This window comes from Actinoplanes sp. NPDC051411, from assembly GCF_040682075.1.
In the GTDB taxonomy this organism is placed as follows: domain Bacteria; phylum Actinomycetota; class Actinomycetes; order Mycobacteriales; family Micromonosporaceae; genus Actinoplanes.
Genome location: NZ_JBFBAD010000066.1, coordinates 1 through 56,229, shown reverse-complemented (window position 1 = coordinate 56,229; position 56,229 = coordinate 1). Strand labels below are relative to the sequence as shown.

At 71.6% G+C, this 56,229-nt stretch carries 54 protein-coding genes (1 of these 54 only partly in view); 28 read left to right on the top strand and 26 right to left on the bottom strand.

What is annotated here, in order from left to right:
• Window positions 1-1,429, bottom strand: the 5' portion of a protein-coding gene (locus AB0M88_RS31645) for a LuxR C-terminal-related transcriptional regulator (protein WP_364108775.1). 1,103 nt of this gene lie to the left of the window's left edge; only the first 1,429 of its 2,532 coding nucleotides appear in the window; the start codon lies at window positions 1,427-1,429; its stop codon lies off the left edge, out of view.
• A gap of 151 nt (window positions 1,430-1,580) precedes the next feature.
• Here AB0M88_RS31645 and AB0M88_RS31640 point away from each other — a divergent pair, with 151 nt between their 5' ends.
• Window positions 1,581-2,402, top strand: a complete 822-nt coding sequence (locus tag AB0M88_RS31640; RefSeq protein ID WP_364108773.1) for a DUF3626 domain-containing protein — start codon at window positions 1,581-1,583, stop codon at window positions 2,400-2,402.
• Window positions 2,403-2,531: 129 nt separating this feature from the next.
• Here the strand turns inward: AB0M88_RS31640 and AB0M88_RS31635 are convergent, their stop codons facing one another.
• Together AB0M88_RS31635 and AB0M88_RS31630 are read right to left on the bottom strand one after the other, a co-directional pair.
• A complete protein-coding gene (locus AB0M88_RS31635; RefSeq protein WP_364108771.1) occupies window positions 2,532-3,029 on the bottom strand; it encodes a hypothetical protein in 498 nt (165 codons plus the stop codon).
• Window positions 3,030-3,307: 278 nt separating this feature from the next.
• On the bottom strand, window positions 3,308-4,015 hold the full coding sequence (locus tag AB0M88_RS31630) for an MBL fold metallo-hydrolase (protein WP_364108769.1): 708 nt from the start codon (window positions 4,013-4,015) through the stop codon (window positions 3,308-3,310).
• A gap of 136 nt (window positions 4,016-4,151) precedes the next feature.
• Between AB0M88_RS31630 and AB0M88_RS31625 the strand changes: the two genes are divergently transcribed.
• From AB0M88_RS31625 to AB0M88_RS31610, 4 genes are read left to right on the top strand one after another with little or no spacing between them, the layout of a single operon-like run.
• Window positions 4,152-4,859: an SDR family NAD(P)-dependent oxidoreductase gene (locus AB0M88_RS31625; RefSeq protein WP_364108767.1), complete on the top strand. Its 708-nt coding sequence runs from the start codon at window positions 4,152-4,154 to the stop codon at window positions 4,857-4,859.
• Between the two features lie 29 nt (window positions 4,860-4,888).
• Window positions 4,889-5,482 (top strand): TetR family transcriptional regulator, encoded by a 594-nt coding sequence (locus tag AB0M88_RS31620; RefSeq protein ID WP_364108765.1) that lies wholly within the window; start codon window positions 4,889-4,891, stop codon window positions 5,480-5,482.
• A 33-nt stretch (window positions 5,483-5,515) separates the two neighbouring features.
• Window positions 5,516-6,055, top strand: coding sequence for a PadR family transcriptional regulator (locus AB0M88_RS31615; RefSeq protein WP_364108763.1), 540 nt, complete (start codon window positions 5,516-5,518; stop codon window positions 6,053-6,055).
• Window positions 6,052-6,984 carry a hypothetical protein gene (locus AB0M88_RS31610; RefSeq protein ID WP_364108761.1) on the top strand — a complete coding sequence of 311 codons (933 nt, stop codon included), beginning with the start codon at window positions 6,052-6,054 and terminating at the stop codon, window positions 6,982-6,984. Before AB0M88_RS31615 ends, AB0M88_RS31610 begins: the two co-directional genes overlap by 4 nt.
• Here the strand turns inward: AB0M88_RS31610 and AB0M88_RS31605 are convergent.
• Window positions 6,977-7,582: a short chain dehydrogenase gene (locus AB0M88_RS31605; protein WP_364108759.1), complete on the bottom strand. Its 606-nt coding sequence runs from the start codon at window positions 7,580-7,582 to the stop codon at window positions 6,977-6,979. The two genes, AB0M88_RS31610 and AB0M88_RS31605, sit on opposite strands and share 8 nt — an antisense overlap.
• Window positions 7,583-7,651: 69 nt before the next feature.
• Here AB0M88_RS31605 and AB0M88_RS31600 point away from each other — a divergent pair, with 69 nt between their 5' ends.
• The 3 genes from AB0M88_RS31600 to AB0M88_RS31590 all read left to right on the top strand — a co-directional run bounded on the left by AB0M88_RS31600 (window position 7,652) and on the right by AB0M88_RS31590 (window position 10,301).
• A complete protein-coding gene (locus tag AB0M88_RS31600; protein WP_364108757.1) occupies window positions 7,652-8,248 on the top strand; it encodes a helix-turn-helix domain-containing protein in 597 nt (198 codons plus the stop codon).
• 101 nt (window positions 8,249-8,349) lie between these two features.
• Window positions 8,350-9,366, top strand: a complete 1,017-nt coding sequence (locus tag AB0M88_RS31595; protein WP_364108755.1) for a hypothetical protein — start codon at window positions 8,350-8,352, stop codon at window positions 9,364-9,366.
• Window positions 9,367-9,656: 290 nt separating this feature from the next.
• Window positions 9,657-10,301, top strand: a complete 645-nt coding sequence (locus AB0M88_RS31590) for a transposase (protein ID WP_364108753.1) — start codon at window positions 9,657-9,659, stop codon at window positions 10,299-10,301.
• 3 nt (window positions 10,302-10,304) lie between these two features.
• Here the strand turns inward: AB0M88_RS31590 and AB0M88_RS31585 are convergent, their stop codons facing one another.
• The 4 genes from AB0M88_RS31585 to AB0M88_RS31570 form a co-directional block, all read right to left on the bottom strand.
• Window positions 10,305-10,589, bottom strand: a complete 285-nt coding sequence (locus AB0M88_RS31585; RefSeq protein WP_364108751.1) for a hypothetical protein — start codon at window positions 10,587-10,589, stop codon at window positions 10,305-10,307.
• 32 nt (window positions 10,590-10,621) lie between these two features.
• A complete protein-coding gene (locus AB0M88_RS31580) occupies window positions 10,622-10,933 on the bottom strand; it encodes a hypothetical protein (RefSeq protein WP_364108749.1) in 312 nt (103 codons plus the stop codon).
• Window positions 10,934-11,230: 297 nt separating this feature from the next.
• Window positions 11,231-11,983 carry a class I SAM-dependent methyltransferase gene (locus AB0M88_RS31575; RefSeq protein ID WP_364108747.1) on the bottom strand — a complete coding sequence of 251 codons (753 nt, stop codon included), beginning with the start codon at window positions 11,981-11,983 and terminating at the stop codon, window positions 11,231-11,233.
• Window positions 11,980-12,423 (bottom strand): GNAT family N-acetyltransferase, encoded by a 444-nt coding sequence (locus tag AB0M88_RS31570; protein ID WP_364108745.1) that lies wholly within the window; start codon window positions 12,421-12,423, stop codon window positions 11,980-11,982. The genes AB0M88_RS31575 and AB0M88_RS31570 overlap by 4 nt, the downstream gene beginning before the upstream one ends.
• A 16-nt stretch (window positions 12,424-12,439) precedes the next feature.
• Here AB0M88_RS31570 and AB0M88_RS31565 point away from each other — a divergent pair, with 16 nt between their 5' ends.
• Entirely contained in the window at window positions 12,440-13,102 is a 663-nt protein-coding gene (locus AB0M88_RS31565; protein ID WP_364108743.1) for a VOC family protein, read from the top strand.
• A 1-nt stretch (window position 13,103) separates the two neighbouring features.
• Here the strand turns inward: AB0M88_RS31565 and asnB are convergent, their stop codons facing one another.
• Entirely contained in the window at window positions 13,104-14,939 is a 1,836-nt protein-coding gene (gene asnB / locus AB0M88_RS31560; protein WP_364108741.1) for an asparagine synthase (glutamine-hydrolyzing), read from the bottom strand.
• Window positions 14,940-15,055: 116 nt separating this feature from the next.
• Between asnB and thpR the strand changes: the two genes are divergently transcribed.
• A complete protein-coding gene (gene thpR, locus AB0M88_RS31555) occupies window positions 15,056-15,613 on the top strand; it encodes an RNA 2',3'-cyclic phosphodiesterase (RefSeq protein ID WP_364108739.1) in 558 nt (185 codons plus the stop codon).
• Here thpR and AB0M88_RS31550 read toward each other — a convergent pair.
• Window positions 15,610-16,137, bottom strand: coding sequence for a GNAT family N-acetyltransferase (locus tag AB0M88_RS31550; RefSeq protein ID WP_364108737.1), 528 nt, complete (start codon window positions 16,135-16,137; stop codon window positions 15,610-15,612). The two genes, thpR and AB0M88_RS31550, sit on opposite strands and share 4 nt — an antisense overlap.
• A 143-nt stretch (window positions 16,138-16,280) precedes the next feature.
• Entirely contained in the window at window positions 16,281-16,898 is a 618-nt protein-coding gene (locus tag AB0M88_RS31545; RefSeq protein WP_364108735.1) for a hypothetical protein, read from the bottom strand.
• A 745-nt stretch (window positions 16,899-17,643) separates the two neighbouring features.
• On the opposite strand from AB0M88_RS31545, the gene AB0M88_RS31540 reads away from it, so the two are divergent.
• Window positions 17,644-18,048 carry a PPOX class F420-dependent oxidoreductase gene (locus AB0M88_RS31540; RefSeq protein ID WP_364108733.1) on the top strand — a complete coding sequence of 135 codons (405 nt, stop codon included), beginning with the start codon at window positions 17,644-17,646 and terminating at the stop codon, window positions 18,046-18,048.
• Between the two features lie 276 nt (window positions 18,049-18,324).
• Here the strand turns inward: AB0M88_RS31540 and AB0M88_RS31535 are convergent, their stop codons facing one another.
• A complete protein-coding gene (locus tag AB0M88_RS31535) occupies window positions 18,325-21,462 on the bottom strand; it encodes an AAA family ATPase (protein WP_364108731.1) in 3,138 nt (1,045 codons plus the stop codon).
• 84 nt (window positions 21,463-21,546) lie between these two features.
• Between AB0M88_RS31535 and AB0M88_RS31530 the strand changes: the two genes are divergently transcribed.
• The 8 genes from AB0M88_RS31530 to AB0M88_RS31495 all read left to right on the top strand — a co-directional run bounded on the left by AB0M88_RS31530 (window position 21,547) and on the right by AB0M88_RS31495 (window position 31,615).
• Complete coding sequence (locus AB0M88_RS31530; protein ID WP_364108729.1) at window positions 21,547-22,233, top strand: response regulator transcription factor; 687 nt, start codon at window positions 21,547-21,549, stop codon at window positions 22,231-22,233.
• 100 nt (window positions 22,234-22,333) lie between these two features.
• The gene (locus AB0M88_RS31525; protein ID WP_364108727.1) at window positions 22,334-22,702 is read left to right on the top strand and encodes a hypothetical protein; all 369 of its coding nucleotides are present in this window, start codon (window positions 22,334-22,336) and stop codon (window positions 22,700-22,702) included.
• Window positions 22,699-24,909 carry a hypothetical protein gene (locus AB0M88_RS31520; protein WP_364108725.1) on the top strand — a complete coding sequence of 737 codons (2,211 nt, stop codon included), beginning with the start codon at window positions 22,699-22,701 and terminating at the stop codon, window positions 24,907-24,909. Before AB0M88_RS31525 ends, AB0M88_RS31520 begins: the two co-directional genes overlap by 4 nt.
• Window positions 24,902-26,260, top strand: coding sequence for a hypothetical protein (locus AB0M88_RS31515; RefSeq protein WP_364108723.1), 1,359 nt, complete (start codon window positions 24,902-24,904; stop codon window positions 26,258-26,260). Before AB0M88_RS31520 ends, AB0M88_RS31515 begins: the two co-directional genes overlap by 8 nt.
• A 25-nt stretch (window positions 26,261-26,285) precedes the next feature.
• Window positions 26,286-26,846, top strand: a complete 561-nt coding sequence (locus AB0M88_RS31510; RefSeq protein WP_364108721.1) for a hypothetical protein — start codon at window positions 26,286-26,288, stop codon at window positions 26,844-26,846.
• An 11-nt stretch (window positions 26,847-26,857) separates the two neighbouring features.
• Window positions 26,858-28,147, top strand: coding sequence for a hypothetical protein (locus AB0M88_RS31505; protein WP_364108719.1), 1,290 nt, complete (start codon window positions 26,858-26,860; stop codon window positions 28,145-28,147).
• Between the two features lie 3 nt (window positions 28,148-28,150).
• On the top strand, window positions 28,151-30,478 hold the full coding sequence (locus AB0M88_RS31500; protein ID WP_364108716.1) for a peptidoglycan-binding protein: 2,328 nt from the start codon (window positions 28,151-28,153) through the stop codon (window positions 30,476-30,478).
• A gap of 144 nt (window positions 30,479-30,622) precedes the next feature.
• Window positions 30,623-31,615 carry a LacI family DNA-binding transcriptional regulator gene (locus tag AB0M88_RS31495; protein ID WP_364108713.1) on the top strand — a complete coding sequence of 331 codons (993 nt, stop codon included), beginning with the start codon at window positions 30,623-30,625 and terminating at the stop codon, window positions 31,613-31,615.
• On the opposite strand, the gene AB0M88_RS31490 is transcribed toward AB0M88_RS31495, so the two are convergent.
• The 9 genes from AB0M88_RS31490 to AB0M88_RS31450 are packed head-to-tail and all read right to left on the bottom strand — an operon-like array spanning window position 31,616 to window position 39,869.
• The gene (locus AB0M88_RS31490) at window positions 31,616-32,158 is read right to left on the bottom strand and encodes an NUDIX hydrolase (protein WP_364108711.1); all 543 of its coding nucleotides are present in this window, start codon (window positions 32,156-32,158) and stop codon (window positions 31,616-31,618) included.
• Between the two features lie 12 nt (window positions 32,159-32,170).
• A complete protein-coding gene (locus AB0M88_RS31485) occupies window positions 32,171-33,157 on the bottom strand; it encodes a glycoside hydrolase family 43 protein (protein ID WP_364108709.1) in 987 nt (328 codons plus the stop codon).
• Window positions 33,154-35,310, bottom strand: coding sequence for a family 43 glycosylhydrolase (locus AB0M88_RS31480; protein WP_364108707.1), 2,157 nt, complete (start codon window positions 35,308-35,310; stop codon window positions 33,154-33,156). The genes AB0M88_RS31485 and AB0M88_RS31480 overlap by 4 nt, the downstream gene beginning before the upstream one ends.
• A gap of 4 nt (window positions 35,311-35,314) precedes the next feature.
• Window positions 35,315-36,133 (bottom strand): carbohydrate ABC transporter permease, encoded by an 819-nt coding sequence (locus AB0M88_RS31475; RefSeq protein WP_364108705.1) that lies wholly within the window; start codon window positions 36,131-36,133, stop codon window positions 35,315-35,317.
• A complete protein-coding gene (locus tag AB0M88_RS31470; RefSeq protein ID WP_364108703.1) occupies window positions 36,133-37,032 on the bottom strand; it encodes a sugar ABC transporter permease in 900 nt (299 codons plus the stop codon). Before AB0M88_RS31470 ends, AB0M88_RS31475 begins: the two co-directional genes overlap by 1 nt.
• 2 nt (window positions 37,033-37,034) lie before the next feature.
• On the bottom strand, window positions 37,035-37,286 hold the full coding sequence (locus tag AB0M88_RS31465) for a hypothetical protein (RefSeq protein ID WP_364108701.1): 252 nt from the start codon (window positions 37,284-37,286) through the stop codon (window positions 37,035-37,037).
• Between the two features lie 30 nt (window positions 37,287-37,316).
• On the bottom strand, window positions 37,317-38,354 hold the full coding sequence (locus tag AB0M88_RS31460) for an ABC transporter substrate-binding protein (RefSeq protein ID WP_364108699.1): 1,038 nt from the start codon (window positions 38,352-38,354) through the stop codon (window positions 37,317-37,319).
• A complete protein-coding gene (locus AB0M88_RS31455) occupies window positions 38,341-39,009 on the bottom strand; it encodes an alpha-L-arabinofuranosidase C-terminal domain-containing protein (RefSeq protein WP_364108785.1) in 669 nt (222 codons plus the stop codon). Before AB0M88_RS31455 ends, AB0M88_RS31460 begins: the two co-directional genes overlap by 14 nt.
• Complete coding sequence (locus tag AB0M88_RS31450) at window positions 38,925-39,869, bottom strand: hypothetical protein (protein WP_364108697.1); 945 nt, start codon at window positions 39,867-39,869, stop codon at window positions 38,925-38,927. The genes AB0M88_RS31455 and AB0M88_RS31450 overlap by 85 nt, the downstream gene beginning before the upstream one ends.
• Before the next feature lie 113 nt (window positions 39,870-39,982).
• Here AB0M88_RS31450 and AB0M88_RS31445 point away from each other — a divergent pair, with 113 nt between their 5' ends.
• Together AB0M88_RS31445 and AB0M88_RS31440 are read left to right on the top strand one after the other, a co-directional pair.
• Complete coding sequence (locus AB0M88_RS31445; RefSeq protein WP_364108695.1) at window positions 39,983-40,984, top strand: LacI family DNA-binding transcriptional regulator; 1,002 nt, start codon at window positions 39,983-39,985, stop codon at window positions 40,982-40,984.
• 247 nt (window positions 40,985-41,231) lie between these two features.
• A complete protein-coding gene (locus AB0M88_RS31440) occupies window positions 41,232-42,320 on the top strand; it encodes a hypothetical protein (RefSeq protein WP_364108693.1) in 1,089 nt (362 codons plus the stop codon).
• A 110-nt stretch (window positions 42,321-42,430) separates the two neighbouring features.
• On the opposite strand, the gene AB0M88_RS31435 is transcribed toward AB0M88_RS31440, so the two are convergent.
• On the bottom strand, window positions 42,431-43,564 hold the full coding sequence (locus tag AB0M88_RS31435; RefSeq protein WP_364108691.1) for a cytochrome P450: 1,134 nt from the start codon (window positions 43,562-43,564) through the stop codon (window positions 42,431-42,433).
• Between the two features lie 92 nt (window positions 43,565-43,656).
• Between AB0M88_RS31435 and AB0M88_RS31430 the strand changes: the two genes are divergently transcribed.
• Entirely contained in the window at window positions 43,657-45,405 is a 1,749-nt protein-coding gene (locus AB0M88_RS31430) for a protein kinase (protein WP_364108689.1), read from the top strand.
• Between the two features lie 39 nt (window positions 45,406-45,444).
• On the opposite strand, the gene AB0M88_RS31425 is transcribed toward AB0M88_RS31430, so the two are convergent.
• Window positions 45,445-46,425 carry an aldo/keto reductase gene (locus AB0M88_RS31425; protein WP_364108687.1) on the bottom strand — a complete coding sequence of 327 codons (981 nt, stop codon included), beginning with the start codon at window positions 46,423-46,425 and terminating at the stop codon, window positions 45,445-45,447.
• A 296-nt stretch (window positions 46,426-46,721) separates the two neighbouring features.
• Between AB0M88_RS31425 and AB0M88_RS31420 the strand changes: the two genes are divergently transcribed.
• Window positions 46,722-46,967 carry a hypothetical protein gene (locus tag AB0M88_RS31420; RefSeq protein ID WP_364108685.1) on the top strand — a complete coding sequence of 82 codons (246 nt, stop codon included), beginning with the start codon at window positions 46,722-46,724 and terminating at the stop codon, window positions 46,965-46,967.
• Window positions 46,968-47,121: 154 nt separating this feature from the next.
• Window positions 47,122-47,997, top strand: a complete 876-nt coding sequence (locus AB0M88_RS31415; protein ID WP_364108683.1) for an RICIN domain-containing protein — start codon at window positions 47,122-47,124, stop codon at window positions 47,995-47,997.
• An 86-nt stretch (window positions 47,998-48,083) separates the two neighbouring features.
• On the opposite strand, the gene AB0M88_RS31410 is transcribed toward AB0M88_RS31415, so the two are convergent.
• The 3 genes from AB0M88_RS31410 to AB0M88_RS31400 are packed head-to-tail and all read right to left on the bottom strand — an operon-like array spanning window position 48,084 to window position 51,564.
• Complete coding sequence (locus AB0M88_RS31410; protein ID WP_364108681.1) at window positions 48,084-49,244, bottom strand: GAF domain-containing SpoIIE family protein phosphatase; 1,161 nt, start codon at window positions 49,242-49,244, stop codon at window positions 48,084-48,086.
• A gap of 48 nt (window positions 49,245-49,292) precedes the next feature.
• Complete coding sequence (gene glpK, locus AB0M88_RS31405) at window positions 49,293-50,786, bottom strand: glycerol kinase GlpK (protein ID WP_364108679.1); 1,494 nt, start codon at window positions 50,784-50,786, stop codon at window positions 49,293-49,295.
• 16 nt (window positions 50,787-50,802) lie between these two features.
• On the bottom strand, window positions 50,803-51,564 hold the full coding sequence (locus AB0M88_RS31400; RefSeq protein WP_364108677.1) for an IclR family transcriptional regulator: 762 nt from the start codon (window positions 51,562-51,564) through the stop codon (window positions 50,803-50,805).
• Window positions 51,565-51,688: 124 nt separating this feature from the next.
• Here AB0M88_RS31400 and AB0M88_RS31395 point away from each other — a divergent pair, with 124 nt between their 5' ends.
• The 4 genes from AB0M88_RS31395 (at window position 51,689) to AB0M88_RS31380 (ending at window position 56,217) form a co-directional block, all read left to right on the top strand.
• Complete coding sequence (locus tag AB0M88_RS31395; protein WP_364108675.1) at window positions 51,689-52,525, top strand: MIP/aquaporin family protein; 837 nt, start codon at window positions 51,689-51,691, stop codon at window positions 52,523-52,525.
• Window positions 52,518-54,035 carry a glycerol kinase GlpK gene (gene glpK, locus AB0M88_RS31390; protein ID WP_364108673.1) on the top strand — a complete coding sequence of 506 codons (1,518 nt, stop codon included), beginning with the start codon at window positions 52,518-52,520 and terminating at the stop codon, window positions 54,033-54,035. The genes AB0M88_RS31395 and glpK (AB0M88_RS31390) overlap by 8 nt, the downstream gene beginning before the upstream one ends.
• A 1-nt stretch (window position 54,036) precedes the next feature.
• Window positions 54,037-55,734: a glycerol-3-phosphate dehydrogenase/oxidase gene (locus tag AB0M88_RS31385; RefSeq protein ID WP_364108671.1), complete on the top strand. Its 1,698-nt coding sequence runs from the start codon at window positions 54,037-54,039 to the stop codon at window positions 55,732-55,734.
• Between the two features lie 99 nt (window positions 55,735-55,833).
• Window positions 55,834-56,217 (top strand): HPF/RaiA family ribosome-associated protein, encoded by a 384-nt coding sequence (locus AB0M88_RS31380; protein WP_364108669.1) that lies wholly within the window; start codon window positions 55,834-55,836, stop codon window positions 56,215-56,217.
• Window positions 56,218-56,229 lie beyond the last annotated feature (12 nt).

Genomic DNA, 56,229 nt, shown 5'->3' with positions numbered 1-56,229 from the left:
AGATCGCCGCCGAACCGGTCAGATAGTCGGTCAGCAGTGCCATCACGGGTGGATCGCCGGGGTGGCGCAGCGCCTCGGCCTGGCGGGCGAGTGTGGGAAAGCCTTGGTAGTCACCGGTCCGGCCCATCGCGTCGGCCGCCGCCACCAGGGCGTCGAGCGCGTGGCGGCGGTCCCGCTCGACCAGCTCGGCGGCGGCCGCGACCAGCCGGCGGGCGGCGGGCCGGCCGTCGATGCGGAGGTCCAGCTCGCCGGCGAGGATCTCGGACTCGGCGGAGGCGGCGGTCTGGCGCAGCAGGAGCCGTGCCCGCCAGGGTTCTCCGGCCCGGAAAGCCTGCCGCGCGGCGGCGATCCGGTAGGGCGCGGGGTCGGTGGCCACCCGCGCCGCCGCCTCCAGGGCGCCGGCGGCCGCGGCCGGGGCGGCGTGATCGGCGTGGCGGGCGAGCCGTCCGGCTAGCGCGTCGTCGGTGCCGGCCGTCAGCGAGGCGGTGTGCAGGTCGCGGCGCAGCGGATCCGCGACGACGGCGGCCAGTAGCCGATGGGCCTCCCGGCGCTCGGCGACCGTCGCCTCCCGGTAGGCCACCCGCCGCAACACCGCCGGGCGAAAGACCAGTCGCTCGCCGGCCACCCGCAGCAGTCCGGCCCGCTCGGCCGGTTCGAAGGCGGCCGGCTCCTCGACCGGCAGCTCGGGGTCGGCCGCCGCGCACACGACCATGCGGCGGGCCGGGGCGGGCAGGCGGTCGAGGGCGGCCCGGAAGGCGCGGCGCAGGCGGCTGTCCGGCGGCAGGCTGTCCGGCGGCGGGGCTTCACCCCGGCGTTGCCTCGCGTCGAGGCCGGCCACCAGCTCGCGCAGGGCGAGCGGATTGCCGTCGGCCACCGCGATCAGCGCCCCGGCCACGTCGCCCGGCAGCCGGGGCCCGGGGAGGTCGTCGAGGAGCGCGCGGGCGTCCTCCCGCCCGAGCGGTCCCAGCGTCACGGCCGGCAGCCCGGCCAGCAACTCGGCCGGGCTCCGCACGGCGAGGACCATCGCGATCCGGGAGCCTTCGAGCCGGCGGGCCGCGAACGCGAGAGCGCGCAGGGACACCGCGTCGGCCAGGTCGGCGTCGTCGATCACGCACAGCGCGGGAGAGAGACGGCACAGCAGTTCGAGGAGCGCCGCCGGCAGAGTCAGCGGCTCACCGGGCCGGCCCTCGGTGACCCTGCGCAGGGCCTCGGCGTGATGGGGCGCCAGCTCGGCGAAGGCGTCGCGGGCCGGGCGCAGCAGGCGGTGCAGGCACGCGCCGGGAAGGTCGGCCTCCCCCGGGCTTCCGCCCGAGCTCAACACCGCGAATCCGCTTGCGGCGGCGGTGGCTTGCGCCGCCATTGACGTACGCCCGGAGCCCCGTTCACCGAGCACCACCACCGCGCCGCCGTCACCCCGCGCCGCCGTCACCCCGCGCCGCCGCCTCGACGAGCAGGCCCAGCGCGCGCAGCTCGTCGTCGCGTCCACGCAACCGCGGTAATACTGCACTGGGCATGCAAATAGTGTTACGCCCGTACCGCCGGAAAGGGAAGACCTTCGATGTCTCCGCGCGTCTGGCATCATGATCGCCGTGGAGACCTCGTGCCGCCGGGCCCTGGAGCATGTCACCGCGCTCTCCACCGGCCCGCCGCTCGACCCGTCCCTGCGGGTCACGCTCAACTTCCACCCCGACCGCCGGGCCATCCTGCGCGCCTTCGCCGCCGACGGAACCTACCTGTCGCAGTTCGTCACCGGCACCAGCAACGGCGGCCTGACCGCCCACCCCGGCGGCGACCGCTGGCGCTGGGAACACACGATGTTCGGCGGCGCCTACGACGAGGCGCCCGCCCACGCCCGGCCGGTCTACGGCGGACTGAACTTCCGCCGCAAGGAGGTCGGCGCGGCACCCCGCTTCGGATCGGCCCACCTGCGCCTGACCGCGGCCGCCCTGGCTCGGACAACATTCTGCTACCCCGACAGCTACCTGGAACCCGCCGCCTTCGCCGTAGCCGGCCACATGTCCCTCATCGACCTCGCCCTCGCCGACGACCGGGACGAGCTGGACGACTACATCGAAGCCCAGGTCCACGGCGGAGTCCGCCTCGACCGCGACGTCGAGGCCCTGGTGCTCGACCCCAGCTACCGCGACACCGACGTCGAGGCGGCCGCCCGGCACCTACCCTGCCCGGTCGAATGGCACGGCGGCTTCCGGCTCGCGGTCACCGAACTCCGCCGGCACCCCGACTACCGGGGCCAGGAATACGTCGACCTCGGCACCGAACTCGCCACCGACGGCTATCTCACGCCCAGACTGATCGGCGAGGCGGCGGCCGGCGGCCGGTACGCGGAGCAGGACCTCAAACGGGTCTGGCACTATGTGGCCCGCTTCGGCGCGACAACCTGAAAGCCGCCGGACGGGACCAGTTCTCGCCCACTTCGAGCTGCGCAAAGTCGCTCTCGGGACCTGCGGTCGCGACCGTGGAACACCTTGCCCAGCACGAAAACGCGTGCTTCTCCCGGGTTTCGGTGCGGGCTATTTCGGGTCCACCCACGGGCGAGGCGGCAGGGCGTTGAGTTCCTGACTCCAGCCGGCGGCGGCCGCGAGCAACCGGTCGGTTGGCATTTGCAGATCCACCACCTGCCGTGCGTGGTGAGCATCGTGGTTGCGAAGCCAGGGCGGCGCAGCTTCCGCCGCGAGGAAGACGCGGACGGTGAGTTCATTCTCGTCGTGCTTGTAGACGGTGAACCCCAGGGCGGGCTCCAGGAAGCGCAGCGTTGGTTCCGGCGCTTCGTCGTCGTGCTGCGGAGGGGGTGTGATGCGGCCCTTGCCGGCGTCACACAGCCATCTGGCGAGTTCCCGTGCTTCTTCCATCTCCAGGCACGGGTCCTCGAAGGCCCATTGTCTGTTGCCCAGATCCACGTTCCCGGTGATGATCAGCCATGCGTCGTCGCCCTCTCCGGCGCCGGGAGGGAATTGCCAGCACAGCGCGGTCAGGGTGATCGCGACGCCGTCCTCTCCCGCGATGTGCACGTCAGAACTCTAGATCGCCTGAGTCGCCGCCGCCTCGGCGGCAAACGGTGCGCCGGTCGGCCGCACGACGGCGGCTTCCAGCGTCTGCTTCGTCTGTGGCCACGAGGCGGGCACCGCAATCCCGCCTGGGATGTGGCCGCAGCCGGCAAGAATCCGCACGACAAAGGCCGTCGAGCCCGGCTACGACGTTGCCGGCCTCGTGGGCGGCCCCATCGCGCAATCAGACCGGATCAGCCGCGGATATGGCCGATCCGGACGAGCAGAGACGTGACCGCCGCCTACCCGCGCGGTCCGAAACGCGCGTCGACCGGCTGTTCTCCCCGCCGCAGGCCGTCGACGTAGGCGTGATCGGCGGCGAAGCGGGCCGCCACCTCGGGGCCCCGGGCGACGGCGCCGTGGCCGGGGATGACGACGTCGACCTGGCCGGCCGCCTCGCCCAGCCGGTCGAGTGCCGCCGCGTAGACATCCAGCCGGTCGGGGCGGTCCGGGCCGAATATCGGGACCAGCACGTCGGAGAGCATGTCGCCGGCGAGCAGGACGCCGCGGTCGGCGAGGAGGAGCGCGGCGTGGCCGACGGCGTGGGCCTCGTGTTCGATGGTCTCGCCGGGCAGTCCGCCGCCGTCCGCGGGCAGCGGGGTGACGAGCCCGAGCAGCTCGAGTGGGATGCCCGAGGCGCTCTCCGCCGCCATCTTCTGGCCCCGCTCGCGGGCTTCGGTGGCCACCTGGACGCAGGCGGACGTGGCGTAGCGCGGCACGTCGCCGAACCGGGGGTGCCACAGCAGGTGGTCCCAGTGGGGATGGGTGGAGAACCCGGCGACCACCGGGATGCCGAGCCGGTCGAGGTCGTCGGCGAGCTCGTTCAGCTCGGCGCCGTTGATGCCGGGATCGACCACGAGCAGCCCGGCTTCGCCGCGGACCACGGTGGTATTGCTCCAGACCCACCCGCTCTGCCGGACCCAGACGCCGTCCGCCACCTCATTCAGCATCGTCCCACCCTGTCAGCTGTCCCCGCCCGACGCTATCCCGCCGTCGCGGAGGGACCGGCGAAGTAACTAACTATTGACTTATACAGACGAGGCGAGCTACTTTTATCACTATCCAGTTAGTTACAGGAGGATCCAGATGGCAACCGTGCTCATCACCGGCGCCAACAAGGGCATCGGTTACGAAGCGGCCCGGCAGCTGATCGCCGCCGGGCACACCGTCTATGTCGGGGCCCGCGACGCCGGCCGGGGGCAGAAGGCGGCCGACGAGCTGGGCGGCCGGTTCCTGCAGGTCGACGTGACCGACGACGCTTCGGTGGCGGCCGCGGCGAAGGCGGTCGAGGCCGACGGCGGGCTCGACGTGCTGGTGAACAACGCCGGCATCGAGCCCCGCAGGGCGGACGGCGGGTTCGTTCCGGCGGCCGAGGCGACCGCCGACTCGGTCCGGGCGATCTTCGAGACGAACGTGTTCGGGCCGGTCCGGATGCTGCACGCGTTCCTGCCGCTGCTCGAACGCTCGGCGGCGCCGGTCGTGGTGAACGTCAGCAGCGGCCTGGCGTCGACCCGCGACCTGGCCGACCCGGCGAACCCGGCGCACTTCTACCCCGACATCGCGTACCCGTCGTCCAAGGCGGCCGTGAACATGCTGACCGTGCAGTACGCGAAGGCCTACCCGGGCATACGCGTCAACGCGGTCGACCCCGGCTTCACCGCGACCGACCTCAACCACCACGCGGGCACCCAGACGGTTGCCGAGGGAGCGGAAATCCTCGTACGGATGGCGCAGACCGGCCCCGATGGGCCGACCGGGGGTTTCTTCGCGGCGCAGGGTCCGGTTGCCTGGTGAGCGCGGCGCGCGCGGATAGGGTGGCCGGCATGCCGGCACCCCGCCCCCGCGATTCCGGGGCCACCAAGGCGTTGCTGCTGCGGGCGGCGACCGGCGAGTTCGCCGAGTACGGCCTGGCCGGCGCCCGCATCGACCGGATCGCCGAGAAGGCGGGGGCCAACAAGCGCCTGATCTACGTCTACTTCGGCGACAAGGACCGCCTCTTCGACGCCGTCATCGACGATCAGTCCCGGACGGTCACGCAGGCGGTCCCGTTGACCGACGGTGACCTGGTCGCGTTCGCGGCGACCCGGTTCGACTACGTGCTGGCCCACCCGGAGGCCCGCCGCATCGCCGTCTGGCGCGCCTTCGAGAGGTCCGAGCCGACCGACGAGGAGGTCGCCTCCTACCGCGCCCGCCTCGACAGCGTGGCCGAGGCGCAGCGCGCGGGCCGTCTGCGCGCCGACATCCCGGCGGCCGACCTGTTCGCGCTGGTCCTGCGGATGACCGAGAGCTGGCTCAGCGCCCCGGCCGCGCTCCGGGCCGCCGCGGGCGACACCGCGATGTCGGCGGGCCGCCTGACCGAGCACCGCGCCGCCCTCCTGGCCGCCGTCCGGAGCGTCGTCGAGCCCGCGCGAAACTAGACTTTAGGCGTATACGTCTATACGGTGAGCGGCGTGCCACTCGACGCCACCCGCAACAATCTCGTGCTCCCGATCCTCGGCCTGCTCGTCGAGCAGCCCGCCCACGCCTACGAGGTCACCGCCCGCCTCGAAACCCGCTACCCGCACCTCAAAATCCGGCGCAGCAGCGTGGTCACGCTCATCAAGTCCCTCGCCGACGGCGGTCTCCTTCTTTCCGGTACGCCGGAGAGCGTCGCCAACCGCCCGGCGAGAACCACCTACCGCCCCACCGACGCCGGAATCGCGCTGTTCCGTACGCGTGTCCGCGAAGGGCTGACCGGGAGCGCGCCCGCCTCGGCCGAATTCCTGACCGCCGTGGCGTACCTCGGCATCCTGCCCGCCGCCGAGGCGGTCGCGGTGCTGCGGGCGCGCGCCGAGCGCCTGCGGCGCGAGACGCCGGTGATCCCGCCCGGCCTGCCCGAAATCCAGATGATCGAGGTGCACTACTGGCTGCGCGTGCTGGCCACCGAGATCGCCTGGCTGACCGAGACCGCCGACCGGCTCGCCGGCGGAGACCTGGAGGTACTCGTATGAAGTTCGGCATCTACGTCGGCAGCCGCGCCGGAGCCACCTGCGCCGGTCCCGCCGACCCCCGGCGCATCGGCCCGCTCGTCGACGAGCTGGCCGGCGGCCGCCCCTTCGTGATCCGCGAATATGTCCACTGGTGCGGCGGCAACACCGCCCTGGAGAAGGAGATCGACGCTTCCGGCGATCTCGACCGTCTGACGATGCCCGACGACTGGTACATCACCGGCGGCCGCGAACTCGACCTCGTGCTCAGCTACCTGCCGCCGGTCGCCGACCTCGACGGCTGGCTCGCGTTCATCGACCGCGCCCTCGACCGGTACGGCCACCTGGTGAGATATCTGCAGGTCACCCTAGAGGCGAACTTTCCCATCCCGCGCATCGACGGCAGCTCGCCCGGCGTGGTCGCCGCCCTCACCCAGGGCCTGCCGCACGCGCGGGCCCGCGTCCGCGACGGCGTCCAGGTCGGCTTCTCGCTGGCCGAACCCGCCGAATGGCTCGGCGGCGACGATCAGTTCTGGAAGGAACTGATTTCAATCCCGTACGCGGCGTTCGCCGCCCACGTGGACTACGTCGGACTCGGTCTCTACCCCGACGGGTTCTCCCCGCACGACGATGTCCACGGCGCCACCCTGCACGCCGTGGACCACCTCCGCGGCCGCCTCGCCGAGGCTCACTTCCCGCCGGAACTCCCGATCTACATCTCCGAGGCGGGCAGCCCGAGCGGGGCCCACCGCACGCCGGCCGGCCAGGTCACGTCGCTGACCGCGTTGATCGACGCGTCGGCCGCCGCGGGCGCGGCGCAGTTCGAGCTCTTCGCCCTCTCCGACGCCGACTCCGCCTCCGAGTCCCCGCTCGGCACCTTCGGCTTGTGCACCGGCGACTACGCCCGCAAGCCGGCCTTCGACACCTACCGCTCCCGCATCCAGCTCAGCTGACCCGGTGCAGGCGCAGGATGCGCCCGTTGTAGGGGTTGCTGATCGCGCGGAGATAGGCCAGGGCGACGTCCCGGGCCGGGACGGGCACAAAACCCGGGAAGTACGGGTGGAACGCCCGCGACTCGGTCAGCACGGCCGGGCTGACGCAGTTGATCCGGATGCCGCGCGGCAGTTCGGTCGCCGCGGCCCGGACGAAGCCCTCGACCATGCCGTTGACCGTGGCACCGATGGTCATCGCCGCGTTCACCTCGTCGCCGAGGACACCAGAGACCAGCGTGAACGAGCCGCCGTCGGCGATGTGGGGCAGGGCGCTGCGCACCAGGTCGATCTGGCCCCTCCCCTTCGAACCGAGCGACTGCTCCCACTGCTCGTCGGTCGACGTGGCGAGCGGCGCCGGGAACACGTCACCGGCCGCGCTGGCCACCGCGTCGAACTCGCCGACGCGGCCGAACAACGCGGCCAGGGAGGCCCGGTCGGTGACGTCGGCCCGGAGGTCCCCGCCCGTACGGGAAACGGTGACCACCTCGTGCCGCGCCTCCCGCAGCACCTCGGCCACCGCGGTCCCGATCGTTCCCGTTCCCACAACGACTACTCGCATGATGGTCCTCTCCAACGTTGGCAGTGACTGCCAATATAGGCTGTCAATGGCAGCACTAGGGTGTGAGGCGTGACGCAATTGCGGGGACGCGCCCGGGAGCTGCAGAGAGACGCCGTCCGGCAGGCGATCGCCGAGGCCGCCACCACGCTGTTCCTCCGGTCCGGCTACGAGCGGACGACCATGGACGACATCGCCCGCGAGGTCGGCATCTCGGTGCGGAGCGCTTTCCGGTACGTCGAGACCAAAGAGGAGACCATCCTCGGGCCGATGGCCGAGATCGGCGACGCCATCGCCGCCCGCGTCCGGGCCGCCGAACCGGGGCAATCGGCGTGGGATGCGCTGGTGCACGCGGTGGCCCGGTTCGCCGACGACCTGGCCGCCGAGGGCGAGACCGGCAAGGCCCGCTCCCGGCTGCTGGCAACGACCCCTCAGCTACGCGGCGGACTCGCCGACAAGCGCCGCCACTGGGCCGACGCCATCACGCCGGCAGTCGAGGAGCGGCTGGACGATCCGGTCGTCGCCCGGGCCATGGTCGCGGCCGTACTCGCCGCGCTCGACGTGGTCGTCGAGGACTGGGCGTTCGGCGAGGAGCCGGTCGCGCTGGGCGACCTGTTCCACCGCGTGGCCGGCGCCGTGGCCGGGGTGTCACGTTCGCAAACCGGCTGAGCATATAACGCTTGGCGTTATATGTCGGCTGAGGTAGCATTGCTCGGCATGCGGGAGCCGACGTTTCCACCTCTCACCGCCCTCGGGTCCGGGGATGCGTTGTGATCACTCCCGCCGAACGGCACTACCGGCGACTGCTCTGGGCCTACCCCCGGCCATACCGCGACCATCGCGGTGCCGAGATCCTCACCACCCTGCTGGAGATGGCCGAGGACGGCCGTCGGCCCGGCTTCCACTTGATCTTCGCCGGCCTGCGGCAGCGCTTCAGACTGCCCGCCCGTCGCCCCCTCGCCTGGATGGCCGCTCTGCTCGCCGCCGCCGTGCTGGGTGGCTTCGGCGCCGCGGCCGGCACGTGGATCGCCTGGCGGACGGCCTCCGCCGTACCGTCCGATCCGCAAATGCGCGCCCTCAACGCCGCCCTGACCGGCGTGCCCACCGACGCCGGCCTCTTCCACGACACCTCGGCACAACAGGGACCGAGTGTCCTGATCCTGGCCGACGGCACCGCGGCCTGGTCGGCCTCCCGGATCCGCGACACGCTGACCGGCGCCGGGTGGCGGATCACGTCGTTCCAGCAGAGCGAAGCCCGCACCACGCCCCGCGAAGACACGGACACCAGCTTCCCGACCACGTTCGGCACCTGGACGGCGACCAGCGGCGGGCTGAAGATGCACGGCAGCGCCCAGGTCATCGCCGGCTCACCCTTCACCGGCGCGGCCTTCTATGCCGACTTCTACCGCCTCACGGTGTGGCCGGCCGAGCCCGCCGTCCTGCGACCGCTGACCATCGCCGGAACCGTCGCCGGCCTGCTCGCCGGCTGGCTCCTGGCGGCCGCACTCGCCCACCGCCGACTCGCGACGGCCGCGGCCACGGCCGGCTTCGCCGCCGCCACTGTGATCGCCTTCCAGTTCTACCGCGAGGCGTACGCGGTGATGGCGTACGCGCACGGCTCACCTGATCCGAACAACGTGGACGTCTCGCGCGGCGGGACGTCCACGTTGATCTGCACGGTCGCCGGCCTGCTCACCGTCCTCGCCGCCGTGATAGCGGCACGAACCCGGCGGCGGTCCGCGCTGGGTAGTTTCGGCGGGTTCTCGCCCCCGGGTCCCGCCGCGTGAGAGAGCACCAAACACACTCCAGGTCTATTCGCATGGAGGCCAGAGTCAGCGCTGCTGGTGGCGGCCGGTTCGATCGGTTCCCCCCGTTACGTAATGAGTCCCGAACGGCTCGCCGTGGTCCACGGGATGCCCTGCCTGTTACCTGACCTCTAAAGGTCTCCAAAAAGATCGGCCGCTGCCGCACGACAGCGAGCTGGCCCAGGCCATCGCTGTACTGGCTCGGGCTCACCAGGATGCCACTTGCCCGGCCGGTGCTAGCCATCGCCCCTACGCCGGCGGCTGCCGCAAAGTTGTCCACGACGCGCATCGCGGCTGCGCTGCGCCGCGGCGGCCGCCAACGCGGCATCGAGGACCTGGCCGCTAAGCTGCAGCAGGCTTTGCGGCGTCCGCAACTGCGCCAACCGGCCGTCGTGCAGGAAGCGCTGGGCACCCAGGCGCTGGCACTGCTGGCGACGCTGAATGTCGAGTGCACCAGTGTCGACCAGCTCGCCGAGGCCGCCATTGAAGCGTTTCGCCAGCACCCGGACCATGCCGTCTTGACCAGCTTTCCCGGCCTGGCCGACGTGACTGGCGCCCGCGTCCTGGCTGAGATCGGCGACGACCGCGCCCGGTTCGCCGACGCCCGCGCGTTGAAGGCAGAGGCGGGCGCCGCCCCGGTCACCGGCGCGTCCGGGTGCAGCATCTCCATCACCCACCGCAAGGTCAAGAACGACCGGCTCGCCGCAGCCGGCTACCTGTGGGCGTTCGTCGCCGCCGCCCACGCCGAACCTGCCAAGCAGCGCTACCAACGTCGACGCGACCACGGCGACCGGCACCCCGCGCAGCGCTGCGCCACCTGTTCAACCGGCTCCTCGGCTGCCTGCACCACTGCCTGGCAACCGCCAGCTCTACGACCCGCTAAGGCATTCGCTCACGCAGCGCTGGTAAGCCCGTAACGATCAGTCTGGTAGCGCCCAAGCAGCTCGATCGAGTAGATCTTGGGCGCCCGCACGGGTATCCGGGTCAGGGTCGTCCAGCAGACCATGCAACACGGCTCGAAACCGCAGGCGGCCCTGGGGCTCGGCGCAGGACAACTCGAACAAGGCGGCGCTCAGGCAGCCGCTGAGATGATCCGCTTGCTCCGGTTCCGCGACATGCCATGCCGCAGCAAACAAGCGCAGCGCCGTTGCGTCGCGACGCTGCAACAGCGCCTCGGCGGTCGCGTCGGCGACCGCGGTGTCCATGCGGTCGAGAAGCAGCGCACGGACTGCGGCGTCTACCTGTTTCCGCCCCACGACAGCGCCCAGATGACGCCCGGCGCCGGCCCTGTCTGACCATAGTTGCGACCGAGCCAGACGCAGGGCTTCATTCGTTTCCACCGCCACATCATTCCGGCTCTTGACGCATGCGGGAGATCGGAGGTCTTTTTGATCGCGAGGATGAACAGCCCGGGTTGGGATTCAAGCCGCCGATGCGGTATCGGCGTGCCGTGCGTTTGCTCGACCACCCACCGCTTGGCGGCCGGCACGAACCCGGATCTGGTGTCACTGCGTCTGACCTGCTCGGCCGTGATGATCAGCCCCTGCATGTCCGCCGCCTACCCCGCGGGCACCTGTTTGCCTACGTCCTTACCGGTGGTGGCGGCCGGCGCGCGCGTAGTAGCAAATCGCCTCAGGTCACAACGCCCCTCATGCCCCGACGGCGACGGGCGTTTCGCCTTCCACGCCTGCCGGAACGGATCGATTGACGCCCACTGCCGATCGGAGACGTCACTCGGACACCCGCTACGCCGAACGCGCCGCCTCTGCCGCTCGTCCGCTGAGCCGCCGTCGGAACGGGGCCGCCGGATCACCGCGGCCTCACGTGGACCCGGTCGATGCCGGCGTCAGGACGCCCGCCCCGAGGCGGCCCACGCCGTGGCCTCGATCTCGAACGGGCCGGAAGGCGGGAGGAGCGAGGCGCAGCGGTCACGCAGGGCGGACCTCCGGGACGGGTCGAGGTTCTTCACGTAGTCGCCGGCCGGGCCTACGCCGAGGGTGTACGGCGCCCACCAGTCGTCGAAGCTGGGGAAGCTCACGCGTACGGTCAAGGCGCCCGCAGCGATGTCGCGTAAGCCGGCCGCCGAGAGCAACTCCGTGAGGTGCCCTTCCCGTGCCCCGGCGAGGCCGGATTCGTCGTGGGCCCCCGGGTCGAGTGAGTTGACCGCGCGCCAGAAGGCGGCGAGCGGGCTGCCGCCACCCGCGTGATCCCAGACGCAGGCGGCGACCACTCCCCCGGGCCTGGTCACCCGGCCCATCTCGCGCAGCCCGGCCACCGGGTCGGTCATGAAGTGCACGACCAGCTGGGCCAGCGCGGCGTCGAAAATGTCGTCGTCGAACGGCAGGTCTTCGGCCGTCGCCTGGCGGATGTCGGCGCCCGGCAGGCGGCTGCGGGCGGCCGCCACGAACGTCTCCGACGGGTCGACCGCGGACACCGAAGCCGAGTCGAGCCGAGCGGTGAGAGCGCCCGGCCCGCAGCCGACGTCCAGGACCCGCCCGCCGGCCCGGACGCCGGCGAACCGCAGGAACGAGGCGGCGAGCGGCTCGGAGAAGCGGCCCATGAACTGCCAGTAGGCGTCGGCGACGACGTCGAAGCTCATGACGCGCGCTCCATCCACACCGACGAGCCGTCGCGGCCGATCTCGGTGAACCCGTGCCGCGTGTAGAAGGCGGCGGCGCGCGCGTTGCCGTCCAGGTATTCGAGCCGGACCGGACCGCCGCCGGCGACCGCGATGAGTTCCCGGAGCAGCGCCGACCCGATGCCGGAGCTCTGGGCGCGCGGCGACACGTACAGCTTCCAGATGACCGGGGTCTCCCCGCGCAGGTCGATGTTGCCGATCCCGGTGACCCCTTCCTCCGTGACCGCGACCAGCGTGGTCGTGTCGGCGAGGCTGGCCTGGATCGCCGGGACCGACCACCATCGGGCGAGCCCGGCCGCGATGTAGTCGGCGCCGGCGAACGCGTAGGCGACCGGCCACGTCTGTTCGCCGATCCGGATGATGGCGGGAACGTCATCGGGCACCGCGCGACGAATCTCCATCGGCATAATCTTCCACATGGAAGAGGTGCTGAGCAGAACGGCCGCGTCGAACGCGGTGAGCGGGCAGGGTTGGCGGTTCATTCTCGGCACGCTGCGCGCAACCGTCGCGGTGCGGTCGATGGCCGAGGCCGCCGACGTCGCGCAGCGGGCGATCGAGGTGAGCGACGCCGACGACCACCTGCGCATCGACCTGCGGCCCGACCGCGTGATCCTGACCGTGCAGTCGCCGGCCCACGCCGCGGTGACCAGCAAAGACGTCGATCTGGCGCAGCGGATCTCGGCCGCGGTCCGCGAGATCGGCCGGTGGACCGCTCCCGACCACACCCAGCTGATCGAGGTCGGCATCGACGCGCTCGACATCCCGGCGATCCGGCCGTTCTGGAAGGCGATCCTGGGCTACGCCGGCGAGGCGGGCAACGACGGCCCGGAAGACCCGCTCGTCGACCCGGACGGGCACGGTCCGGCCATCTGGTTCCAGCAGATGGACGAGCCGCGCCCGCAGCGCAACCGGATCCACTTCGACATTTCCGTGCCGCACGACAGCGCCCAGGACCGGATCGCGGCCGCGGTCGAGAGCGGCGGCCTGATCATCTCCGATCACCGGGCGCCCGCCTTCTGGGTGCTCGCGGACCCGGAGGGCAACGAAGCCTGCATCACGACCTGGCAGGGCCGGGAGTAGCTCAATCCAGCTGAAGACTCACCGGGTAGCGCGTCATCCAGTCGTTGAGGGACAGCGCCAGCTCCATGCCCCAGCGGGCGGCGCCGAAGCTGCTGCCCTCGAACCCCTCCCGGGTCAGCCGGCGGGCACGCCCGTCGTCCAGGAGCGGGCGAAGCGGTGAGTTGGCGTCGGCGAGCATGTCGCGCAGGCGGTCACGCAGCATTTTTTCGTACGCCGGGTCCTGGGTGGACGGATACGGGCTCTTGCGCCGCCGCACCACCGAATCCGGGAGCACATCGGCCGTGGCCGCCCGGAGCAGGCTCTTCTCGCGCCCGTCGAAGGTCTTGAGCGACCACGGGGTGTTGTACACGTATTCGACCAGGCGGTGGTCGCAGAACGGGACCCGCACCTCGAGGCCGTGCGCCATGCTCATGCGGTCCTTGCGGTCGAGCAGGATCTGCACGAACCGGGTCAGGTGAAGGTACGAGATCTCGCGCATCCGGTGTTCGGACGGCGACTCGCCCGGCAGGTGGTCGACCTCGCTCAGCGCCTGGCGATAGGCGGCGTCGCGATAGCCGGTCAGGTCGAGTTTGGCCTCGATGTCGGGCGCGAACAGGCCGGCGTCGGGTTCGGTGCGCGACCGCACGGCGGTGACCCACGGGAACGTGTCGGCGGCGATGGCCTCCGGGTCGTGGAACCAGCGGTAGCCCCCGAACACCTCGTCGGCCGACTCGCCCGACAGGGCCACGGTCGAGCGTTCCCGGATCGCCCGGAACAGCAGGTACAGCGAGGTGTACATGTCGCCCATCGCCGACGGCAGGTCGGTCGCGCCGAGCACGCCGAGCCGGTGCAGCGGGTCCATCAGCTCGGACGAGTCGAGGATGATGTCGTTGTGGTCGGTGCCCACGTGCCGGGCGACGTCGTGCACGAACGGCGTGTCGGGGGTGTCGCGCATGTCGTCCTGCTGGAAGTTCTCGGCCTGGCCGGGAAAGTCGACGGCGAACGACCGGACGGTGCCGGTGGCCCGGGCCGCCAGCGCGGTGATCGCCGACGAGTCGAGGCCGCCCGACAGCAGCACGCACAGGGGCACGTCGGCGATCAGTTGCCGCTGCACGATGTCGTCGAGCAGCGCGCGCACCGTGCGTACGGTCGTAGCTTGATCGTCGGCGTGCTCGCGCGCCTCCAGCCGCCAATACCGGCGGGGCCGCAGGCCCGCCTGGCTGACCCGGACGATCTCGCCCGGCCGAACCTCGCGGATGTCCTTGTAGATGCCGTGGCCCGGGGTCTTGACCATGGCGAGCAGCTCGCGGAAGCCGTCGCTGTCGACCACGGCCGGCACCAGCGGGTGGGCGAGCAGGCCCTTGAGCTCGGAGGCGAAGACCACGCCGTCGGGCATCGGGCGGTAGTAGAGCGGCTTGATGCCCATCCGGTCGCGGACCAGCAGCAGCGCCTGCTCGCGCGGATCCCAGAGGCCGAACGCGTACATCCCGTTGAGCTTGTCGACGAAGTCGTCGCCCCACTCGAGGTAGGCGTGGAGCACCACTTCGGTGTCGCTGGTCGTGCGGAAGGAGTGGCCGAGCCCCCGCAGCTCGTCGCGCAGCTCGCGGAAGTTGTAGACCTCACCGCTGTAGGTGATCGCCGCGATCGTCGCGCCGTCGTGCTCGACCGTCATCGGCTGGGTGCCGGTCTCGAGGTCGATCACCGCGAGGCGCCGGTGCCCGAGGCCGGCGTGCGTGCTCAGCCAGACTCCCTGGGCGTCCGGTCCGCGCAGGCTCATCGTCGCGGTCATGGCCCGTAACACCGCACCCTCGTGCGACAGGTCACGCCGGTAGCTGACCCAGCCCACAATTCCGCACACGGCAAACCTCCTGGAATCGACTCAATACCCCCAGCTCTACCCTTTCTGTAACACGATGGCAACACCGAGTGACATTCCAGGCAATCAATGTCATCTGGTTGCGCTACCGTGCCGGGGTGAGATTGTTCGTCGCGGCGTACCCGCCGGAGCCCGCCTGTGATGACCTTTCCTCGCGGCTCGACACCCTGGCGGTGTCGAAGGCCCAGGCCGACGGCGTCAACACCCGCCTCGCCCCCCGCGACACCTGGCACGTCACCCTCGCCTTCCTCGGCGAGATCGCCGACGACCGGGCGCCACTCGCGGCCACCGCCCTCGAACGGGCCGCGGTCAGCCCCCCGATCATCCTCCGGCTGGCCGGCGGCGGCCGCTTCGGCCGCGGCCGCTCCACCGTCCTCTGGGTCGGCGTCGAGGGCGACGGCCTCGACGGCCTGGCCCGGCGGGTGCGCCACGAGCTGCGCAAAACCAAGATCTCGTACGATGACCGGCCGTTCCGCCCCCACCTCACCGTCGCCCGCCCCGGCGACCAGCTCGACGACGAGGTGATCGAGGCCGACCGCTCGGCCCTGGCCGCGTACGAGGGGCCGTCCTGGCCGATCGCCGAGATCCGCCTGATGCGCAGCCACCTCGGCCCGCAGCCGGTCTACGAGCGCGTGGCCGGCTACCCGCTCGGCTAGCCTTCCGCCGGCCGGGCCGGGCGTTCGTAGAGGAACTCGTTGCCGTCCTCGTCGTCCCACTGCTCGCCGACGTGGGCGAAGCCGAAACCGGCGATGGTCGCGAGCGAGGCGGCGTTCCCCGGGCTGATGCTGGCCCGCACCGTGACCACCGACGGCTCGGCGGCCGCCCAGCGCAACAGCTCGGCCACCATGGCCCGGGCGTAACCGCGCCGCCGGTACGCCGGGTCCGTGCTGTAGCCGATCTCCACCATGCCCGCGCCATCGGGCGGACCGTGGAAGCCGCCCGCCCCGATCACCACCCCGTCGGGGACGGAAACCGCCGCCCGGACAATCCAGTCGGCGGCGCGCGGGTCCACGGCGATCTGGTCCAGGCGCATGCGCCACAGCCAGGTGACCTCGTCGGAGAGAAACCAGTCCGAGAGCGGAACGCCGGTTATGGCCCGGGCAGCCGGCAGATCACCGGTCAACAGGGCATCGAGGGCGCGCGGCGGCAGCGGCACGAAACGGACGGAAGGCGGCGGCATCGAAGAGATCATGATCTACGTGCGCGCCCGAAGCAAACGCCCAGACCGCGGTCCGGCCGCCTCGATCCGCCGTAGAGGTGGACCCGACGGTCGACATCATGGTCCGGCTCGCGTGAGACGAACCCGTCGGCCCTCATCGCGCGTTAATGCTTCGTGGCGGTCGAACCGTGATTTCCTGACGTCAAGCTTACTTGCGATGAAAATTCTTTTACTACGGTGTCGGCAACTTCGGGGCTTTTCAGTGCCAGAGCAAAGAGCAAAAGAATGCGTACGAATTTAAGGAGAACCTCGAGGTACGTAATCATGTCTTCGGGATTTCGTGGCATTACTTCACGCGAAGACCACCGATCGGCACCTCCGGCCCGATCGGTTGCACCGGGTTCAATATCAGAGGTTTGCTTCGACCTCATTGATTCAATGATCCGGACGATGACCTCCTCTGCTCGCCGCAGCGAGGCATCGTCGGTCCGGTCCATTGAACTCAAAGCCAAGAGCGCGGTCATCTCCTCAAATCTCCCCTGCGACCGCAGCATGGTTAAGGCGGGGGTCAACGCTCGGTCTATCTCTCGTTGAGCTTCGCTTAAAACTGAGCCACTTCCCTTGCGCTTCTTTTTGGCCTGCGTCCGCCGGTGACGTTCGACCAGCCGTTCACCTCCCGAAACCGCCTGGCTACGCCACTTCTTTCCCTTAGCCTTCGCGTTTGATCCCATACCGACTTCCCAGAGGTTTCGTATCAGTTGCGGAACATCGACGATACACATTGATCACCAGTCCACGGCCAACTGTCCCATACGCCCGGATGGTGCATGTCGACGCGCATGCAACTTGCTCTCGTCCCGCCGGCATTACGACGACCTCTGAAGTGTCCACGTTGGCGAAGCGGACGGTTTGCCCGAGCACAGGCAATACCTACGGAAGTGCTAGGCAGGGGACGCCCCTCTGCATCCGCTCCGGGCGTGCTGGCGATCATCGGCGCAGCACCATCCCGAGATCGACACGCTGCACCTGCCCGAACCGGTCGTGGAGGCCTGGTGCTCGTTCAGCTCTCGAGCACGGCATCGATGATGTAGATCACGGCGTTGGTGGTCTGCCGTCGAGGGTGACGATTCCGGCCTTGTTCTCGATGGTCAGTTCTGTGCGGCCCGTGCGGCATACCCTCACGGGCAGCGGCGCACCGGTATGAGATCTGCGCGTGCTCCAGGCCCTCGCCATGACCTTGAGAGCTGCCCAATCCATGTGGCGAGACTCAGCGCGGACCAGAAAGTCAGCCTTGGCCCGCCAGCCAGAAGCCCGAAGTCTGCACGTATCCGGCCGAGGCTATCCCCAGCAGCAGCGCCAGCCGACAGGCGTTTTGCGCCCGCACCACGCGGATGTGCCGAGATCAGTGCCCTTGGCCGAGGCCGGGGGGAATGAAGTCGCCGCAGCTCAACAGCACCTCGGCGATGTGGCCCCAGGGGCGCGCGAGGAGAATGGACCGAAGCGGATTATCCGTGACAGACTGATCCGGTGACGATTTTCGACGACAGTACGCTGGCGCTCCTCGACGGTCCCAACTTCGCCGTCGTGGCCACGCTGACCGCCAGCGGCGCCCCGCACACGTCCACCGTCTGGTACCTGCGCGACGGCGACGCGGTCCTCATCTCGGTGACCGCCGACAAGCTCAAGGCCCGCAATCTCGCCCGTGATCCGCGGATCAGCCTCACCGTGTCCGACCGCGCCAACCCCTACCACTCCGTCGACATCCGCGGCTCCGCTGAACTGGTCGATGATCCGGCGAAGACGCTGCCGGCCCGGCTGGCGGAGCGCTACTTCGGCGACGCCAACGCCAACCCTCCCGAGCCGGCCGAGATCAAGCGGCTGATCGTTCGCGTGACCCCGGTGAAGGTCACCGAATTCAAAGCCGCCGCGTGACCCATCGCAGGCCGGGACGCAAGCCGGGACGCAGGTGATTGCGTTACGCGGGGCTCCCCGTCGGCGGTCGGCGAGCCAAGGAATCCGCTACGACATCTGGCCGGTCGACCAGCCGTTGCGCCGGGCGGACGCGGCCTCGCCTCAGATGACCGAGCCGTCCGGACGCCTGCCCGTGAGGCACTTCGACATGCTGACCTCAAGCAGCGTTTACACGGCTACGCCGGGCTCAAACGCGGCGAGAACCGGACTTCGCCCCCGGCCGGGAGGCGTGAGAGGTCAGCGGCCGGTGCGGCGGGTCCAGCGGACCGGGTGGGCGGGATCCGGTACGTAACAGCAGGTTCCGCCCGTGGTGATGGTGGCCCGCAGGTAGCCGCCGATCGCCGGCTCGTCGGCCGCGAGTTCGTCGATCGCCCGTTTGATCGCCTTGCGGACCGCGGTGCGGGCCCGTTCGTTCGGGTCGGAGAAGCCGCGCGGGCGGCCGGCCAGGCCGGTTCCCCGGCGCAGTTCCGTCAGCAGCGCGTCGAGTTCGGACTGCCGGCTCTTCGCCGCCGTGGTGTCGCCGTCGGCCCGGACATCGGCGAGCGCGGCCCGCAGCTCCGTGGCCCGGCGGCGGTAGGCGGTCCGGGCCTCGTCGTCGAGGACCGCCTGCCGGTCCGGCCCGACAAGTGCCCGCGCGGCGTTCTCGCCGCCGGCCAGGGCGACCGCGGTGATCGGCGTGCCGGGGTTGGTGAGCAGGCGGATGAGGTAGCGCACGCCCCGGCGGTCGGGCACCACGGCCCGATGGTCGGTCATGCTCAGGATCCAGCTGCCGCGCCGGGACTCGATGACCGCGTTGGGCTCACGCAGGGCGTCGAGGGTGCGCCGCCAGGCGGCGGCCCGCAGCGGCATCTCGAGGGTGTCGGCATCGGCGGCGGCCCGGGACAGCAGCCGTACGGCCCGCTCGTGATCGCCGGGGTCGCGCCGCTGGAGCAGGACGCCGGCCAGGTCCGCCATGGTGATGGCGGTGACCGGGCGGTTGCCGAGCCGACTGGTCGCGGTGATCGCGCGGTCCAGGTGGGCGGCGGCCAGGCCCCGGTCGCCGAACGTGGCCGCGGCCAGCCCCAGGCCCCGCTCGGCTGATCCGAGGCAGGTCACCGCCAGCGACGGCAGCACCGCCTGGTGCGCGTACGGGAGGACCAGCCCGTACGCCTGCCGGGCGACGGCGGCGTCGCCGAGCCGGTGGGCCGTCTCGATCACCGCGAGCATGCCGACCAGCCAGGTGCTCGATTCCGGCAGGGTGGCCAGGCCGGGGCCGGTGAGCCGGTCGAGGGCGGTACGTGCCTTGCCGGTCTGCCCGGTGCGGGCGGCCAGGTCGGCGACGGTCGCCGCGAACGCGAACTCCGCCGGGTTGAGGGTCGGCGAGCCGGCGAGCGCCTCGACGGTCTCCACCATCTCCTCGTCGCGGGCCTGCAGCCAGCGGATGGTGGTCAGGTGCGCGCCGAGGAAGCCGGTCGCGTCGGCGTCGCCGACCCGCGTGCCCAGGTCCAGGCAGGCGTGTGCGGCGGTCTCCGCCTCGGTCAGTCGCCCGGCCCGGATCAGGCGCATCACGGCCATCGCCTCGGCGATGTAGAGCACGCTCTGGCAACCGACGGCGGCGGCCCGCTCGCGCAGCTCGGTATGGGCCCGGTCGGCGTGGGGGTCGCCGAGCTGGAACAGGTCGACGGTGCGCCAGCACAGGCCCACCAGCGCCAGCATGCCCGTGCCGGCGACCGCGATCAGCTCGTCGGCCAGGGCGAGCCGGGCGGTCAGGTGACGGGGGACGAGCAGCGCGTGGTGGGTCAGCGAGAGCGCCTCGGCCAGCGCGTAGCGGTCGCCGAACGCCCGCGCCGCGTCGAGTAGCGCGAGCGCCGGTTCCCGGGGACCGCCCTGGTAGACCCGTTCGACCGCCAGCCGGATCGCGAGGCGCAGCCGCAGCAGGCGCTCCTGTTCGGGCAGTCCGGCGAGGGCCCGCAGCTGCAGGCCGCGCACCCGCTCCGACTCCAGGCGGGTCCGGTGCTCGTTGATCCAGAGTCCGCCGAGGCCGAGCGCCGCGTGGGTCAGCGCCACCGGGTCGTGGCCGGCCGCGGCGCCCGCCGCCCGGTCGAACAGCGAGCGGGCGTCGGTCAGCCGGCCGGCCCGCAGCATCACCTCGGCCTGTTCGAGCAGCAGCGGCGCGCCGGGTTCGCCCAGGCCGGCGCTCTCGTGCAGGGCGATGGCCGCGTCCAGAACGGACTCCGCCTGCTCGTACGCGTGATCGGCGACCAGGGCGCGGGCCGCGCTCCGGCAGGCGGCCACCGCCGTCCGGGCGTCGTCGGCCGATCTCGGGGCCGCGCGCAGCGCGTGATCGGCGCGGCGGGCGAGCCGGCGCGGCCCGGCCGGTGCGGAAGCGGCAAGCAGCTCGGCCGCGCGGGCGTGGGTCTGCATCAGCTCGTCGACGCTCAGCCGGGCCCGCAGCGCCGCGCGGATCTGCTCGTGGCCGAACGCGAAGCTCTCGGGGCCGGCGTCGCCGACGAGGCCCGCGGCGAGTCCGCCGTCCAGCGCGCGGCGGACGTCGGCGAGCGCCACCCGGCTCACCGCCGCCGTCTCCGCCACGAGCGGGGTGCCGCCCAGCACCGCGGCGCGGGCGAGGATCGGCCGTGTGTCCGGGTCGAGCCGGTCGATGGCGAGCGCGATCGCCGCGTCGAGGCATTCCGGGCCGCCGCGCGCCACCGCCTGTTGCAGGTGCAGCGGAAGGCCGCCCGTCAGCCGTACCAGCGCGTGCAGCCGGTCGTCGGCCATCGCCGGCTGGCCCCGGCTCCGCAGGAAGTCGGCGGTCTCGGCGGTCGTGAAGGGGTTCAGGTTCACGGGGACGCCCTCGTCGGCCGGGTCCCAGCCGGCCCGGGTCCGGCCCGGGTGGCGGGCGAGCACGAGCACGAGCGGCAACCGGGCCAGCGTCCGGGCGGCGAACCGGGCCAGCAGCAGCGTGCCGGGGCCGGCGGCGTGCACGTCGTCGATCACCACCATGGTCGGTGCGCGGGCGCAGGCGTCGGCGAGCCGCCCGGCGATCGTGGTGAAGCCGACGAAACGCTCGGGAACCATGGTCGCCCCGCCCGGATCGTCGTCCGCGAGGGCCGCGGCCGCCGGACCGCCGAGCGTCGTCAGGATCGACTGCCACGGCCACAGCGGCGGGGCTCCGTCGCCGGGCCAGCAGCTGCCCCAGGCGATCACGTGCCCGTGCCGTTCGGCCCGCGCGGCGGCCTCCCGGCAGAAGCGGGTCTTGCCGGCCCCGGCCGGGCCGCTGACGAATACCAGACAGCCTTCGCCGGCCCGGGCCGCCGTCGACGCCCGGTCGAGCGTGCCCAGTTCCCGGTCACGACCGACAAATTGGTCGATCCCCAGCGAACCGCTGGCTGTCATGCGGTCAGTGTGCCATCGCGCGGCACGACGACAGCCGCAAATGTCACGCACCTACCAGTAAGGCAGCAACATCGGGAGGGGGACGTGACGGTGACGGCGGAGTCCATTTCGGTTGCCGTTCTCGCCGAGATCCGGCTCTATCGGGAGGGGCTGCGCGAGGTTCTGGACCGCCGGCCGGGGATCACGGTGGTGGAGGTGGCCGGCGGCGATCCGGCCGGCGTCGGGCGGGCCGTCCGGTGCCACCCGGACGTCGCCGTGGTCGACATGACGATGCCGCTCGGGGCGCCGATCGCCCGGGCCTTCGCCGAGGGCGCGCCCGACACCAGGGTCGTCGGCCTCGGCGTGCCCGACACCGAGGCGCGCGTGCTGGCCTGCGCCGAGGCGGGCCTGGCCGGCTGTGTCTCCCGGGAGGGCGGCGTCGACGAGCTGGTGTCGGCGATCCGGCGGGCCGCGCGGGGCGAGCCGCTCTATCCGCCGCGGATCGTCGCGCTGCTCCTGCAGCGTCTCGCCCAGCGGGGCCACCGGCGGCCGGAGCCGGCCGAACGACTGACCGCGCGGGAGCTGGAGGTCGTCGAGCTGATCGACCGCGGGCTCACCAACAAGGAGATCGCGGAGCGGCTGTTCATCGAGGTCGCGACCGTGAAGAACCACGTGCACCACATCCTGGAGAAGCTGCGGCTGCGCCGGCGGATCGACGCGGCCAACTGGCTGCGCGGGCACGGCCGCGAGCCGGCCGGGGTGCATCCTCCGGCCACCGGATGGACCAGGTGATTCATCGTCGAGAGGCATCCCGCGATGCATTGTCCGGGCCGAACGGCCGCGCGCAGACTCGGTTCGGCCGCATCGAATTCCTTCTGGGGAGCGGGATCTCGTGGATCAGATCCGCATTCTCGTGATCGGCGCGCCGGGAGTTCTGCGCGATGTGGTCGTCGACGTCATCCAGAACTCTGCCGATCTGCGGATCGTGGGCGTCGCGGCCGATCCGGGCGCGGTGCCGGAGCCGTTCGGTGCCGCGGCCGACGTCGTGTGTGACCTCGGCGCCGAGGCCGGCGGGAGCCTTTTGGCACCGTACGAGTTGATCAAGGTCGTCTCGGTGCGGGACGACGGGCGCCGCGCCCAGCTGTGGGAACTGCGCATTCACCGGACGGAGCTGGGCGAGCTGTCCCCGCTCCGGCTGATCGAGACGATCCGGCGGCGTTCGCCAGGAGCACCGCCGAGTTCAGAACGGAGCAGCACATGACCAGCATCGCCTCGCCGTTCGCGCCCACCGACCTCTACCCCGCGCGGGCGAACGGCGCAACGGACAGCCGGGAGCCGGGCGCACCGCCGACCGGTGCCACGCTGCTGACCCCGTTCGCGGAATCGATCAGCCTGGACCGTGGTGAGCTCGACCGCGAGGCGGCCGACGCGCTCTTCGCCGAGCTCGACGACGAGGAGTTCGAGGAGTCGGTCCGCGCGCTCGCCGACGAGGCGGCGGGGCGGCACCTGCGCTCGATCGGCACCTGGTCGGCGGAGTCCGGCGCGCCGGCGCTGGCCACCGACGAGACCGAGCAGTGGATGGGCTCGGTGGCGGCCGAGGCCGACCGGATGCTCGGCCGGCTGGCGGAGCACTTCGCCGACCGGCCGGTGGACTCGCTGCGCGACGGCGAGTGCGAGGCGGTGGCCGGCCTGCCGCTGGACGAGACCGGTCCGGAGGGCCCGCTGGCCGCGCAGGAGCAGTTCTTCAAGTCGCTGCTCAAGAAGGCCACCTCGTTGGCGAGCGGCGTGAAGAAGCTCGCCACCAAAGGGTTCCAGGCGCTCGGCCGGCTGCTACCGCTCGGCAAGCTCTTCGACATCCTGCGCCGGCTGGTGCGGCCGCTGCTGCAGCGGGTGCTCAGCCAGGCGATCGGCAAGCTGCCCGCGCAGTTCCGCCCGCTGGCCACCAAGCTGGCCGCCCGTTTCGGCGGGTCTCTGGGCGAGGCCGAGAACGACCTCGCCGGCGAGTTCGACCGACGGCTCGCCGAGGTCGTGCTGACCGGGAACGAGGCGGCGATCGAGCAGAGCCTGGCCGAGGCGGACCAGGAGGCCCGCGAGGAGAGCGGCGGCCCGCAGGCGCTGCACGACCTGGACGCCGCCCGCGCCCGCCTGGCCGGCCGCCTCGCCGAGGCGGCGCCGGAGCAGCCGCTGACCGCGCAGCTGGAGCAGTTCATCCCGGTGGTGATGGCGGCCAAGCCGCTGATCAAGATGGCGATCGGGATCATCGGCCGGGAGAAGATCGTGAACTTCGTCGGCGACCGGATCGCGGTGCTGCTCAAGGGAATGGCAGGACCCGAGCCGGCGAAGTTCCTGTCCCGGCACATCGCCAGCGCCGGCCTGGGCCTGCTCGGTCTCGAGGCCGAGGCGGCGGGAACCGCGACGCTGGGCGCCGAGGCCCTGGTCGCCACGACCGAGGACACCATCTCCGAGGTGCTGGAACTGCCGCCCGCGCTGCTCGGCGACGAGCTGCTGCTGGAGGCCGAGATCCAGGAGGCCTTCGCGGCGGCGGCCGCCCGGCACCTGCCCGCCGCGGCGCTGCGCCCCGAGGTGGTGGAGGGCGAGTCCGAGGGCGAGCACGGGGTTTGGGTGATGATGCCGCGGGCCGGCCGGCCCTGCTACCGGTTCAAGCAGTACAGCCGGGTCGTCCCGGTCCGGATCAGCCGTCCGATCGCGCGCTCGGTCGTGATGGCGGGCGGCGACACGCTCGAACGCCGGCTGCTCGACGCCGGCGTGGCCGGCTGGCCGGTGACCGCCGAGATGGAGATCTACGAGCTGCTGGACGGTGCGGGTCCGGGACACCTGGCGGCGTACGAGGTGGGCGACCTCGCGGACCTGCCGGTGGCGGCCCGGGAGTTCGAGGAGCTGACCGCGCCGGCCGCGACCGCTCTCGCGCACAATCCGCGCCTGGCATACACCGGCCGGCGCGGCCACGGTGGGCGCCGGTACTACCGGCTGCGGGTCGGCGGGCGCCCGCTGCGCCGGCACCGGCTCTTCGGCCTGGCGCTCGACCTGACCTCGCCGCAACCGGTCCTGCGGGTGCATCTGCGGATCGGCGAGCGCGAGGCGCACCTGCTCGCCGGTCACCTCGACCAGCAGCAGATGGTCCAGGTCGTCTCGACCGTACGCGCCATCGTCGGCCCGGCCGCGCAGCAGCGGCTCGGCGAGCGCCTGGAACGCCTGCTCACCAAGCACGGCATGCCGCAGGCCGCCGGCGGCGGGCGCAAGCTCTCCGGTCAGCTGGCCGACGCGATCGTCGGCGCGGTGTCCGCGCAACTGCCCGCGGCGGCCGCGACCCTGTCCCGGGCCGCCAAGGACCCCGCCGCCGGGATCACGCTGACGTTCGCCTTCGCCTATCCCGACCGGGCCGCGATCGGCACGGCCGCGCCGGCCGGCCCGACGCTGACCATCCGCCCGGGACTGCATCGTGGCTGACAGCCGGCGCGGACCGGCCGCGCACGGTCAAACCGGCGCCGAGATCGCGCAGAGCCAGACCGGCGCCGAGATCGCGCAGAGCCAGACCGGCGCCGAGATCGCGCAGAGCCAGACCGGCGCCGAGATCGCGCACTGGCGGCTCGCCGCCGAGGCACTGGCCGATCTCGACACGGTGGCCGCGCACGAGGCGTGGGCCGCGCTGGAGGATTACCTGCAGCGCAACGTTCGCGCCCGGCTCGCCGGCATGGTCGCCGAGCTGGTCGCCGAGGCGGCGGCGTTGCAGCGCGCCTACGACGGCGGGCCCGACCCGGACCGGGCCCGCTCCGGCGTGCTCCGCCTGCGCGGCCGGTATCTGCAGGTGGAGACCATCCTGGACTTCTACGGCGACGCCGTGAACAGCCGGACCAACCCGCGGCTGCGGGCCCTGCTGCTCGGCTTCGACACGCTGGCCGGCGACAGCATGGCCGCGATCCTGAACCAGGCCGGCATCGACGTGCCGCTCGCCCTGGTCTATCTCGACACCGGGCTCGGCGCCGCCATCCTCGAGGCCGGAGTGCGGCTCTGGGACCACGGCCACCCGTCGCCGGCGGCCGCCATCAAGCTGACCCGGCACAACCTGTCCTACCCGACCGCGCTGCTGCACGAGACCGGCCACCAGGTGGCCCACCTGACCGGCTGGAACACCGAGCTCGCCGCGGCCCTCGGCGAACGGCTCGCGCCGCGCTCGGCCGAGCTGACCGCGGTGTGGCAGGGCTGGACGCACGAGGTCGCCGCCGACGTCCACGCGTTCGCCCAGGCCGGCTGGGCGCCGACCGCCGCGCTGATCAACGTGGTCGACGGCGGCACGCCGGCCGTCTACCGGATGCAGCTCGGTGATCCGCACCCGTTCCCGTTCGTCCGGGTGCTGTTCAACGTCGCGCTGTGCCGCCGCTGGTTCGGCGCCGGGCCGTGGGATGACGTGGCCGCCGCGTGGATGCAGCGGCATCCGCTCGAGGCCGCGGCACCCGCGGTCCGGGCGATCACCAACGCCAGCCTGGCCGCCCTGGACGACATCGTCGACGTCTGCACCCGGCAGCCGATGGCCGCGTTCCAGGGCCGGCCGCTCTGCGCCGTACTCGACCCCCGGCGGGTGTCCCCGGCGGCGCTCGGCGCCCTCGCCCGCCAGGCCGGGCCGTCGCTGCTGTCCTCGGCCTACCTGCGGCGGCGCGAGCCGCTGCGCATCCTCGCCTTGCTGGCGAGCCGGGCGGTGACCGACTCCGCCCGGGCGGGCGAGCACCGCGACCACCTGCTGGCCTGGGTCGCCGACGTCGGCGCCGACCCGGGCACGACCACCCGCGCCCGGGCCGCCTGACCCGCGCCAGAGCAAAGGAACGCGCATGACGAATCCGAAGCCGAGAACCGCCGCCGCCGGGAGCGGCACGCGGGTCACCGCGAACACGCCCGGCGCCGACAACAGTGACGACCTGCTCCGGCAACTGATCAAGCTGACCGAGTCGGTGGAGAAGCTGGCGAACCGGCCGGCCGGCCGGGCCGTACCGCCGCCGGCGCCCACGCCGACACCCACGCCCACTCCGCCGCCGGGTCCGCCGGAGCGGGAACCGGCCGAGAACGAACGACTGACGATGCTGTTCGCCTACAACTTCCTCGGTGAGGTGGTCGGCCGGCGCAACTTCCGGTTCACGCTCCGGGCCGTCGCCGACCGCGATCGGGACGGACTGCGGTTCACCGAGCTGCGCGGCGGCACCTTCGCCCGGCTGCGGTCGGCCGACAACCGGATCGAGGAGCTGGAGAACCTGGTCGCCGGCACCCGGGTGAAGCTCACGGTGATCCCGGACGACCAGGCCATCGACGCCATCGTCGTGCTGGAGCGGCGCGGCGGCGTCCCGGTCGCGATCGGAAACTGCCAGGGCCCGGTACCGGGCGTCATCATCGACTAAGGGAGCGTCCCATGTTCTTCAGCCTCGCCACCCTCTATCCGGTGGACCCGCCCGGCAGCCCCCGGTCGCTGTTCCGGGTCCACCCCGTTCAGCTCAGCTATTGGCTGGACGAGGTGTGGGCCACCGCTCGGCGGACCCCGCCGCTCCCCAGCCGTAAGGCCGACAAGAATCTGGTCTTTCTGGACGACGCGGTGCTCGACGCCCTGGACCTGCCCACCCAGCCGGCGCCGCCGTTCCTGGCCCCCTCCGGCCTGACCACGAACGGCCCGTTCCAGTGGAGCGGCCAGCCCGGACCGACCGAGCTGAACTGCCCGCCCCGCCTCTGGCACCACCTCATCTACGCCTACCTGATCGAGAGCACCGGTGTCCTGGAGGTCTTCGCCGAGGTGATCCGGCGGCTGGTGATCGGCGAGACGCTGGGCGTGCTCTCCCCGGAGAGCATCGCCTGGGTCCGCGCCACCGAGCAGCTGTTCTTCCGCGAGCCGCCGCCGTTCGCGATCAACGGCGTGCTCAGCGAGGTACGCCCGTTCGAGCGGACCAACCGGCGCAACGCCTACTGGCGGATGTTCGGCCTGGACCTGCCCCACCCGGTGCCGCAGACCTGGGCAAACTCCGGCCCGCTGGCGGACTGGAAGGCCCACACCGGGCCGATCAACGACGACTTCCGCGCGAAGTGGACCGAGTTCCTGCGGCAGATCTGGCTCGGCGTGGAAAACCGGCTGAACAGCAGCGGGCCCAACACGGCCGACGCCAGCTTCATCGCGCTGCTCGCGGTCGCGCTCAAGGACATGCTGAACAACCGGCGGCGGGGCGGCACGCTGGCCCGCGAGGAACTCGCCTACGTCAGCATGCTGAGCTGGTTCCACCTCACCCTCGACACGGACACCTCGATCGTGGTCGACCTGCAGGCCAAGGCGAGCAGCCCGGCGGACCGGCTGGCCGCGCTCGCCCAGCGGGTCGGCATGAGCCCGGCCCAGCACGCCCGGGAACTGTTCGACCTGGCGGAGCCGACGGCCACCGTGCTGCGCGGCATCGAGGCCGGGCTGTTCGACACGGAGGCATCGGCCGAGACGCTGTTCCGGGCTGGCACCAACCTGGCCACCGACATGGTCAACATCATCAACAACTGGCAGTCGGCGACCGGCGAAAGGATCAAGGAGCGCCCGACCGGCACCGTGATCACGGCCGGCAGCGGGCAGCCTTTGCGCGTACCGGTGCCGGGAAGCCAGCCGGGGCTGCCTCGGCAGGATTTCACCCCGGTGCCCGCCGGGGCGGGCACCGCCAACGGTCATCGGGGGTGACGCATGTCCGCCGCAGGCGATCTGATCAGCCCGTTCGCCGAGATCGACGACCCGGCCGCCCGCCCGGAAGCCGAGATCGACTATTCGATCGGCCGGCCGGAGGCTGAGTTCGGCTATCCGGCCGAGCGACCGGAAGCTGAGTTCTGCTATCCGGCCGAGCGACCGGAAGCTGAGTTCGGCTATCCGGCCACCCACCCGGGAGCTGAGTTCGGCTATCCGGCCACCCACCCGGGAGCTGAGTTCGGCTATCCGGCCACCCACCCGGGAGCTGAGTTCGGCTATCCGGCCGAGCGACCGGAAGCTGCGTTCGACTATCCGGCCGAGCGACCGGAAGCTGCGTTCGACTATCCGGCCAGCCGGCCGGAAGCCGAGGAGGAGATCCTCCGGCCGGGCAGCCGGGGCGCGGAGGTCCGCCGGCTGCAGGCCGCGCTCACCGCCGCCGGCCATCCGGTGAGCGTGGACGGCGACTTCGGCCCCGGCACGGCCGCCGCGGTGCGGCGATTCCAGTCCGGCGCCGGCCTGACGGCCGACGGGGTCGTGGGACCGGTCACGTGGAGCCGCCTCACCGGGTCGGCGCCGAGCACCCCGCCGCCCGCCGGTGGTGGCGGCGGCGGCGATCTTCCCACCTCGACGCTGGGCACGCTGGTGCTGCGCACCCCGGCGAAGTCGATGTCCTACCGCTTCACCGCCGAGGACCTCCTCTGGACGGCCAAGCTGATGGTGTACGAGGCGGGCGGCCGCGACGACCCGGCCGACGCGGCGGTGCTCTACGCCGTGCTGAACCGGTACGCGCTCTTCGCCCACCAGGCGTACAAGACCTTCAGCGGCTTCGTCCGGGCGTACTCCACGACGCTGCAACCGGTGCTGCACAGCGCGCAGGCCGCGGCCCGGCACATGCACCTGCCGCCAGACCAGTTCATCCGCACCGGTGGCACCTATCCCGGCACCGACATCCCGCGCGGTCAGCTGCGGCGGCACCTGGAGATCCAGCGGGCGCCGTGGAGCTCGGTCAAGGCGTCCGCCCGGGAGCTGGCCACCCGCGCGCTGACCGGGCGGCTGCCCAATCCGGGGATCGGGCTGGCCAGCGAGTTCGCCTCCACCAAGATCTACTTCCGGCAGCAGTTCCATCGGGATCCCAGCCCGGCGGAATGGCGCAAGTACACGACCGACATGGCCGCGCGTAAGCGGTGGCGGTGGGTCGGCGACGTCGCCGGGCTGGACCAGACCGAGAACGCGTTCTTCGTCGACCTGCGAGCGGCCGGTCTGCCGGACGACGCCGTACGGGTGCTGCCGCCCGGCGAGGCCGGCGAGGCCGGCGAGGCCGGCGAGGCCGGCGAGGCCGGCGAGGCGGAGTGGGAATACGACGAGGCCCCGTGGGATTCGGAAGCGGCCGACTTCGAGCCGGGGGCCGGCGACCGGCCCGGGCCCGACCCGCTGGCGCAGGAGGCCGAGGGCCTGTTCGACCAGCTCCGGGCCGCCTACCGCAAGGCCGTGGACAGCGCGAACACGCGGACCCGGATCGCGCAGGGCACCACCGACGCGGGCACGCTGACCAATCTGGTGTTCTTCGACCGCCACCAGGACCGCCGCGGGGCCCGGCTGAGCCGGGACGAGCCGGACTTCGCGGGGCTCAGCGCCGAGTGGCAGGCCATCCGGGACGAGATCGTCGGCCCGGCGCTGAAGGCGGTGGCCGGCGCCGCCTACGACCGGGCGGGCGCGCTGGCCTATGCGCGCAAGTTCTGGCTGCGGGCATGCGACGACGACTTCATCGCGACCGCCGGCGCCGGGAAGGCGTTCCGCCAGGTGCCGTCCGGCACCCGGTTCATCCACGACCTGGACGCCGGCGGTACGCCGTTGAGCACCGAACACGCGGAGCTGCCGGACGGAACGCAGATCCTGTGGGCCGAGCTCGACGACTGCACGCACTTCATCTCGTGCTGCATCGGCCAGCGGCCCGGCGAGGCGAGCGGCGGCCTCAAGCTCACGGTGAAGCAGCTCGGGACGCCGCCGACCGCACCGTACGGGATCGTGCGGGTCTCCACGATGGTGGATTTCCTGACCGGCCGGCTGAAGGGCCATCCCCGGTACGCCGAGATGGCCGCCGAGAAGACGGCCGACGCCACCGCGGTCGACCGGCTCCGGCCCGGCGACCTGATCGCGTACTTCAACAAGAAGGCCGGAAGCTACTCGCACCTGGCGATGCTGCTGCCGAACGGCAAGATCGCCTGCCACACCTACGGACGATCCGATCAGCCGGACTGCACCTGGGACAACAGCTGGAAGCTGGGCGTGACGACCCATCTGTGGACGTTCATCCGGTTCACCGTCTGAGCACTGACCCCGCTCTCCCGGTCCGAGAAAGGCGAACGACGGAACTGCGGCCAGAAATTTACTTAACCGGTTCACCGGGTCCTAGCTCGCGTGCACTATGTTCAACCTCGCGCGGGAGCGCTCCCACGCGGTAGAGGAGGGGCCGTGGCAACCCGGATCAAACTCGACGTGATCGCCGCGGCGGCGCACGTCTCGACCCCGACCGTCTCGAAGGTGCTCAACGGGCGGCCCGACGTCGCGCCCAAGACCCGCCGGCACATCGAAAACGTGCTCAAGGAACTCGGCTACACCCACCGGCCGCCGCGACCCCGCCGCGTCGGGCTGATCGACCTCATCTTCAACGATCTCAGCCCCTGGTCGACCGCCATCATCCGGGGCGCCGAGGAGGCCAGCCTGGCCGCCCGTACCCGGCTCGCGGTCTCGGTGATCCCGACCGACGCGGCGGTGGAACGCTGGCTCAGCAGCGTCGACCGCAGCCGTACGGACGGCGTCGTGCTGGTGACCGCCGACCTCGCCCCGTCGCACCGCGAACGGCTGGCCGAACTGCAGGCCCCGATCGTCCTGGTCGACCCGGTGACCGACCCGGTCGCCGACCTGCCGTCGATCGGCGCCGGCAACCGGGCCGGGGCGATGGCCGCGACCGAGCACCTGATCGCCCTCGGCCACCGCCGGATCGCCACGATCACCGGCCGGCTCTCGGCGCTCTGCAGCCATCAGCGGCTGGACGGCTACCGGGCCGCGCTGTCCCGGGCCGGCCTGCCGATGGACACGTCGCTGATCGCCGAGGGCGACTTCCGGTACGAGTCGGCCCACGCCTCGGCCGTCGCCATGCTCCGCCTGCCCGATCCACCGACCGCGATCTTCGCCGCGTGCGACCAGGAGGCGATGGGGGTCTACGAGGCCGCCCGCCGCCTCGGCCTGCGCATCCCGGACGACCTGAGCGTGGTCGGCTTCGACGACATCCCGACCACCGCCTGGATGTCCCCGCCACTGACCACGGTCCGCCAGCCACTCGCCGAGATGGCGGCGCTCGCCGTCCGCACCGTGCTCAACACCGGCCCGGCGTCGACCGGCCGGCGCGCCGAGCTGCCGACCGAGCTGGTGATCCGCGCCAGCACCGCACCCCCGCGCCGCTGATCAGACGCCGGACACGAGCAGGTCGAGAAAGGCCCGTTGCGGCGCGGAGACCGACAGGGCGTCCAGGTCGTCCAGGCGATGCAGATGGTGCCCCTGCTCCCGGCCGTCGAGGTCGATCCAGCCGGGATCGCCGTGGTCGCCGATCCGGGTGGCGTAGACGATCTGCAGGAAGTCGGGATGCGGATAGGGATGGTCGGCGGGCTGGGCCTCGACGTAGCGGTAGTGCAGGAAGCCGAGCGGACGAAGCGCATTCTCGTCGATCGTGCGTCCGGTCTCCTCGTAGACCTCACGCCGAGCGGTCGCCTGGTAGCTCTCGCCCGCCTCGCGCCGGCCGCCCGGCCAGATGTGCGGCCCGTCCGGCGCGTGGCAGACCACCACCCGGTCATCGACGCGGACGAGACAACGGACCGACGTCACAAGCTCCGGGGGCAGCGGCGGCAGAGGTGAGTACGCCGCGAGGTCGAGCAGCACTCCTCCGGGCCACACGATCCGCTCCGCCGCCATCGGTGTGGCCTCCCGCAGCACCGCGAGCGCGTCGGACATACGGTCACCGTACTAGCCGGTGGCCGGGGCGGGCTGGGGACCGGTGGTCGGGCCGTGCACGACCGGGCGGCCGCCGGCCCAGTCAAGGCGGTCGAGCCACATCTGCCGGCCCGGGGCGACGCTGCCGATGCCGTCCGGCGGCCAGGCGTGGTAGAGCAGCCAGGTGCTTCCGTCCGGCACCGTGACCGGATAGCAGTGCCCGGGTCCGGCCGCGCCGGCGGACGACTCGAGTATCGGGTTCTCCGGCGCGTCGTGGCACGGGCCGAGGGGCGAGTCGCAGGTCGCGTAGCCCACGGCGTACCGGTCGGAATCGAAGGCGTCAGCCGAGTAGAAGAGATAGAGCTTTCCGTCGTGCCGGACCATCTCCGGGGCCTCGATGACCGCGCCCTGCCACGGTTTGTCGTTCGTCAGCAGGCGGACGCGGTCGCCGGTCACGGCGAGGCCGTCGGGTGACAGGCGCTGGGCGTAAAGGTGGGTCGGCCGGCCGATGTGGTTGCCGTCGTTCTTCCAGTAGAGGTAGAGCTGCCCGTCGTCGTGCCGGTAGGGGCTCGCGTCGATCGAGCCGCCCTCGTCGGCCTGGCAGACCAGCGGTTCCGGGGCCGGCTCGAACGGGCCGTGCGGGTCGTCGGCGACCGCGGTGCCGATACACTGGCGGTCGGCCTTCGACCAGCGGGCGGTGTAGTAGAGGACGTACTTCCCGGCGTCCGTCTTCAGCACCTCGGGCGCCCAGGTGTTGCCGGCCGTGGCCCACGCGCCCACCGTGGGCAGCACGTCGTTGCGCGGCGTCCAGTGCACCAGATCGGTCGAGGTCAGCAGCGGCACGTTGTCGACCGCGTCGTTGGTGCCGTAGGCGAACCAGGTGTCCCCCACCTTCAGCACGCCGGGGTCGGGAAAGTTCTTGTCGTAGACCGGATTCGTGAAGGTCACCGGGTCTCCCGCGGGTGAGCAGGCGGCGGCCAGGCCGAGCACGACGGCCGCCGCCAGAAGCGGACGGGTCACGCCTGATAGACGCGGACGTAGTCGAAGTGCGCGGTCACCGCGGGCGTCGCCCCGCCGTGCGCGTCCAGCCCGATCTTCGGCACCTCGCCGGCCGGGAAGGTCCACACCCCGCCGAGCGTCCAGGTGCGCCCGTCGGTGCTGGATTCCGAGCGGAACCGGTGCTCCCCGGTCACCGGGTCGATCCGATGGACGAGACGGAGCCAGGTGGTGGTCGCGGGGGTGCCGACGGTCACGCCGCCATAGGCGAGGCCTCCGGCGTACGGGATCTCCCGCCCGAACTCGATCTGCCGCGTATTCCAGATCGCCACTTGATCGAGCCGCGCGAAGTCGTCGTCCGACACGTACGCGATCAGGCCGGCCTGCTGGTAGTTCCGCACGTCGTCGACGCCCAGGTCGAGCGTCAGCCGGGTCTCGACGGTGTAGTCGCCGCGCGGGGCCGTCCGCAGGAGCACACTCGCGGTGTTGGCCGGGCCGCTGAGGTCGCCGTTCTGCACCGGCCAGTTGAGGCTGCCGCCGCTGACGGTCACGGCGTCGTCGGGCCGCACCCAGCTCCAGCCCGCGCCCAGTTGACTCGCGCCCAGTTGACCCGCGCCCAGTTGACCCGCGCCCAGTTGATCTGTCCCGCGGCCCTGGGGCCCTCCCCCGTTATCGATTCTCGCGGATTTTTGAAGATCGTGGGGGGCGCCTGTGGACAAGCCGTGACTTGTGGAGAACTCGTCCGACCACACCGGACGCCCGACCGCGGGTTGTGGTATCGCACGAGTGACGGGCCGGTAGAGCCGCTCCGCACTGAAGTGGGCGACCTCTCCCCGTCCGGCATATCCCACCGGACCGGACGACGGCACCGGCAGCGTCACCGTCGCGAGCGGCCCGCCCAGCCGCGCCTCGGTCAGTGAAGCGGTCAGGATGCCGCCCCGCGCCGAGACGGCCAGGTTGTGCCAGTCGCCGAAGTCCAGCCCGGCCGGCAGCGCGGCCACCGCCCGGTGCGGGCCCGAGACGGCCACCAGCTGCCCGGCCGCCCGGTCGATCGAGACCCGGGCCGAGCCGACGACCAGGCCCAGCGACGAGCCCGCGGGCACCCGCAGATCGACCTCGACCCGTACGTCACCGGCCGGCCGCGGGCGCAGCACCGTCCCGTTCACCGACCGCTGGACGGTGTCCGCGCCCGTCGTGACCGGCGCCGGCTGCGGCGTGTCCGAGGCCCCGGCGCCGGCCCGGACGACCGGCCAGCCGTCGATCCAGTCGAGCCGGTCGAGCAGCATCGGCCGCCGGTTGATGCCGTAGGGCGCGTCCAGGTAGGGCTGGTTGCGGTCGATCGCGTGGTAGACCAGATAGTCCTGGCCGGACAGGTCGGTGACCACCGCGTTGTGGCCGGTGCCGATCCAGCGGTTGCCGTTCTGCGTGATCACCGGCGTGCCGCCGACCCGCGACGCCGTCAGGGACACGCCGTGCGCGTCGGTGAACGGGCCGAGCGGCGACCGCGAGCGCCCGGCCGAGACCGCGTAACCGGTTGCGGGCCCGGCGCAGCAGTTGGCCGACGAGGCGAACAGGTAGTAGTAGCCGTCGTGACCGACGACGTACGCGCCCTCGTACTTGTTGTCGAGCGCGACCATCGTCGGCGTACCGGAGGAGCGCAAGCCGTCCGCGCTCAGCGGAACCACCGATATGCCGCCGTAGTAACTGCCGAAGTAGAGGTACCGCGAGCCGTCCGCGGCGGTGAGCTCGGCCGGGTCGATCGTGCTCAGGTAGCCGCCGCCTGCGCCTGGCCGGGGCGCGACCACCGGCGACGGCTGCGCGGTCCACGGGCCGGCCGGGGCCGGAGCGGTCGCCACGTCGATCTCATAGGCGCCGGAGTCCGGCACCGCCGCGTAGTACATGACGTAGTGGCCGTCGAAGTAGCGCACGTCGGGCGCCCAGTAGGTGCCGGACGAGAACGCGTCACCGACATACGACCAGTGGGTCAGGTCGGAGGACCGCGCGATCGGGATGTGGTGCGGTGAGGACGAACCGGAGCGCAAGGGATCGGACGTCGCGTAGGCATACCAGTAGCCGTCCTGGCCGCGGATCAGCGACGGGTCGGCGAACGTGTCGGCGAAGCCGTGCGACACCGGGTTGACGAGCAGGTTCAACGCGAGGAGCAGGACACGGAACACGTGATCACCCCTTGATTCCGCTGTGCGTGACGCTCTGGATGACGTGCCGCTGGGCGGCGACGAACAGGATCAGCACCGGCACGCTGGCCACCACCGCACCGGCCATCGCGATCGGATAGTTGGTGGTGGCGGCGTTCTGCAGGTTGCCCAGCCCGGCCGGGAGGGTCAGGTGGTCGGCGCTGAACAGAACGTAGACCGGCCACAGGAAGTCGTTCCAGTTGGTCAGGAACGACAGCACGGTGAGCGTGGCCAGGGCGGGGCGGGCCAGCGGCAGCACGATCCGGGTGAAGATCTGCCACTGGTTGGCGCCCTCGATGAGCGCCGCCTCCTCGAGTTCGGCCGGCAGCGCGGAAAAGAACTGGCGCAGGAAGAAGACGCCGAACGCGCCGCCGGCCGACGGCACGATCAGCGCCCACAGCGAGTCGAGCCAGCCGAGCTTGCTGACGATCAGGAAGTTCGGGATGAGGAAGACGAAGGGCGGAACGAACAACGTGCCGATCACGGTGCCGAAGACGAACTTCCGGCCGCGAAATCGCAGCCTAGCGAGGGCGTACGCCGCCATGGCGTCGACAGCCACGATGAGCACCGCGTTGGCGGCCGCCGCGGCCAGGCTGTTGAGGAACCACCGCAGCACCGGTGTCGCCGAGTTCGTCGTGAGCACCGTGGAGTACGCGCTTGACGTGAACGGGCGCGGCAGCCACGACAACGGCACCGCGGTCGCGTCGTTGCTGGTCTTGAACGGGGTGATCAGCATCCACACGAGCGGCGCGATGAAGACCAGCGCGAGCACGACCAGGGTGATCCAGAAGAAGACGCGCTTCATCACGCCTCCCGTCGCTGCGTCAGGCGGATGTTGAGGACGCTGACGCCCATCAGGATCAGCGCGAGGACGTAGCTCATCGCGGCGGCCATGCCCTGGCGGTTGTTGCCGAAGCCGGTCTGGGCGACCAGCATGATCGCCGTGCGGGTCTCGTTGGCCGACGCGCCCTTGGTGAGCAGGAACGACTGGCCGAACATGTTGGCCGAGGCGAGGATCGTCACGGTCGTCACGAACGCCATGACCGGGCGCAGGCCGGGCAGGGTCACGGTGCGGAACTCGTCCCAGCGGGAGGCGCCGTCGACGCGGGCCGCCTCGTACAGCTCGGGCGAGATGTCCTGCAGCCCGGCCAGGTAGATGACGGCGTTGAAGCCCAGCGTCCACCAGACGGTCATGCCGACCAGCGACACCCACGCCCACGGCACCTCGGTGGTCCACGGGATCGCGTGGCCGAGGTAGTAGTTGACCGCGCCGATGTTGGGGTCGAGCACGAAGCGGAACAGCAGGCCGACCACGGCGACGCCGAGGACGTACGGGGCGAAGAACACCGCCCGGAAGAAGGCGCGTCCCCGGAAGGCCCGGTTGAGCAGCAGGGCCACGCCGAGCGGGCAGACGATCAGCAGCGGCACGCTCGCGACCGTGAAGATGCCGGTGGCCAGCATGCTCTTCCAGTAGTCGGCGCTGTCCCGGCTGCCCGGCGTGAACAGGTCGACGTAGTTCTGGAGGCCGACCCAGGGCTTGCCGGGCAGCAGGTAGTCGTAGTCGTGGAAGCTGACCCACAGCCCGAAGACCGCCGGGATCAGCACGAAACCCAGGAACAGAACCCGGAAGGGCAGCAGAAACAGGTACGGCGTGAGCCGCCCGTGCCGCTGGACGGCCCGAGGAGCGCGGGCATCTGCCGCCACCGTCAGGCCCCGTACTTCTTCTTGTTGTCGGCCAGGATCTTGTTGGCCCGGTTGGCCGCCGCGGTCAGCGCGCCCGCCGGGTCCTGTTTGAGCAGCACCGCGGACTGCACACCGGTGTAGAGCTCGGCCAGCGCGTCGTCGATGCCGGCGACCGAGGGCGGGAAGTGGGTGAACTGCACGTCCTCGGCGAACGACTGCAGCCCCTGGATGGCCTTGAAGTCGGCGCCCTGGGCGAGGTCGTTGCGGGCCGGCACCTTCGCGCTCTTGGCCCAGTCGGCCGAGTGCTAGGTGAACCAGTTGATGAAGAACCGGCTCGCGTTGGTCTTGTCGGCGTCGTTCTGCTTCTTGCGCGGGAGCACGAACTGGTGGCTGTTGCCCCAGACCCCGCCGGTCGAGCCGATCTTGGGTAGCGGTGCGGTGCCGATCTCGTACGTCTTCAGGGCCGCGACCTCGTTGACCTGCCAGATGCCCTGCCAGTTGAAGACGTTCCGCCCGTTCTTGAGCGCGATGTAGTCGGCGTCCTGGCCCACGTTCTTGGGGCTGTAGCCGTTCCTGACCAGGTCGACCATCCAGGTCAGGGCCTGCACACCGGCGTCGGAGTTCCAGGTGGCGCTGCTGTTGTCGGAGCTGAAGACGTCGCCGCCGAACTGCCAGAGCAGCGACTCGAACTGGAACCCGCCGGTGAACTGGAACGGCGACACCCACGAGCCCTGCACGCCCTTGCCCTTGAGCGTGTCGAGGGCGGCCATGTACTCGTCCTTGGTCGTCGGCGGCTTGTTCGGGTCCAGGCCGTTCTTCTCCATGACCGTCTTGTTGTAGAACAGCCCGAGGTTGTGGACGTCGATCGGTATGCCGTAGCGCTTGCCCTGATATTCGCCGCCGTTCCAGACCGCCGGCGCGAAGTCGGACGCCTTGAGCCCGAGCGCCGAGGCCACGTCGTCGAGCGGCACGATGACCTGCTGCGCCGCCTGGGTCGGCATGTCGTCGATGTGCATCGCGGCGACGTCGGGCCCGTTGCCGCTCTGCACGGCGGCGGGCAGCTTCTGGAAGAAGTCGACCCACTGGAAGACGTTCATCTTGACCTGCACGTTGGGGTTGGCCGCGTTGAACTGGTCGACCATCTTCTGCGCGGTCGCGCCGTCGCTGCCGGTCCAGCCGTTCCAGAACGCGACGGTGACCTTGGGTCCGCTGTAACTGGCACCGCCGTTGCCGCCGGCCGGCGCCTGCGGCGCCTTCGAGGTGCCGCCGCACGCGGCGAGGGCCAGGGCGGAGCCGGCGCCACCGGCCAGGGCGAGGAATCTACGTCGGTCAAGGGAGCTCATGGGGGTACTCCTTCTGGACAGAGAACTCGAGAACGTTCCAGGAAGCGGGCGGCAGAGAGACGGTGAGCCGGCCGTCGTCGACACGGCCGGACGCGAGCGACCGGGGCACGACCCGGTCGGGATCGGCCTGGGTGTTGGTGGCGCGCAGGTCGTCGTCGGCGAGCACCCGGTGGGCGCCCAGCCGGGCCCCGGGCAGGGCCCGCAGGTCGACGGTCAGGGTCAGGGGCTCGCTCAGCGAGCGGTTGACCGCGAAAAGCGCGGCCTGACCGGCCGGGAGATCGAGACTCGCGGCCGCGGACAGCGCGGGCACCGGGCCGTACGCCGCGGTGTCGATCAGCGGCGCGACCGGCTCGACCCGCAGCGCGTCGCCCCGGGCCAGCGCGGCGGTGAGCGCGAACGGCCAGTACGTGGTCTGCCGCCACGCCGGGCCGCCGGGCTCGGTGCGGATCGGCCCGATCACGTTGGCCAGCTGGGCCTGGCAGCCGATGCCCACCCGGTCGGCGTGCCCGAGCAGCGAGATCAGGTAGCTGCCGACGACGACCGCGTCGAGCGCGCTGAACTCGTCCTCGATCAGCCGGGGCGCCTGCCGCCATTCGAGGGACGCCTCGCCGCCGAAGCGCTGCTGGTACCAGACGTTCCACTCATCGAGCGACAGGCGCAGCTTCCGGCCGACCGGGTGCGGGCCTTCACGTGGTCGGCGGTCGCGATCACCTCGTCGATGAACGCGTCCATGTCGACCGCCGAGGCGAGGAAGCCGGCGGTGTCGCCGGCGCGCTCCTCGCGATAGGCGTGCAGGGAGATGTAGTCGACCTGGTCGTAGCACTGCTCGAGGACGGTCGCCTCCCACGAGCCGAAGGTCGGCATGTGCCGGCCCGAGCTGCCGCAGGCCACCAGCTCGACGGACGGGTCGAGCCGGCGCATGGCCCGGCCGGTCTCGGCGGCGATCCGGCCGTACTCGTGGGCGGTCTGGTGCCCGATCTGCCACGGGCCGTCCATCTCGTTGCCCAGACACCACAGCTTGATCCCGTACGGCTCGTGATCGCCGTTCTTGACGCGGCGGTCGGACAGCGCGGTGCCGCCCGGGTAGTTGCAGTATTCGAGCAGCTCGAGGGCTTCGGTGAGCCCTCGCGTACCCAGGTTGACCGCGAGCATCGGCTCGGCGCCGAGCCGGCGCACCCAGGCCATGTATTCGCCCAGCCCGAACTGGTTGGTCTCGATCGACCGCCAGGCCAGGTCGAGCCGCGTGGGCCGGGACTCGCGGGGCCCGACCCCGTCCTCCCAGCGGTAGTTGGAGACGAAGTTGCCGCCCGGGTAGCGGACCACGCTGACGCCCATCTCGCGGGCCAGATCGAGCACGTCGGTGCGCAGCCCGAGCTCGTCGGCCGCCGGATGGCCCGGCTCGAAGACGCCGGTGTAGACGCTGCGGCCCATGTGCTCGACGAACGAGCCGAACAGGCGGCGGTCGATGGGGCCGAGGCGGAACGCGGGGTCCAGGGTCAGGCGGGCGTCGGTCATGGAGCCTCCCGAGGTGCATCGATGCCCCTGGCTTTACAACGTTGTGTATATCGTTGTAAAGAGCCGGTCGCGCCGCCGACTATGCTGTTCGGGCCAGCAGAAAGGGGCCGCGAGTGGGCGCCAGCATCAAGGACGTCGCGCTGCGCGCCGGGGTCTCGGTCAAGACGGTGTCCAACGTGGTCAACGGATTCCAGTTCGTCTCCGACCAGACCCGGGCCAAGGTGCAGGCGGCGCTCGACGAGCTCGACTACCGGCCCAACCTCTCGGCCCGGCTGCTGCGCGGCGGCCGCACCGGCGTCGTGGCGCTGGCCGTCCCCGAGATCAGCTCGCCCTACTTCGCCGAGCTGGCGGCCCAGTTCGTGCAGCACGCCAAGGGCCACGGCTGGACCCTGCTGATCGACGAGACCCAGGGCGCCAAGGACAGCGAACGGCTGGTCCTCGACGGCATCAAGTCGCACCTGGTCGACGGGCTGATCGTCAGCCCGCCCGCGCTCACCGCCAAGGAGATCGAGGGCCGCCGCGACCGCACCCCGCTCGTGCTGCTCGGCGAGCGGCTCGCGCACTCCCCGGTCGACCACGTGAGCATCGACAACGTGGCCGGCGCCCGGGCCGCGACCACCCACCTCGTCTCGCTCGGGCGCACCCGGATCGCCGCGATCGGCAGCCAGCCCCACGTCTCCGGAGGCACGGCGGCACTCCGGCTCCGGGGATACAAGGCCGCCTTGCGGGCGGCCAAGATCCCGTACGCGCCACAGCTGGTCGTTCCCGCGAAGAGCTACCACCGCGCCGACGGATACGCGGCGATGAGTGCCCTGCTCGACCGCGAGGAGCGCCCCGACGCCGTGTTCTGCTTCAACGACCTGCTGGCCATCGGCGCGCTACGGGCGCTGCACGAACAGGGCTGCCGCGTCCCCGGCGACGTGGCGCTGATCGGCTTCGACGGCATCGAGGACGCCGAGTTCCACACGCCGTCGCTCAGCACGGTCACCCCCGACAAGGCCGAGATCGCCCGGCTTGCGCTGACCCTCCTCGAGCGGCGGATCACCGGCGGCGCGACCGCTTCGCCCCAGGAGGCGTACGCGCCTTTCGAGCTGACGATCCGGGCCTCGGCCTGACAATTTTCCGCGCTTGCTGATAAGACGTCCGTCAAGGCAGGCAGGTCAATGCCTATAACGATCAAGGACGGCCTGACCAGCGGCGATGCGCTTCCATAAATAATCTTTAACTGTTGAACGGCCCACCCCGGGGGCTCCGTAATTGCGAGCGTGGAACCAAGTCCACCGATTAAGTTCCCCGAGGAAGGGACCAGGCACCGTGCGTAAAAGGTACAAAAGGCCGGCGGCCGCTGGTGGGCGGCGCCGCGTGTCGGGAAAGGTCATCCTCATCTCGGGCACCGCGGCTCTCCTCGCCGCCGGCACCGGCATCAGCCTGGCCGCCACCCAGAGCGACGCGAGCAGCTCGGTGACCTGCATCGTCCTCGCCGACGCGAAGGCCGCCGCGGACGCCAACTCGGCCCTGTCGGACCACTTCCCGGTCGGCACCGCGCTGCACCTGACCAGCGCCGGCCGCCAGGTCGACGTGACGGTCAGCGGGCCGATCACGGCCGCCGCCCCCACGACGGCCGCCCCGGCCCCGAGCGACTCGGCCACGGCCCAGCCGACCGACACCGCCACAGCCGACCCGACCGCCACAGCCGACCCGACCGCCACGGCGGACCCGACCGACACCGCCACAGCCGACCCGACCGATTCCGCCACGGCCGACCCGACCGACACCGCTACGGCGCAGCCGACGGACACCGCCACGGCCGACCCGACGGCGTCCGCCACCGCGAGCGCTCCGGCCGGTGGCAACAACGGCGGGAACACCGGTGGCAACAAGGGCGGTAAGAACAACCACCACAAGCCGCCGCGCCGCGGTCACGCCACGAAGCCGGCCGCGAAGCCGACCGCCAGCGCCTCGGCGTCCGAGTCGGACGCGCAGAAGGTGGCCAAGGTCGCCAAGGTCAGCGTCAAGGCGGACGACAACCAGGGCGTCGACGCCAACTCGGTCTGCGTCGAGCTGTCGAAGAACGCCTTCAACTCCCTCGGCAACGTCGGCAACGGCAACAACGTGGGCGCGTTCATCGCCACGATGACCGCCGTGCAGGGCGGCCAGGCCGGCGGCGGCCAGGCAAGCAGCAGCGCCGGCAACGGCGGCCAGGCCGGAAACGGCCAGGCGGGCAGCGGCCAGGCGAGCAGCGGCGCCGGCAACGGCCAAGCGGGCAACGGCCAGGCGAGCGGCGGCGCCGGCAACGGCGGCCAGGCCGGAAACGGAAACGGCCAGGCGGGCAGCGGGCAGGCCGGCGCCAGCGCCAGCCCGTCGGCGAGCGCGAGCGCATCGGCCGGCAATGGGGGCAACAACGCCAAGGGCGGCACCACCAAGCACCACAGGGGCCAGAACCAGCGCTGACCGCGTACGGAAAACGGCGGCGGGCCCATCGGCCCGCCGCCTTTTTTCACATCGCGACCGACGGCCCGCCGCCCGCTCTCACACGGCGACCGGTAGGCCGCCGCGTTCTTTCACAGGGTGACCGGGAGGTGGAACAGGCCTCGCAGCAGCATGCCGGGGCGCCACCGCAGGTCCTCGACCGCGCCGTCGAGGCGCATCCGCGGGAAGCGGTCGAGCAGGCCGGTGAACGCGATCTGCGCCTCGAGGCGGGCCAGCGGCGCGCCCAGGCAGTAGTGGATGCCGTGCCCGAAGCCGAGATGCGGGTTCTGGTCGCGGCTCAGGTCGAAGTGGTCGCCGCCGTCGAACCGGGTCGCGTCGCGGTTGGCCTCGGCCAGGCCGACGATGACCGGAGCGCCGGCCGGCAGGTGCTTGCCGCCGAGCTCCATCGGTTCGGTGGTGAAGCGGGACGTCGCGTAGGCCACCGGCCCCTCGTAGCGCAGGAACTCCTCGATCGCCGCCGGCAGCAGGGTCCGGTCGCCGTCGAGGCGCTCCCAGCGGGACCGGTCGGCGAGCAGCAGCATCGTGCCGTTGCCGATCAGGTTGACCGTGGTCTCGTGGCCGGCGATCAGCAGCAGGAAGACCATCGACGTCAGCTCGTCCTCGGAGAGCCGGTCCTGGTCGTCGCGGGCCGAGATCAGACCACTGAGAAGATCATCACCGGGTCGCTCGCGGCGTTCCGCGAGCAGCTCCCGGGTGTACGCGACGAGATCGCGCATCGCCCCCGGGAGCCGGTCCCCGTAGGCCTGTCCACCGACGATGACGTTGGTCCACGAGCGGAACGTGTCGCGGTCCTCGTCGGGCAGCCCGAGCAGTTCGCAGATGACCTGGATGGGCAGCGGAAACGCGTAGGAGTCGATCAGGTCGGTCCGCTCCTCGCCCTTGAGCGCGTCGAGCAGGTCGTCGCTGATCTGCTGGATGCGCGGGCGCAGCGCCTCGATCCGCCGCGCGGTGAAGGCGGCCGACACGAGCCGCCGCAGCCGCGTGTGGTCGGGCGGATCGGTGGCCAGCATGTGCCGGAACGTGGCCGCCCGGGTCTCTTCCCCGATCGGCCCGACCCGCGCGCCGGGCGCCGTTTTCGACAGCCGCGGGTCGTTGAGCGCCTGCCGGGCCTCGTCGTACCGGCTGACCAGCCAGGCCCGCGCGCCGTCCGGCAGTTCGATCTCCCGGATCGGTCCGGCGTCGCTGTACGGATCGACCTGCGTCATCGCATCCTCCGCTTTCGGCACTTTTCCGTGCAGTATGACCGTATCGACCGGCGAGGATGCGAACGGGCGCGGCTTTCGGCAGACTGCCCGGGATGACTGGCGCAGTGCTGGGTGGTCGCTACCGCCTCAACCGTCCGATCGGCTCCGGCGGCATGGCCGTGGTCTGGGAGGCCCGCGACGAGGTCCTCGGGCGCGAGGTCGCGGTCAAGGTGCTGGCCGGCGTCCACGTCGGTGATCCGCAGTCCCGCGAGCTGATCCGCCAGGAGGCCCGCGCGGCGGCCGCCCTCTCGCATCCCAACATTGCCCAGGTGCACGACTACGGTGAGACGTCCACGCCGGACGGGGTCTTCCCGTTCGTGGTCATGGAGCTGGTCCGCGGCGACACCCTCCTGAGCCGGGCGTCCCGGTCCCCCGTGTCCCCGGCGTTCGCCATGCGCGTCTGCGGCGAGGTCGCGGCCGCCCTGGCCGCCGCCCACAGCGAGGGCATCGTCCACCGCGACGTGAAACCGGCCAACGTCATGCTCGCCCCGACCGGCGCCAAGGTCGTCGACTTCGGCATCGCGGCGGCGATCGCACCGGGCCGCACCGACGAGCACTTCGAGGTGCTCGGCACGCCGGCCTACCTGGCCCCCGAACGGCTGATCTCGGACGTGGTCGAGCCGGCCTCCGATGTGTACGCGCTGGCCATCCTGCTCTACCAGTTGCTGGCCGGCTGCCTGCCGTGGACCAACGAGACCACGACCCAGATGCTGACGGCCCACATCTATGTCGACCCGGCGCCGCTGGGCCCGACCGACGGCGTACCCGACTACGTGATCAGCCTCTGCAACCGATGCCTGGCCAAGGACCCGACGCTGCGCCCGTCGGCCCGGGAGGTCGCCACCATCCTGGCCCACGGCGCCCGAACCGAGCCGACCCTGCCCGCCGAAAACCGCCCACCGACCGCAGCCGAACCGAACCCGCCTACCCACGACCGGCCCCCGGCCGTGACCGCGGCGGATCAGCCCGCCCAAAACCGCCCACCAGCCGCGGCCGGGCCAAACCCGCCCACCCACGACCGCCCACCAGCCGCGGCCGAACCGAACCCGCCCACCCAAGACCGGCCCCCGGCCGAGGCCAAACCGGATCAGCCCGCCCAAGCCCGCCCGCCAGCGGCGGCCGGGCCGAACCCGCCCACCCACGACCGCCCATCGGCCGAGGCTGAGCCGGATCAGCCCGGCCGAGACCGCCCGCCGGCGGTGGCGGGCCGCCGGCACTTTCCCGTACGCCGCTGGGCCGCGGCCGCCGCGATCGTCGTCGTCGCGGTCCTGGCCGTGTGGCTGCTCCGGCCGGGCGGCGGCTCGAACGACTCGCCGGCCATGGGCGCCCCCACCCCGCCCCGGCCGGCCGCTCCCACCTCCGTCCCGGCCGCCGCGCCCTCGTCTCCCGGCCCGTCGGCTCAACCGGCCGGGGCGACCAGATCGGCCGCCGCGCCGCTCGTCCGCCCGTCCGCCCCCGCGGCCGCGGGCACAGACGCCGCGTCCACAGATGCCGCGAGCACAGGCGGCACAGGCACAGGCGGCGCGAGCACGGCCCCGCACCCGACCTCCGACGCCCCCACCGCGTCCGCCACGCCCGCCTCGACCGTGCGCCGGCTGACCTCCTCGGGCGGCACCGTCAAGGCGATCTGCCCGGGCCCGGCCACCGCCGAGATTCTGTCCGCCGAACCGGCCAGCCCGTTCAAGCTCCAGAGCGTCGACACCGAGCCCGGCCCGGCCCCCACCGCCGTCTTCAAGCACGGCAAGACCGAGGTCACGATGACCGTCACCTGCCAGGGCGGCGTCCCTAGCCAGAGCGAATGACGGACATGTTGATTCCGTCAATATGTATGCCGTGTTGACTCAATCAACATGTGAGTCGGCGGCGTCGAGAGCGGCCAGCGCGGCGGCGTCCAGGTGGACGTCTCCGGCGGCGACGTTCTCGGTCAGGTGGGCCGGGTCGGAGGTGCCCGGGATCAGCAGCGTGTTGTCGTAGTGCGCGAGCAACCAGGCCAGCGCGACCTGGGCCGGGGTCGCGCCCAGCCGGCCGGCGGTCGCGATCACCGCGGGGTGGTCGGTGGCCTTGGGGATGCGCGGGTGGGACGAGCCGAGCGGGAAGAACGGCACCCAGGCGAGGCCGTGCTCGCGGCAGACGTCGAGCACCTCTTCGGCCGAACGGTCGAGCAGGCTGTAGAGGTTCTGCACGCCGACGATGCCGGCCGGCAGGGCCTGGCGCACCTGGTCGGCCGTGACCGCCGAGAGGCCGATGCCGCCGATCTTGCCCTCGTCGCGCAGGGCGATCAGTTCGGCCAGCTGGGCGTCCAGGTCGACGCGCTGGTCGCCCTCGGCGACGATGCCGGGCGGGGCGTCGGCTCGGCGCAGGTTCACCACGGCCACGTGGTCGGTGCCGAGCGTGGTCAGGTTGGCCTCGACCTGGGCGCGCAGCTGTTCGGGGCGCTGGGCGGGAACGAGGGTTGCGCCGGCCCGCTCGGCTCCGACCTTGGTGACCACGGCGAGGCTCTCGGCGTACGGGAAGAGAGCGGCGCGGATGCGCTGATTGGCCGTTCCCTCGCCGTAGAACTCGGCGGTGTCGATGTGGTCGACGCCGAAGGCGGCGGCGTCGCGCAGGACCCGCAGCGCGATGTCCTCGCCGACCGGCGGACGGCCGTCGAGTCGTTCGACCAGCTGCATGGCGCCGAAGCCGATCCGCGCGCCCGGCCGGTCGCCGAGGTGGCCGGTGCCGCCGGGGCCGGGGCCGCCAGGGCCGGTGCCGCCGTGGTCGCTGCCGCCGGGGCCGCTGCCGCCGGGGCCGCTGCCGCCGGGGGCCTTGCGGGTGTCCGTCATGTCGATCTCCGTTCCTGATGGGTCGATGGCGATCCTGTCCCGCGGGGCGGCCGGCGAGACAGGGACAGCCGGTACCAGGCAGCCCGAAGATCCATCGGCGTCCATCAGTAGCCGCTGGTCGCGGCCGGTAACGGACGGCATCGGCCGTTCGGACAGGGTTGCCTGCCGTTGTGCATATGCACGTGCAGATGCCCTTGCCAATGCGAGAGCAAGGGACGATGGTGATACCTGCGGACGAGGCGGATGTCCGTGACGCAAGATCCCGAAAGGGGCGATCAGTGCGAGGAGTCACGCAGGTGAACGACGGCACGCGGAGAAGGCCGGTCTGGACCTTCGCCGAGGCGGACTACCGGTTCGGTGAGGGCACCCTGCGGATGACCGTCGAACGGGTCGACTGGGCATCGCCGGTTCAGCAGGACGGCGAAACCTGGTATGAGGTGGCCGGCATCGAACTTTCCGTCGACGGCCGCGTGGTCGGCCCGCGCCGCACCATGGTGCGGGCCAGCCGCCTCTCAGCCCTGCGCCGCGAAACCGGGCGCTGACCCAAGGGGGACGGGGCCGCGCTCCTGGCGGGGAGCGCGGCCCCGTGCGGATCGGGCGCTCCCACTGGCCGAACGAAGTTCGCGTAACGTAACCTACCTTGCCTTTGGCGACGGTCTACGAATAGGCCGGGACGAATGACCCAGGCAGGGAGCAATGACTGACAGGCCCGACGACGTCACGGAGCGGATCGACCCGGTGCTGGTCCGCCCGTACGTCCAGACCGGTCCCGACGAGCCGCAGGCGCCCGAAGAGGCCGAGCTCGCGCCGGGCGAAGAGGACGAAGCCATCGCGGAGCAGCCGACCGCGATCCAGCCCGCCATCGTCCTGCCCCCGCCGCCGGAGCCCAAGAGCTACCCCATGCACTGGGCCCTGCGGCTGCTCGTGCTGGTCATCGGCGTGGCGGTCGCGCTCGGGATCGTGGCCTACTTCGTCCGCGGCGCCAACTCCCGCGACGACTCCCAGCGCGGGCCCAGCGCCTCTCTGCCGGCCGTGAACCCGGTCGCCCCGGTCGGCGGCGTGACCGCCGGCTCGGCCCGGCCGTCCGTCTCGGCGAGCCGCAGCAGCAGCGCCAGCCCGTCACCGAGCCTGTCCAGTTCGGCCTCCCGGCAGCCGGTCAGCCACGCCCCGGCGACTCAGAAGCCGACCCTCGCGCCTCCCCCGGCCGGCGACCGGACCGGCCGGATCAGCGCCGCGAGCGGCCGCTGCCTGGCGCTCGGCGGCCTGCTCGGCATCGACGGCAGCCCGATCCAGACCGCGTCCTGCAGCGGCGGCACGTCGCAGAAGTTCACGCTGGGCACCGACGGCACGCTGCAGGTCGCGAGCCGCTGCGCGGTCAGCTCGGACGACGGCAGCGTCCGCAGCGACGCGTGCGGCAGCGCCGGCGACAGCGGCCAGTGGCGGGCCGGGCCGAACGGCTCGCTGGTCAACCCGTCGAGCGGGCTCTGCCTGACCGATCCGGGCCGGTCGGGTGCGACCACCGAGGTCGCCGCCTGCACCGGAGGCGACAGCCAGCGCTGGTCACTGCCGTAGGCGGCGCTGCCGTAACCGGGCCCGCCGCCGCAAAACGCCGCCGCAAAACGCCGCGGCCAAGAGGCGCAGCCAAGAAGCCGCAAAGGCTAGTGACGCCACCGCAGCATCGCCGCGGTGGCGTCGTCGCGCAGGTCGTTGTTCTCGTAGGAGACGATGGCCTGAATCAGGTGCCGCATCATCTCCGGCGGTGACGTGCCCCGGTCCAGGTCGTCGAGCAGGAACCGGGTCAGCCGCTCCCGGCCGAACAGGATGCCGTCGGCGTCCCGCGCCTCGGTGACGCCGTCGGTGTAGAGGACCAGGGTGTCGCCCGGCGCCAGCTGCCGCGAGACCGTGCGCGGCGGCCGGTCGAGCATGCCGCCCAGCCCGAGCGGCAGCGCGTTCGGGGCCGGCGGCGGTTCGAGCGTCTGCCCGTCGCGCAGCAACAGCTCGGTCGGGTGGCCGGCGTTGACCCGGCTGTAGACGCCGGTGTCGGTGTCGAGTTCGGCCAGGATCGCGGTGACGAAGCTGCCCTTGTAGCGGGCCGCTATCCACTTGTCGATCGACTTGTAGGTGTCGGCCAGCGACAGCCCGGACCGTCGCGCGTTGCGGTAGGTGTTCAGGGTCAGCGTGGTCAGGCCGCTGGCGCTGATGCCGTGCCCGACGGTGTCGAAGAGCGCCACGTGCAGCACCGACCCGTTGGCCGCGTAGTCGAAGGCGTCGCCGCCCACGTCGTAGCAGGGTTCGAGGACCGCGGTCACGACAGTCCCGTCGACCGCGAAGGTCAGCGGCGGCAGCTGGTTCCAGATGATCTCGGCCGCCAACTGCATCGGCATCCGCCGCCGGGTGTGCTCGACCGCGTCGCCGTAGAAGCGGCGGCTGGCGATCAGCTCGGCCAGCAGGGCGGCGATGACCTGCAGGTCGTCGCGGTCGTCCGGCGAAGGCTCCGCCTTCGTTTCCAGATCCAGTACGCCGAGCCGCTCGGCCCCGTGCAGCAGCGGCACGAAGTAGTGCCCGTCGTCCCACACCTCCCGCGCGGTCCGGAACGCCTGGCCGGCCGGGGTGTCGTCGACCAGCACCGGCCCGGTCAGCACCGGGTCGGTGCCGCGCAGCGGGCAGAGCGACACCTGCCCGTAGTCGACGAGCAGCACGCTCGCCGCGGAGGCGCCGAGCAGCGGGGCCGCATCGGTCAGTACGGCCGGCAGGTCCTCGGCCCGGCCCCGGTGGCGCAGGTCGAGCAACCGTCGGACGGCCTCCATCGGCACGGGCATCCGCCCATCCTCCTACCGTCGGCAGGGTGCTGCCACGCGGAGCGGTGGCTATTGCGGTGTGGCCCAGTCGAAGGTCCGCTGGACGGCGCGCTGCCAGTTGGCGTATTCCCGCGACCGGACGGCCGGATCCATCGTCGGCATCCACTGCGCGGCCCGGTGCCAGTTCTGCCGGAGTCCTTCCAGGTCGGGCCAGTAGCCGACGGCGAGCCCGGCCGCGTAGGCCGCGCCGAGCGACACCGTCTCGGAGGCCATCGGGCGGACCACCGGCACGTCGAGGACGTCGGCGATGAACTGCATGAGCAGGTTGTCGGCGGTCATTCCGCCGTCCACCTTGAGGGTGGTCAGGTCGAGGCCGGAGTCGGCGTTCATCGCGTCGACGACCTCGCGGGTCTGCCAGCCGGTCGCTTCGAGCACCGCCCGGGCCAAGTGACCTTTCGTCACATAGGACGTGAGACCGACGATCGCGCCGCGGGCCTCGGACCGCCAGTAGGGGGCGTAGAGGCCGGAGAACGCGGGCACGATGTAGCAGCCGCCGTTGTCGGCCACGCTGCGCGCGAGGGTCTCGATCTCGGGTGCGCTGGCGATGAGTTCCAGCTGGTCGCGGAACCACTGCACCAGCGAGCCGGTGATCGCGATCGACCCCTCCAGCGCGTAGGCGGCCGGCTCCCCGGCGATCTGGTAGGCGACCGTCGACAGCAGCCCGTGGGTCGAGCGGACCAGCTCCGCACCGGTGTTGAGCAGCAGGAAGCTGCCGGTGCCGTACGTGCACTTGGCCTCGCCCGGGGTGAAGCAGGTCTGGCCGAACAGGGCGGCCTGCTGGTCGCCGAGCGCGGCCCCGATGCGTACGCCCGGAAAGGCCGAGACGGCCGTGCCGAACACACCGATCGAAGGTCGCACCTCGGGCAGCATGGCCCGGGGTATCCCGAAGAACGCGAGGGCGTCGGAGGACCAGTCGAGGGTGTGCACGTCGAGCAGCATCGTGCGGCTGGCGTTGGTCACGTCGGTGACGTGCAGCCCGCCGGTCAGGTTCCAGATCAGCCAGGTCTCCATCGTGCCGAACAGAACCTCGCCGCGCTCCGCGCGCTCGCGCAGGCCCGGCGTGTGGTCCAGCATCCAGCGGACGCGCGGCCCCGAGAAGTACGTCGCCAGCGGTAACGCCGACTGATGCTGCACGCCGGCCGCACCGGGCGCGTCGATCAGCCGGTTGACCAGCCCGTCGGTACGGATGTCCTGCCAGACGATGGCGTGACCGATCGGCTGCCCGGAGACCCGGTCCCACAGCACCGTCGTCTCCCGCTGGTTGGCGATGCCGACCGCCGCGACCTGGGCGGCGACGATCCCGGCCCGCCGCAGCGCCTCCGGGCCCAGTCGTTCGACGTTGCGCCAGATCTCCGCCGCGTCGTGCTCGACCCAGCCCGGCTTCGGGTAGTACTGCTTGTGCTCCTGCTGGGCGAGGGAGACCAGTTGACCGCTCCGGTCGAACACGATGCACCGCGTCGAGGTCGTCCCCTGGTCGATGGCGACGACGTAGCTTTCGGTCATGTTGATCTCCCAGGGGTCAGCGCCGGGCGGCTCCGAGGTCCCGGGAGATCGCGCGGGCGGCGTCCCGGACGTAGGTGACGAGTCGTGGACGCGGTTGGTAGTGGCTGTCGCAGACGCGTTCGACGAGACCGGAGATGCCGATCGCGCCGACCACCAGGCCACCGTGCGCGCGGATCGGCGCGGCCACGGCGGCCTCCCCCGGGGTGCGTTCCTCGATCTCGGCGCTCCAGCCGGTCTCGCGGACGTGGGCGAGTTCGGCGGCGAGCGCGCGGGTCGTGACGATGGTGCGGCGGGTGAACTGGTCGAGCTCGCGCGGCGGGGCGACCCCGGTCGCGCGATAAGCCAGCAGGATCTTGCCCATCGCTGTCGCGTGCAGCGGTAGCAGGGTGCCGACGTCGAGGGTCTGGAAGGTGTCGTCAGGTCGGAAGACGTGATGCACGACCAGCACCTGACCGTCGAGGACGGTGCCGATGCGTACGGCCTCGCCGCTGCGCGCTGCCAGCGGGTCGGCCCAGTTGATGGAGCGGGACCGCAGTTCGTTGATGTCGAGGTAGCTGGTGCCGAGGCGCAGCAGGGCCGCCCCGAGCTGATAGTGGCCGGACGCCCGGTCCTGCTCGACGAACCCGACCTCTCGCAGTGTGGCCAGTATGCCGTGCGCGGTGCCCTTGGCCAGATCGAGTGATCGGGCAATCTCGCCGAGCGACAGGCGGCCCGGTCCGCCGGCGAGCAGGCGCAGGACGGCGGCGGCGCGCTCGATCGACTGCACCGTCCCGGGCATGTTAACGACTCTATGCCAGCTTATGACGGCGTTCCGTTGTCGATGTTCGACAATGCCGAACGCCGTTCATTGTTCGTACCCGGCGCGCTACCTAACGTCGGTTGGCATCGAGCAAGGAGGGCACATGGCAGCACGACTCAAGCTTCCGGGAATGCTCGGCGAACTTGCCGCCGAGTTCGCCGGGACCATGATCCTCATCCTCTTCGGCGTCGGTGTCGTCGCGCAGGTGGTCGCGGGCGGCCTCGGAGATCATGACAGTATCGCCTGGGCCTGGGGCCTGGGCGTGACGCTCGGCGTCTACGTGGCGGCGCGGATCAGCGGCGCCCACCTCAACCCGGCGGTGACCATCGCGCTCGCGGCCTTCAAGGGCTTCGAGTGGCGCAAGGTCCTCCCGTACTCCCTCGCGCAGACGCTCGGCGCGTTCGTGGCCGCCCTGCTGGTGCGGTGGAACTACACCGAGGTCCTGCACCAGATGGACCCCGGCCTGACCCGGAAGACCCAGTTCGTCTTCTCCACCCTGCCCGGCAACGGCTCCCTGCCGGTCGGTCACTGGGGCGCGTTCCGCGACCAGATCATCGGCACCGCCATCCTGCTGTTCCTCATCCTGGCGATCACCGACGCGGCCAACACCGCGCCCGCCGCCAACCTCGCCCCGGTCGTCATCGGCCTGCTCGTGGTCGCGATCGGCATGGCGTGGGGCACCGACGCCGGCTACGCGATCAACCCGGCCCGTGACTTCGGGCCGCGACTCGCCAGCTTCATCACGGGCTACGGGGGTGCGTGGCGCGACAAGACCGGCTATCTCTACTGGTGGATACCGATCGTCGCACCGATCATCGGCGGCCTCGTCGGTGCCGGGCTCTACCAGGGGCTCATCGGGCGGTTCCTGCCGTCCGCGGCACCGCAGGAACCCGGCGAGATCCCGACACCGAGAGAAAACGTGGAGGCAACTCGTGGCTGACTTCGTCGGCGCAGTCGACCAGGGCACGACCAGCACCCGCTTCATGATCTTCGACCACGGCGGCAACGAGGTGGGCCGCCACCAGCTCGAACACGAGCAGATCCTGCCCCAGGCGGGCTGGGTCGAGCACAACCCGGCCGAGATCTGGGACCGGACGCAGACCGTGATCAGCACGGCCATGCAGAAGGCGGGACTGGGCGCGAACGACCTGGCCGCGCTCGGCATCACCAACCAGCGCGAGACCGCGGTGGTGTGGGACAAGAACACCGGGCGGCCCTACTACAACGCGATCGTCTGGCAGGACACCCGTACCGACCGCATCGCGTCGGCGCTGGACCGCGACGGCCGCGGCGACGTGATCCGGCGCAAGGCCGGTCTGCCGCCCGCGACCTACTTCTCCGGCGGCAAGATCCAGTGGATCCTCGAGAACGTCGACGGGGTCCGCGCGGCCGCCGAGCGGGGTGACGCCCTCTTCGGCAACACCGACGCCTGGCTGATCTGGAACATGACCGGCGGCGTCAACGGCGGCAACCACATCACCGACGTCACCAACGCCAGCCGCACGATGCTGATGAACCTCGAGACCCTGGACTGGGACGACGAACTGCTCGGGTTCTTCAACATCCCCCGGTCGATGCTGCCGGAGATCCGGCCCTCCTCCGACCCCAACACGTACGGCGTCGCCCGCTGGCCGGGCACGCTCGGCGGCGAGGTCGCGCTCACCGGCGACCTCGGCGACCAGCAGGCGGCCATGTGCGGCCAGGTCTGCTTCGCGCCCGGCGAGGCCAAGAACACGTACGGCACCGGCAACTTCATGCTGCTGAACACCGGCACCGAACTGGTCCGCTCGGAGAACGGGCTGCTCACGACGGTCTGCTACAAGTTCGGCGAGGCGGCCCCGGTCTATGCCCTGGAGGGCTCGATCGCGGTCACCGGCTCGGCCGTGCAATGGCTGCGCGACCAGCTGCACATCATCAACTCGGCGGCGGAGAGCGAGTCGCTCGCGCAACGGGTGCCCGACAACGGCGGCGTCTACTTCGTGCCCGCCTTCTCCGGCCTGTTCGCACCCTACTGGCGTTCCGACGCCCGGGGCGCGATCGTCGGCCTGTCCCGCTTCAACACCGACGCGCACATCGCGCGGGCCACCCTCGAATCGATCTGCTACCAGAGCCGCGACGTGGTCGACGCGATGGCGCAGGACTCCGGGGTCGCCCTCGACGTCCTCAAGGTCGACGGCGGCATCACGGCCAACAACCTGTGCATGCAGATCCAGGCCGACATCGTCGGCGTGCCGGTGAGCCGTCCGGTGGTCGCCGAGACCACCGCCCTCGGTGCGGCCTACGCCGCCGGCCTGGCCGTCGGCTTCTGGAAGTCGACCGACGAGCTCCGCGAGAACTGGAACGAATCCCAGCGCTGGCAGCCCACCTGGTCGGATGAACAGCGCGAGGAAGGGTACGCACGGTGGAAGAAAGCCGTGCAACGGACCCTCGATTGGGTGGACGTGGACTGACATGACGGTTCTGTCACCGGACTATCGGGAATCGGCGCTGGCCGCGCTGGCCGGCGCCGAGCTCGACGTGCTGGTGGTGGGCGGCGGTGTGGTCGGCTCGGGCAGTGCGCTCGACGCCGCCACCCGCGGCCTGTCCGTCGGCCTGGTCGAGGCGCGCGACTTCGCCTCGGGCACGTCGAGCCGCTCCAGCAAACTCATCCACGGTGGCCTGCGCTACCTTGAGATGCTCGACTTCGGGCTGGTCCGGGAGGCGCTGCGGGAACGCGGGCTGCTGCTCACCCGGCTCGCCCCGCACCTGGTTCGGCCGGTGCGGTTCCTCTACCCACTGCAGCACCGGGCCTGGGAGCGGATCTACGCCGGCACCGGGGTCACCCTCTACGACACGATGGCGCTCGGCGGCGGCCTGCCCCGGCACCGCAACCTCACGCTGCGCGGCGCGCTCCGCGAATGCCCGGCCCTGCGGAAGGACTCGCTGGTCGGAGCCCTGCAGTACTACGACGCGCAGGTCGACGACGCGAGGCACACGATGTTCCTCGCGCGCACCGCGGCCGCCTACGGCGCCCACGTGGCTTCCCGGACCGAGGTGGTCGGCTTTCTCCGGGAGGGAGAACGGGTCACCGGCGTACGCGTCCACGACCTCGAGCACGACCGCACGTTCGACGTCCGCGCCCAGCAGGTGATCAACGCGACCGGCGTCTGGACCGACGACACGCAGGCCCTGGTCGGCGAGCGCGGGCAGTTCCACGTACGCGCGTCCAAGGGCATCCACCTGGTCGTGCCGCGCGACCGCATCCAGTCCAGGACCGGTCTGATCCTGCGCACCGAGAAGAGCGTGCTCTTCGTGATCCCGTGGGGACGACACTGGATCATCGGGACGACCGACACCGACTGGGCGCTCGACAAGGCGCACCCGGCGGCCTCCTCGACCGACATCGACTACCTGCTCGACCACGTCAACTCGGTGCTGTCCACGCCGCTCTCGCGGACCGACGTGCAGGGCGTCTACGCCGGCCTGCGCCCGCTGCTCTCCGGCGAATCCGAGTCGACCTCGCAGCTTTCTCGCGAGCACACGGTCGGCAGCCCGGTGCCCGGCCTGGTCGTGGTGGCGGGCGGGAAGTACACGACGTACCGGGTGATGGCGAAGGACGCGGTGGACGCGTGCGTGCACGGCCTCGGACGCTCGGTGCCGCCGTCCTGCACCCACGACGTACCGCTGGTGGGAGCCGACGGCTTCCCGGCCCTGTGGAACCGCCGCCGGGTGCTGGCCGCCTCGTCCGGGCTGCACGTCGCGCGGGTCGAGCACCTGCTCGGCCGCTACGGCGCCCTGGTCGACGAGGTGCTCGACCTGGTCAAGGCGGACCCGGCCCTGGGCGCCCCGGTGGACGGCGCGGAGGACTACCTGTGCGCTGAACTGCTGTACGCCGCGAGCCACGAGGGGGCGCGCCACCTCGAGGACGTGCTGACCAGGCGTACGAGAATCTCCATCGAAACCTTCGACCGCGGCGTCGCCGCGGCCCCCGTCGCCGCCCGCCTGATGGCGGGGGTTCTGGGATGGACCGCCGAACAGACCGAACGCGAGGTCGAGAACTACCGGCTCCGCGTGGAGGCCGAACGGGCGTCCCAGGAGCAGCCGGACGACGAAACCGCCGACGCGGCCCGGCTGGGCGCGCCGGACGTGGTGCCGATCAAGGCTCCTTGATCGCCGGGGCCCTCCGCCGGCTCAAGATTGTTTTCCGGGCCGGGGCAGCGGGAAAGAGGGGGGCGCACGGGCGATTACGCCGGTTTTGAGGAGATGAAGATGACTGCCGTTGCCAACCCAGCAACCGTCGGTGAGTGCCTTCGCGTCGGTGCGGGATTCTCGCAAGGTGACCTGAACTGGATCGCCGAGCAGTTCGCCACCCTGGACGCCCGCCTCGCCTCGTTCTACGCCGACACCACCGAGCTGGAGGTGTCGGTGAAGGACCGCGCGGCGAAGGGCCAGAAGGTCACGCTGGAGTGCTGGATCGCCGGGCGGCAGAAGATCGTCACGACCTCCTCCGAGGAGGACCTGCACGACGCGCTCAACGACGTCCGCGACGACCTGCGGCGGCGCCTGAACGACTCGAAGAACCGGCAGGAGCCACGGCACAACCGTCACCTGCGCGAGCACGTCGAACCGGAGTCCACCGATCTGGTGGAGTGACCTTCGCGTCGC

Bases quoted from the DNA above. Each gene is read 5' to 3' on its own strand.
- AB0M88_RS31475 (WP_364108705.1), bottom strand. From the start codon at position 36,133: ATGAAGCGCGTCTTCTTCTGGATCACCCTGGTCGTGCTCGCGCTGGTC.
- AB0M88_RS31510 (WP_364108721.1), top strand. From the start codon at position 26,286: ATGACGAATCCGAAGCCGAGAACCGCCGCCGCCGGGAGCGGCACGCGG.
- AB0M88_RS31570 (WP_364108745.1), bottom strand. From the start codon at position 12,423: ATGGAGATTCGTCGCGCGGTGCCCGATGACGTTCCCGCCATCATCCGG.
- AB0M88_RS31430 (WP_364108689.1), top strand. From the start codon at position 43,657: ATGACTGGCGCAGTGCTGGGTGGTCGCTACCGCCTCAACCGTCCGATC.
- AB0M88_RS31605 (WP_364108759.1), bottom strand. From the start codon at position 7,582: ATGCGAGTAGTCGTTGTGGGAACGGGAACGATCGGGACCGCGGTGGCC.
- AB0M88_RS31620 (WP_364108765.1), top strand. From the start codon at position 4,889: ATGCCGGCACCCCGCCCCCGCGATTCCGGGGCCACCAAGGCGTTGCTG.
- AB0M88_RS31450 (WP_364108697.1), bottom strand. From the start codon at position 39,869: ATGACCGACGCCCGCCTGACCCTGGACCCCGCGTTCCGCCTCGGCCCC.
- AB0M88_RS31500 (WP_364108716.1), top strand. From the start codon at position 28,151: ATGTCCGCCGCAGGCGATCTGATCAGCCCGTTCGCCGAGATCGACGAC.
- AB0M88_RS31385 (WP_364108671.1), top strand. From the start codon at position 54,037: ATGACGGTTCTGTCACCGGACTATCGGGAATCGGCGCTGGCCGCGCTG.
- AB0M88_RS31395 (WP_364108675.1), top strand. From the start codon at position 51,689: ATGGCAGCACGACTCAAGCTTCCGGGAATGCTCGGCGAACTTGCCGCC.
- AB0M88_RS31520 (WP_364108725.1), top strand. From the start codon at position 22,699: ATGACCAGCATCGCCTCGCCGTTCGCGCCCACCGACCTCTACCCCGCG.
- AB0M88_RS31625 (WP_364108767.1), top strand. From the start codon at position 4,152: ATGGCAACCGTGCTCATCACCGGCGCCAACAAGGGCATCGGTTACGAA.
- glpK (WP_364108679.1), bottom strand. From the start codon at position 50,786: ATGACCGAAAGCTACGTCGTCGCCATCGACCAGGGGACGACCTCGACG.
- AB0M88_RS31535 (WP_364108731.1), bottom strand. From the start codon at position 21,462: ATGACAGCCAGCGGTTCGCTGGGGATCGACCAATTTGTCGGTCGTGAC.
- AB0M88_RS31630 (WP_364108769.1), bottom strand. From the start codon at position 4,015: ATGCTGAATGAGGTGGCGGACGGCGTCTGGGTCCGGCAGAGCGGGTGG.
- AB0M88_RS31580 (WP_364108749.1), bottom strand. From the start codon at position 10,933: ATGCAGGGGCTGATCATCACGGCCGAGCAGGTCAGACGCAGTGACACC.
- AB0M88_RS31640 (WP_364108773.1), top strand. From the start codon at position 1,581: ATGATCGCCGTGGAGACCTCGTGCCGCCGGGCCCTGGAGCATGTCACC.
- AB0M88_RS31435 (WP_364108691.1), bottom strand. From the start codon at position 43,564: ATGACGCAGGTCGATCCGTACAGCGACGCCGGACCGATCCGGGAGATC.
- AB0M88_RS31545 (WP_364108735.1), bottom strand. From the start codon at position 16,898: ATGTGTATCGTCGATGTTCCGCAACTGATACGAAACCTCTGGGAAGTC.
- AB0M88_RS31415 (WP_364108683.1), top strand. From the start codon at position 47,122: ATGACTGACAGGCCCGACGACGTCACGGAGCGGATCGACCCGGTGCTG.
- AB0M88_RS31585 (WP_364108751.1), bottom strand. From the start codon at position 10,589: ATGGACACCGCGGTCGCCGACGCGACCGCCGAGGCGCTGTTGCAGCGT.
- AB0M88_RS31490 (WP_364108711.1), bottom strand. From the start codon at position 32,158: ATGTCCGACGCGCTCGCGGTGCTGCGGGAGGCCACACCGATGGCGGCG.
- AB0M88_RS31575 (WP_364108747.1), bottom strand. From the start codon at position 11,983: ATGAGCTTCGACGTCGTCGCCGACGCCTACTGGCAGTTCATGGGCCGC.
- AB0M88_RS31410 (WP_364108681.1), bottom strand. From the start codon at position 49,244: ATGCCCGTGCCGATGGAGGCCGTCCGACGGTTGCTCGACCTGCGCCAC.
- AB0M88_RS31460 (WP_364108699.1), bottom strand. From the start codon at position 38,354: ATGAGCTCCCTTGACCGACGTAGATTCCTCGCCCTGGCCGGTGGCGCC.
- AB0M88_RS31425 (WP_364108687.1), bottom strand. From the start codon at position 46,425: ATGACGGACACCCGCAAGGCCCCCGGCGGCAGCGGCCCCGGCGGCAGC.
- AB0M88_RS31400 (WP_364108677.1), bottom strand. From the start codon at position 51,564: ATGCCCGGGACGGTGCAGTCGATCGAGCGCGCCGCCGCCGTCCTGCGC.
- AB0M88_RS31550 (WP_364108737.1), bottom strand. From the start codon at position 16,137: ATGCCGCCGCCTTCCGTCCGTTTCGTGCCGCTGCCGCCGCGCGCCCTC.
- AB0M88_RS31380 (WP_364108669.1), top strand. From the start codon at position 55,834: ATGACTGCCGTTGCCAACCCAGCAACCGTCGGTGAGTGCCTTCGCGTC.
- AB0M88_RS31565 (WP_364108743.1), top strand. From the start codon at position 12,440: ATGGAAGAGGTGCTGAGCAGAACGGCCGCGTCGAACGCGGTGAGCGGG.
- AB0M88_RS31505 (WP_364108719.1), top strand. From the start codon at position 26,858: ATGTTCTTCAGCCTCGCCACCCTCTATCCGGTGGACCCGCCCGGCAGC.
- AB0M88_RS31610 (WP_364108761.1), top strand. From the start codon at position 6,052: ATGAAGTTCGGCATCTACGTCGGCAGCCGCGCCGGAGCCACCTGCGCC.